57 protein-coding genes, 2 pseudogenes and 1 other annotated feature (1 of these 60 cut by a window edge) are annotated in these 57,325 nt (G+C 48.3%); of the genes and pseudogenes, 45 read left to right on the top strand and 14 right to left on the bottom strand.

The genetic code is table 11. The annotated features are described in order from the left end of the window. From OCV68_RS07120 to argF, 29 genes and pseudogenes are all read left to right on the top strand, one after another. Positions 1–198, top strand: partial view of an ABC transporter permease gene (locus OCV68_RS07120; protein ID WP_147622659.1) — the end only. 1,062 nt of this gene lie to the left of the window's left edge; 198 of the gene's 1,260 nt are visible here — the last part of the coding sequence; its start codon lies off the left edge, out of view; it ends in the stop codon at positions 196–198. Positions 199–1,030: 832 nt separating this feature from the next. After that, positions 1,031–1,321 (top strand): 30S ribosomal protein S6, encoded by a 291-nt coding sequence (rpsF, locus tag OCV68_RS07115; protein WP_022474789.1) that lies wholly within the window; start codon positions 1,031–1,033, stop codon positions 1,319–1,321. Positions 1,322–1,360: 39 nt separating this feature from the next. Beyond that, on the top strand, positions 1,361–1,900 hold the full coding sequence (locus OCV68_RS07110; RefSeq protein ID WP_022474790.1) for a single-stranded DNA-binding protein: 540 nt from the start codon (positions 1,361–1,363) through the stop codon (positions 1,898–1,900). A gap of 41 nt (positions 1,901–1,941) precedes the next feature. Next, positions 1,942–2,190 carry a 30S ribosomal protein S18 gene (gene rpsR, locus OCV68_RS07105; RefSeq protein ID WP_022474791.1) on the top strand — a complete coding sequence of 83 codons (249 nt, stop codon included), beginning with the start codon at positions 1,942–1,944 and terminating at the stop codon, positions 2,188–2,190. A 267-nt stretch (positions 2,191–2,457) separates the two neighbouring features. Next, on the top strand, positions 2,458–3,441 hold the full coding sequence (locus OCV68_RS07100) for an SPFH domain-containing protein (RefSeq protein WP_262571767.1): 984 nt from the start codon (positions 2,458–2,460) through the stop codon (positions 3,439–3,441). A 17-nt stretch (positions 3,442–3,458) separates the two neighbouring features. After that, positions 3,459–3,959, top strand: a complete 501-nt coding sequence (locus OCV68_RS07095; protein WP_262571765.1) for a GNAT family N-acetyltransferase — start codon at positions 3,459–3,461, stop codon at positions 3,957–3,959. Between the two features lie 74 nt (positions 3,960–4,033). After that, positions 4,034–4,195, top strand: a pseudogene (locus tag OCV68_RS14745) (Arc family DNA-binding protein); the annotation flags it as partial. 154 nt (positions 4,196–4,349) lie between these two features. Continuing rightward, a complete protein-coding gene (locus OCV68_RS07085) occupies positions 4,350–4,733 on the top strand; it encodes an SdpI family protein (RefSeq protein ID WP_262571763.1) in 384 nt (127 codons plus the stop codon). Positions 4,734–4,837: 104 nt separating this feature from the next. Further along, positions 4,838–5,581, top strand: a complete 744-nt coding sequence (locus OCV68_RS07080; RefSeq protein WP_262571761.1) for an ABC transporter ATP-binding protein — start codon at positions 4,838–4,840, stop codon at positions 5,579–5,581. Further along, a complete protein-coding gene (locus tag OCV68_RS07075) occupies positions 5,568–6,884 on the top strand; it encodes an ABC transporter permease (RefSeq protein WP_262571758.1) in 1,317 nt (438 codons plus the stop codon). Before OCV68_RS07080 ends, OCV68_RS07075 begins: the two co-directional genes overlap by 14 nt. Positions 6,885–6,904: 20 nt before the next feature. Continuing rightward, the gene (locus tag OCV68_RS07070; RefSeq protein ID WP_262571756.1) at positions 6,905–7,546 is read left to right on the top strand and encodes a hypothetical protein; all 642 of its coding nucleotides are present in this window, start codon (positions 6,905–6,907) and stop codon (positions 7,544–7,546) included. Positions 7,547–8,457: 911 nt separating this feature from the next. Beyond that, positions 8,458–9,738, top strand: coding sequence for an EF-P 5-aminopentanol modification-associated protein YfmF (gene yfmF, locus OCV68_RS07065; protein WP_262571755.1), 1,281 nt, complete (start codon positions 8,458–8,460; stop codon positions 9,736–9,738). 1 nt (position 9,739) lies between these two features. Further along, the gene (locus OCV68_RS07060; RefSeq protein ID WP_262571754.1) at positions 9,740–11,308 is read left to right on the top strand and encodes a xylulokinase; all 1,569 of its coding nucleotides are present in this window, start codon (positions 9,740–9,742) and stop codon (positions 11,306–11,308) included. 4 nt (positions 11,309–11,312) lie between these two features. Beyond that, positions 11,313–12,005 (top strand): L-ribulose-5-phosphate 4-epimerase, encoded by a 693-nt coding sequence (araD, locus tag OCV68_RS07055; RefSeq protein ID WP_022474219.1) that lies wholly within the window; start codon positions 11,313–11,315, stop codon positions 12,003–12,005. A gap of 11 nt (positions 12,006–12,016) precedes the next feature. Further along, on the top strand, positions 12,017–13,312 hold the full coding sequence (yfmH, locus tag OCV68_RS07050) for an EF-P 5-aminopentanol modification-associated protein YfmH (RefSeq protein ID WP_262571752.1): 1,296 nt from the start codon (positions 12,017–12,019) through the stop codon (positions 13,310–13,312). A 2-nt stretch (positions 13,313–13,314) separates the two neighbouring features. Continuing rightward, positions 13,315–14,358: a prolipoprotein diacylglyceryl transferase gene (lgt, locus tag OCV68_RS07045; RefSeq protein WP_262571750.1), complete on the top strand. Its 1,044-nt coding sequence runs from the start codon at positions 13,315–13,317 to the stop codon at positions 14,356–14,358. An 18-nt stretch (positions 14,359–14,376) separates the two neighbouring features. Further along, positions 14,377–15,231: a bifunctional methylenetetrahydrofolate dehydrogenase/methenyltetrahydrofolate cyclohydrolase FolD gene (gene folD, locus OCV68_RS07040; RefSeq protein ID WP_022474222.1), complete on the top strand. Its 855-nt coding sequence runs from the start codon at positions 14,377–14,379 to the stop codon at positions 15,229–15,231. A 16-nt stretch (positions 15,232–15,247) separates the two neighbouring features. After that, on the top strand, positions 15,248–15,898 hold the full coding sequence (locus OCV68_RS07035) for an Ig-like domain-containing protein (RefSeq protein ID WP_262571746.1): 651 nt from the start codon (positions 15,248–15,250) through the stop codon (positions 15,896–15,898). Between the two features lie 9 nt (positions 15,899–15,907). Next, positions 15,908–16,147, top strand: a complete 240-nt coding sequence (locus OCV68_RS07030; protein ID WP_147622644.1) for a CPCC family cysteine-rich protein — start codon at positions 15,908–15,910, stop codon at positions 16,145–16,147. Positions 16,148–16,363: 216 nt separating this feature from the next. Next, on the top strand, positions 16,364–17,599 hold the full coding sequence (locus tag OCV68_RS07025; RefSeq protein WP_147622643.1) for an argininosuccinate synthase: 1,236 nt from the start codon (positions 16,364–16,366) through the stop codon (positions 17,597–17,599). Positions 17,600–17,799: 200 nt separating this feature from the next. Further along, positions 17,800–18,375: a hypothetical protein gene (locus OCV68_RS07020; RefSeq protein ID WP_022474226.1), complete on the top strand. Its 576-nt coding sequence runs from the start codon at positions 17,800–17,802 to the stop codon at positions 18,373–18,375. A 20-nt stretch (positions 18,376–18,395) separates the two neighbouring features. Next, the gene (gene argH, locus OCV68_RS07015; protein WP_262571742.1) at positions 18,396–19,781 is read left to right on the top strand and encodes an argininosuccinate lyase; all 1,386 of its coding nucleotides are present in this window, start codon (positions 18,396–18,398) and stop codon (positions 19,779–19,781) included. Positions 19,782–19,839: 58 nt separating this feature from the next. Then, positions 19,840–20,787, top strand: coding sequence for an N-acetyl-gamma-glutamyl-phosphate reductase (gene argC, locus OCV68_RS07010; protein ID WP_394803500.1), 948 nt, complete (start codon positions 19,840–19,842; stop codon positions 20,785–20,787). A gap of 100 nt (positions 20,788–20,887) precedes the next feature. Beyond that, positions 20,888–21,076, top strand: coding sequence for a type II toxin-antitoxin system HicB family antitoxin (locus tag OCV68_RS07005; protein ID WP_394803499.1), 189 nt, complete (start codon positions 20,888–20,890; stop codon positions 21,074–21,076). Between the two features lie 81 nt (positions 21,077–21,157). Next, positions 21,158–22,387 (top strand): bifunctional glutamate N-acetyltransferase/amino-acid acetyltransferase ArgJ, encoded by a 1,230-nt coding sequence (gene argJ / locus OCV68_RS07000; RefSeq protein ID WP_262571738.1) that lies wholly within the window; start codon positions 21,158–21,160, stop codon positions 22,385–22,387. A gap of 71 nt (positions 22,388–22,458) precedes the next feature. Beyond that, positions 22,459–23,322, top strand: coding sequence for an acetylglutamate kinase (gene argB / locus OCV68_RS06995; protein ID WP_147622638.1), 864 nt, complete (start codon positions 22,459–22,461; stop codon positions 23,320–23,322). Between the two features lie 30 nt (positions 23,323–23,352). Further along, positions 23,353–24,525, top strand: a complete 1,173-nt coding sequence (locus OCV68_RS06990; RefSeq protein ID WP_147622637.1) for an aspartate aminotransferase family protein — start codon at positions 23,353–23,355, stop codon at positions 24,523–24,525. Further along, positions 24,525–24,980 (top strand): GNAT family N-acetyltransferase, encoded by a 456-nt coding sequence (locus tag OCV68_RS06985; RefSeq protein WP_262571735.1) that lies wholly within the window; start codon positions 24,525–24,527, stop codon positions 24,978–24,980. Before OCV68_RS06990 ends, OCV68_RS06985 begins: the two co-directional genes overlap by 1 nt. Before the next feature lie 35 nt (positions 24,981–25,015). After that, positions 25,016–25,927 (top strand): ornithine carbamoyltransferase, encoded by a 912-nt coding sequence (gene argF / locus OCV68_RS06980; RefSeq protein ID WP_262571733.1) that lies wholly within the window; start codon positions 25,016–25,018, stop codon positions 25,925–25,927. Between the two features lie 784 nt (positions 25,928–26,711). Here argF and OCV68_RS06975 read toward each other — a convergent pair. Continuing rightward, positions 26,712–27,089, bottom strand: coding sequence for an MntP/YtaF family protein (locus tag OCV68_RS06975; RefSeq protein ID WP_262571730.1), 378 nt, complete (start codon positions 27,087–27,089; stop codon positions 26,712–26,714). A gap of 43 nt (positions 27,090–27,132) precedes the next feature. Here OCV68_RS06975 and OCV68_RS06970 point away from each other — a divergent pair, with 43 nt between their 5' ends. The 3 genes from OCV68_RS06970 to OCV68_RS06960 all read left to right on the top strand — a co-directional run bounded on the left by OCV68_RS06970 (position 27,133) and on the right by OCV68_RS06960 (position 28,991). Continuing rightward, complete coding sequence (locus tag OCV68_RS06970) at positions 27,133–27,432, top strand: hypothetical protein (RefSeq protein ID WP_262571728.1); 300 nt, start codon at positions 27,133–27,135, stop codon at positions 27,430–27,432. Then, positions 27,423–28,391, top strand: coding sequence for a biotin--[acetyl-CoA-carboxylase] ligase (locus OCV68_RS06965; RefSeq protein ID WP_262571725.1), 969 nt, complete (start codon positions 27,423–27,425; stop codon positions 28,389–28,391). Before OCV68_RS06970 ends, OCV68_RS06965 begins: the two co-directional genes overlap by 10 nt. A gap of 87 nt (positions 28,392–28,478) precedes the next feature. Next, positions 28,479–28,991, top strand: a complete 513-nt coding sequence (locus OCV68_RS06960; protein ID WP_178086135.1) for a ferritin-like domain-containing protein — start codon at positions 28,479–28,481, stop codon at positions 28,989–28,991. 3 nt (positions 28,992–28,994) lie between these two features. Here OCV68_RS06960 and OCV68_RS06955 read toward each other — a convergent pair whose 3' ends face one another. Beyond that, on the bottom strand, positions 28,995–29,390 hold the full coding sequence (locus tag OCV68_RS06955) for a secondary thiamine-phosphate synthase enzyme YjbQ (RefSeq protein WP_147622632.1): 396 nt from the start codon (positions 29,388–29,390) through the stop codon (positions 28,995–28,997). A gap of 1,407 nt (positions 29,391–30,797) precedes the next feature. Between OCV68_RS06955 and OCV68_RS06950 the strand changes: the two genes are divergently transcribed. The 8 genes and pseudogenes from OCV68_RS06950 (at position 30,798) to OCV68_RS06915 (ending at position 39,005) form a co-directional block, all read left to right on the top strand. Further along, positions 30,798–32,237, top strand: coding sequence for a lipopolysaccharide biosynthesis protein (locus OCV68_RS06950; protein ID WP_262571721.1), 1,440 nt, complete (start codon positions 30,798–30,800; stop codon positions 32,235–32,237). Then, entirely contained in the window at positions 32,224–32,799 is a 576-nt protein-coding gene (locus OCV68_RS06945; protein ID WP_262571719.1) for an ATP-binding cassette domain-containing protein, read from the top strand. Before OCV68_RS06950 ends, OCV68_RS06945 begins: the two co-directional genes overlap by 14 nt. After that, positions 32,796–33,069, top strand: a pseudogene (locus tag OCV68_RS06940) (metal-sensing transcriptional repressor). The gene OCV68_RS06945 and the pseudogene OCV68_RS06940 overlap by 4 nt, the downstream one beginning before the upstream one ends. A 163-nt stretch (positions 33,070–33,232) precedes the next feature. Then, complete coding sequence (locus OCV68_RS06935; protein ID WP_022474208.1) at positions 33,233–33,790, top strand: biotin transporter BioY; 558 nt, start codon at positions 33,233–33,235, stop codon at positions 33,788–33,790. A 97-nt stretch (positions 33,791–33,887) separates the two neighbouring features. Continuing rightward, positions 33,888–34,127: a binding site (T-box leader), on the top strand. A 60-nt stretch (positions 34,128–34,187) separates the two neighbouring features. Beyond that, positions 34,188–35,261 carry an ABC transporter substrate-binding protein gene (locus tag OCV68_RS06930; RefSeq protein WP_262571717.1) on the top strand — a complete coding sequence of 358 codons (1,074 nt, stop codon included), beginning with the start codon at positions 34,188–34,190 and terminating at the stop codon, positions 35,259–35,261. Positions 35,262–35,283: 22 nt separating this feature from the next. Next, entirely contained in the window at positions 35,284–36,189 is a 906-nt protein-coding gene (locus OCV68_RS06925) for an ABC transporter permease (RefSeq protein WP_022474206.1), read from the top strand. A 1-nt stretch (position 36,190) separates the two neighbouring features. Continuing rightward, positions 36,191–36,964, top strand: coding sequence for an ABC transporter ATP-binding protein (locus OCV68_RS06920; protein ID WP_262571714.1), 774 nt, complete (start codon positions 36,191–36,193; stop codon positions 36,962–36,964). Between the two features lie 427 nt (positions 36,965–37,391). Next, positions 37,392–39,005 (top strand): CTP synthase, encoded by a 1,614-nt coding sequence (locus OCV68_RS06915; RefSeq protein WP_022474204.1) that lies wholly within the window; start codon positions 37,392–37,394, stop codon positions 39,003–39,005. Positions 39,006–39,202: 197 nt separating this feature from the next. Here OCV68_RS06915 and cdd read toward each other — a convergent pair whose 3' ends face one another. From cdd to OCV68_RS06880, 7 genes are all read right to left on the bottom strand, one after another. After that, positions 39,203–39,589 (bottom strand): cytidine deaminase, encoded by a 387-nt coding sequence (gene cdd / locus OCV68_RS06910; RefSeq protein ID WP_022474203.1) that lies wholly within the window; start codon positions 39,587–39,589, stop codon positions 39,203–39,205. A 1-nt stretch (position 39,590) separates the two neighbouring features. Continuing rightward, on the bottom strand, positions 39,591–40,172 hold the full coding sequence (locus tag OCV68_RS06905; protein WP_022474202.1) for an inorganic diphosphatase: 582 nt from the start codon (positions 40,170–40,172) through the stop codon (positions 39,591–39,593). A 16-nt stretch (positions 40,173–40,188) separates the two neighbouring features. Next, a complete protein-coding gene (locus OCV68_RS06900; RefSeq protein WP_022474201.1) occupies positions 40,189–41,142 on the bottom strand; it encodes a glycosyltransferase family 2 protein in 954 nt (317 codons plus the stop codon). 20 nt (positions 41,143–41,162) lie between these two features. Next, positions 41,163–42,986: a glutamine--fructose-6-phosphate transaminase (isomerizing) gene (glmS, locus tag OCV68_RS06895; protein WP_262571711.1), complete on the bottom strand. Its 1,824-nt coding sequence runs from the start codon at positions 42,984–42,986 to the stop codon at positions 41,163–41,165. A gap of 74 nt (positions 42,987–43,060) precedes the next feature. Further along, on the bottom strand, positions 43,061–43,696 hold the full coding sequence (upp, locus tag OCV68_RS06890; protein ID WP_022474199.1) for a uracil phosphoribosyltransferase: 636 nt from the start codon (positions 43,694–43,696) through the stop codon (positions 43,061–43,063). A 20-nt stretch (positions 43,697–43,716) separates the two neighbouring features. Then, positions 43,717–44,154: a ribose 5-phosphate isomerase B gene (gene rpiB / locus OCV68_RS06885; protein WP_317259207.1), complete on the bottom strand. Its 438-nt coding sequence runs from the start codon at positions 44,152–44,154 to the stop codon at positions 43,717–43,719. Between the two features lie 308 nt (positions 44,155–44,462). Beyond that, the gene (locus tag OCV68_RS06880; protein WP_262571710.1) at positions 44,463–46,172 is read right to left on the bottom strand and encodes a glycoside hydrolase family 44 protein; all 1,710 of its coding nucleotides are present in this window, start codon (positions 46,170–46,172) and stop codon (positions 44,463–44,465) included. A 230-nt stretch (positions 46,173–46,402) separates the two neighbouring features. Between OCV68_RS06880 and OCV68_RS06875 the strand changes: the two genes are divergently transcribed. Beyond that, entirely contained in the window at positions 46,403–47,242 is an 840-nt protein-coding gene (locus tag OCV68_RS06875; RefSeq protein ID WP_262571708.1) for an AraC family transcriptional regulator, read from the top strand. An 8-nt stretch (positions 47,243–47,250) separates the two neighbouring features. Here OCV68_RS06875 and tsaA read toward each other — a convergent pair whose 3' ends face one another. The 3 genes from tsaA to OCV68_RS06860 are packed head-to-tail and all read right to left on the bottom strand — an operon-like array spanning position 47,251 to position 50,978. Continuing rightward, positions 47,251–47,934 (bottom strand): tRNA (N6-threonylcarbamoyladenosine(37)-N6)-methyltransferase TrmO, encoded by a 684-nt coding sequence (tsaA, locus tag OCV68_RS06870; RefSeq protein WP_147623075.1) that lies wholly within the window; start codon positions 47,932–47,934, stop codon positions 47,251–47,253. 4 nt (positions 47,935–47,938) lie between these two features. Further along, positions 47,939–48,397 (bottom strand): peroxiredoxin, encoded by a 459-nt coding sequence (locus OCV68_RS06865; RefSeq protein WP_022474029.1) that lies wholly within the window; start codon positions 48,395–48,397, stop codon positions 47,939–47,941. Positions 48,398–48,401: 4 nt separating this feature from the next. Then, complete coding sequence (locus tag OCV68_RS06860) at positions 48,402–50,978, bottom strand: translation factor GTPase family protein (RefSeq protein ID WP_262571706.1); 2,577 nt, start codon at positions 50,976–50,978, stop codon at positions 48,402–48,404. Between the two features lie 246 nt (positions 50,979–51,224). Between OCV68_RS06860 and gatC the strand changes: the two genes are divergently transcribed. From gatC to gatB, 3 genes are all read left to right on the top strand, one after another. Continuing rightward, positions 51,225–51,503, top strand: coding sequence for an Asp-tRNA(Asn)/Glu-tRNA(Gln) amidotransferase subunit GatC (gene gatC, locus OCV68_RS06855; protein ID WP_022474031.1), 279 nt, complete (start codon positions 51,225–51,227; stop codon positions 51,501–51,503). A 70-nt stretch (positions 51,504–51,573) separates the two neighbouring features. Further along, a complete protein-coding gene (gene gatA, locus OCV68_RS06850; protein ID WP_022474032.1) occupies positions 51,574–53,025 on the top strand; it encodes an Asp-tRNA(Asn)/Glu-tRNA(Gln) amidotransferase subunit GatA in 1,452 nt (483 codons plus the stop codon). Between the two features lie 13 nt (positions 53,026–53,038). Next, a complete protein-coding gene (gene gatB, locus OCV68_RS06845; RefSeq protein ID WP_022474033.1) occupies positions 53,039–54,490 on the top strand; it encodes an Asp-tRNA(Asn)/Glu-tRNA(Gln) amidotransferase subunit GatB in 1,452 nt (483 codons plus the stop codon). Between the two features lie 113 nt (positions 54,491–54,603). Here the strand turns inward: gatB and OCV68_RS06840 are convergent, their stop codons facing one another. Then, the gene (locus OCV68_RS06840; RefSeq protein WP_317259206.1) at positions 54,604–55,035 is read right to left on the bottom strand and encodes an HD domain-containing protein; all 432 of its coding nucleotides are present in this window, start codon (positions 55,033–55,035) and stop codon (positions 54,604–54,606) included. 187 nt (positions 55,036–55,222) lie between these two features. Between OCV68_RS06840 and OCV68_RS06835 the strand changes: the two genes are divergently transcribed. Then, complete coding sequence (locus OCV68_RS06835) at positions 55,223–55,924, top strand: hypothetical protein (RefSeq protein ID WP_262571702.1); 702 nt, start codon at positions 55,223–55,225, stop codon at positions 55,922–55,924. Between the two features lie 205 nt (positions 55,925–56,129). Here OCV68_RS06835 and OCV68_RS06830 read toward each other — a convergent pair whose 3' ends face one another. Further along, the gene (locus OCV68_RS06830) at positions 56,130–57,074 is read right to left on the bottom strand and encodes a zinc ribbon domain-containing protein (RefSeq protein ID WP_262571700.1); all 945 of its coding nucleotides are present in this window, start codon (positions 57,072–57,074) and stop codon (positions 56,130–56,132) included. Positions 57,075–57,325 lie beyond the last annotated feature (251 nt).

Raw genomic sequence — 57,325 nt, 5'->3', positions numbered from 1 at the left:
GGCGGAGCAATAGGCATACTGCTCGGCATAGGTCTTGGAAACATAGCGGGAGCTATTGTCGGCACCATGGCACCACCTTCATTGGGTTCAATAGTGCTTGCGGTGGGCTTCTCCATGGGAATAGGCATATTTTTCGGCTATTACCCCGCAAACCGTGCAGCAAAGCTGGACCCTATAGAGGCTCTCAGATACGAATGATAACAAGGGCTGCTGCAACTGTGCGGCAGCCCATTCTAGTCTGTCGAAAAAGTATAAATTTGACTGATTTCACCAATAATAAAATGACATTTTACATAGTTCTAATTGGTTTATTTGAATTGTTAAATATAATTTTGTATAAAGTCGTTAAAGAGCATGCAAAGGAGACACCTAAGGAGAGAATATGTGTCGTTCCGACACGGAGGAAACCAAAATCCAACAAAAGCGGGCATTCCCCCGTGCCGCTTGTCGGCACATATTGCCGCTTGTCGGCACATATTGCCGCTTGTCGGCACATATTCTCTCCTACGGTTTCTCCGTGCCTTTGCAAAAAGGCAAGCACTCATCTCTTCCCTACCCTCTCACCCCCACCGAGCCCGCTTTTACTGTTTGACTTTAACTTGCGTTTTGACTTCTACAGTCGGTTTTGTTCAACCTCTTTCACCGCCGTGCATTTCATTTGCGGTTTGGCGTTAAAATAGCGGGTGCATTCGTTTTGGACATTTAATTGTCTATCATAATTTAATAGTGCCATTGGAAAATGTTTTTTTGTGAAATTTTTACTTTATTGACAGTTTGAATGGGCTGCACAGTTGCAGCCCATTTCTCTTTGTGCAAATAAAAGTTACCGAGCCGCAGATGAATTGTTCCGAAAAAGCATACTCACGGGCGGAAACAGGCACAGCCTGCTGTTAATAATAATTTTACAAATATCCGGCGGATAACTCCTGCCTGCGTGCTTGACAAAACAGGGGGAGAGTGGTATAATATCATTTGTTATCCTCGTCTGTATATAGAAGTGCAGGCGTAATCCAAGAGGAGGTGCTTATAAATGGCAAAGATCAACGAAACCTATGAAGCAATGGTAGTTTTCAGCCTGAAGCAGGGTGAGGACGGCATTAAGGCTCTTACTGAGAAGTTCAAGGGTATGATGGCAGAGGCAGGTACTGTTGAGTCTGTTGACGAGTGGGGCAAGAGAAAGCTTGCTTACGAGATCGACGATCAGACCGAGGGATACTACGTTCTCTACACATTCACATCTGCTCCCGATTTCCCCGCAGAGCTTGACCGTGTACTCAAGATCACCGAGGGCGTTATGCGTTCACTGATTACTGTTAAGTAATCCGATTTTGAAAGCAAATCTGAAGGAGGCTGAATTGTTATGCTGGGTGCGTGTTCTATAAATAAGGTGATCCTTATGGGCAGACTTACCTCTGACCCCGAGCTTCGCCAGACCCCGAACGGCGTTTCCACCTGCCAGTTTACCGTTGCGGTAACACGTGGATATACAAGTCAGAATGGCGAAAGACAGTCTGATTTCATCAACGTTGTGGCATGGAGACAGACTGCGGAATTTGTGTGCCGTTATTTCAATAAGGGCAGACTTATACTTGTCGAGGGCGAGCTTAGAACCAGAACCTATGATGACAAGCGTTACCCCGATGTACGTCACTATGTTACCGAAGTTTTTGCAGACAATGTTTCATTCGGTGAAACAAAGGGTTCCGCAGGCGGAGGATATCAGCAGGGCGGCTACAGCGGCGGTCAGTCTCAGAACAACAATTACGGCAGCCAGGGCGGATATCAGCAGCAAGCTCCCCAGCAGCCTGCATATCAGCAGTCTGCACCTGCACCCGCAGTTTCGGTGGGAGACCTGAGCGACTTTGAAGAAGTCATCAGCGACAGCGATCTTCCGTTCTGATTGCAGAAAACGACCAATTTCTGAATAAGGAGGTTTCATTCATGGAAAAGGATAGAGAAAGAGCTCCCAGAGGCGCAAAGAGAACCCGCAAGAAGGTTTGCCAGTTCTGCGCTGACAGAGTGGAGAAGATAGATTACAAGGATACTGCTAAGCTCAGAAAGTGCATGACCGAGCGTTCCAAGATTCTTCCCAGAAGAGTTACCGGTACCTGCGCATACCACCAGAGAGAACTTACAGTTGCTATCAAGAGAGCAAGACACATCGCTCTTCTTCCTTACGTTTCCGACTGATTTTTTTCATAAGCAGTCCATGCCGTTCCTGAAAAGGGGCGGCATTTTTATTTTTTTGCGTAAATAACATTATACTAAGAACCAATTAAAAACTATACAAAAAATCGAGCTTAATCTTGCGTATATGGATTATGCGATGATTTTTTGTCTATAGTTTTATTGGTGATTAGTATTATTTGCCTCTTGACAAACATGGAAATATATGCTATTATGATGATATCAAAATGATATCATCTGACAAAAGCAAAATAACAAGGAGGCACTTTTATGAAAGAGAAAAAAGAGATAATAAGTACAGTTGAGGAAAAGGAGCTGAATGCTCCCAACGGGCTTGCTGTGGGCATTCTTTCCGTGCTGGTGTATGTTGCTGCCGCTGTGGGAGTTATCCCTGCGGCTATGGCACTGGATAACGGCAGCACAGCTTTCGGCGCACCTCTTATGGTGATGTGCGTATTGTGGCTGTGCGTCGGTTGGATACCTTTTATGGGCGTAAAGGTAATACGTCCCAACGAGTCGCTTGTCCTCACACTCTTCGGAAAATATACGGGTACACTTAAAAAGGAGGGCATATTCTTCGTAAATCCATTTAGCATTGCCGTCAACCCTGCATCTGCCCAGAAGATCGCTTCCGGCAAAAATCCTCAGGAAGCGACTGCGCCTGTGGGCAAAAAGCTGTCCCTCAAGGCAATGACCCTTGACAACAAAAAGCAGAAAATAAACGACCGTGACGGCAATCCCATTGAGATAAGCATTGTTGTTATCTGGAAGATAGCAAACACCGCAAAGGCTGTTTTCAATGTGGACAACTACGAGGAATATGTTTCAATTCAGTCAGATTCCGCTCTCCGTGATGTGGCAGGGGCGTATCCTTACGACGGCGACGGGGAAAATGTCAAGTCCCTGAGAGGTTCTTCTGCCGAGATCGCAGGACATCTGCGTGATATGCTGCAGTCCAGGGTAGATGATGCGGGAATTGAGGTAATTGAAGCCCGCATAACCCACCTTGCCTATGCTCCCGAAATAGCTGCGGCTATGCTCCAGAGACAGCAGGCGGCTGCCATTATCGAAGCTCGCCAGAAGATAGTTGACGGCGCTGTGGGCATGGTGGAAATGGCTCTCGAAAGGCTTTCTGAAAACCATGTCTGCGAGCTTGACGAGGAACGCAAGGCACAGATGGTGTCAAATCTGCTGGTTGTACTCTGCGGCAACAAGGACGCTCAGCCTATAGTAAACAGCGGTTCGATATATTGATAAAAAGGAAAATTCATATGGATATTATATACGAAAAAGCAGTTCCCACCGACCTTGATGAGCTTTGCTCGGTGATAAAAAGAGCGGTGGAGAAAATGGATTCCATGGGCATATTCCAGTGGGACGAGGTATATCCCGACCGTGCCACTTTGCAGGATGATATTGAAAAGGGTCAGATGTATGTGGGCAGGGCAGGCGGCAGGATCGCTGTTATGTTCGTACTGAATATGCAGTATGACGAGTCCTATAACCATGCTGCGTGGAAAGCCCCCGATGTGCCCTACAGAGTGCTCCACAGATTTTGCGTTGACCCTGATTTTCAGGGCTGCGGAGTGGGCGGCAAAGCTCTTGACCACATCGAAAAGCTTCTTTCAGAGCAGGGGATTCATGCTGTTCGAATAGATGCTTTCAGCAAAAATCCCTATGCTTTGAAAATGTATGAAAAGCACGGCTATACCGTTGCTGGCACAGTCGATTTCCGCATGGGGCTTTTCATGCTTATGGAAAAGTATTTTTGACGGCTTACGGAAATGCTTGGCAGCATAATAACAACTGTAATGTATAAAGAAAAATAAGTTATGAGGTGAAGTGAATGGCTGAAAATGAAAATACCAAGGTGAAAAAGCAGGTGCCGCTCAGGCTGTCCGCTTCCCTTTATGATGAGCTGGCAAGGTGGGCGGAGGACGATTTCCGTTCCATCAACGGACAGATAGAATATCTGCTGACGGAATGCGTCAACAAGCGCAGAAAATCCAAGTCGAAGCTTGTCTTTCAGATGACTGCCGAGGAGCTGGCAAATTCGGGCTTTGAGATAGACCTCCCCGACGGCTCAAAGAAGCGCTACCGCAATTTCCGTGAGTTTCTGTGCGAGCTGGACGAAGAAAACGGCAGCGGAAAGGGTGATGGTGATGTTTGAGATAATTTTCAGCGTGGTATTGTCTGTTTTTCTGCCTGTGGTCATGATATCCTGCGGATATTGGTTCGTCACAAATCCGCCCGATAATATAAACGGAATAGTGGGCTACAGGTCAAAAAGATCAATGATAAACGGCAGCACATGGGCATATGCCCACAAGGTCAGCGGGATACACTGGCTTATCTGCGGAGCGATAGGACTTTTGTGCCCCATTGCCCTGGCAGTTCTTGGATTTACGGGAACTATCTATGGCAACGGCTGCCTTTATGGACTGCTTGCCGCAGAAGCCTTTCAGCAGATATTGCTGCTGTCCGTTATGCCTGTTACCGAGCATAAGCTCAAAAACAAATTCAATGAGGACGGCACACTCAGGTAAATTAGAATATCATTAAAAAGTGCGAAACATTATTGAAATAAAATCGGGCCTATGCTATAATGACAAAAAGACATTCATGTTAAACATGAGAAAGGAAGAACAATATGGGTGAGATACTCAGGGTTGAAAACCTGACAAAGGAGTATAAAAAAGGCGTTGTTGCCGTAAACAGCGTGAACTTCTCCGTAAATGAGGGGGAGATATTTGCGCTTATCGGTCCCAACGGCGCAGGAAAAACATCTACCATACGAATGATATCCACGCTTATCACTCCCACCAGCGGAGATGCGTTTGTGGACGGTCACAGCATTATCAAGGAGCCTGACAAGGTGCGCCAGGCAATAACCTACCTCCCTGATGAGGCAGGCGCTTACAAGACCATGACAGGCATGGACTATCTTTACTTTATGGCAGGGCTTTTTTCCTCCGACAAGGACGAGATAGATACTTTTGTTAACCGTGGCGTAAATATGTGCGGTCTGGGCGACAGGCTGGAAGAGAAGATAGGCGGCTATTCAAGAGGTATGATTAGAAAGCTGCTGCTCTCCCGTGCGGTAATGACACGCCCCCGCCTTGCCATACTGGACGAGGCTACCTCGGGACTGGACGTTATAAACGCCCTTGATATCAGAAAAACTATAAGAAAGCTTTCCGCAGAGGACGGCATGAGCTTCCTGCTCTCCTCCCACAATATGCTGGAGATAGAATATGTCTCCGACAGAGTGGGCATAATGGCGCACGGCAAAATAATGGCTGTGGGAACTATCGACGAGCTGAAGCAGCGCTATGAAGCGGCTAACCTTGAAGAGGTATTTGAAAGGGTGGTGACTTCTGATGAAGTTAGGTAACCTTCTTAAAAAAGAGCTGAGAGAACTGCTCACCAAGCAGGCGATATTTGCCATGATATTCACCTGCGTGCTGCTTATCTGCCTGGGTCAGTTCATGGGCGGCGTTATGGACGATGCCATCAACAATTCCCAGGTAAATATCGCCGATCTGGACGGCTCCCGGTTCACGGCGGATATGATAACGGCTCTGCCCGATTACGGCGCAGACCCCGAGGTGGTAACACTTCAGTCCGATGATTATTTCAGCGAGCTTAAAAGGCTGGGACTGGATAATCTTGTGATTATCCCCGCAGGCTTCGGCGAGACCGTTATGAACGGCGGTCAGGCATCGGTAAACTGCGTGAGCCTTATTGACAAGGGCGGTCTGGCATCTTCCATGAAGAGCATTTCCGCAGCAAGCCTTACATCGTCCATCAGTGCATATACCTCAAAGTATATCGAGACGGAGAAAATGGGGCTTACCGATGAGCAGATGCAGCTTATAAGCGAGCCTGTGCTGGCGGTTTCCTACACCGCAGCCAACGGAAAGACTGTTGAAGTCTCCTCCGAGGCACTGAGCGCAATGCTTATGAACCAGTCAATGATAGCTCCCTTTGCGGTGTTCTTCCTCGTCCTCATGGCTTCCCAGATGATAATGACAGCCATTTCCACCGAGAAGATAGACAAGACCCTTGAAACACTGCTTTCCGCACCCGTTTCAAGATTTACAGTGCTTATGGCAAAAATGATAGCTGCACTTATAGTGGCTCTCCTCAATGCGGCATCAATGGTCGTGGGCTTTGCGTTCTATATGAACGGCATGATGGGCAGTGCGGTGAACGAGATATCCTCCGATGCAAGCGGCAGTATCTCCATGGGCGACGCAATGAAAACTCTTGGACTTACCCTTTCGGGCGGTCAGATGGCGATTTTTGCAGTTCAGCTGTTCCTTACCATTGCCATAGGTCTTTCCGTGTCCCTTATCCTCGGAGCAATGGCCACCGATACCAAGTCCGTCCAGACACTGGTGCTTCCCATTATGATGATAACCATGATACCTTTCTTTGTCACCATGTTTGCGGACGTAAATTCCCTTTCTCCCATTCCCAGGATAATTCTTTACATCATTCCCTTTACCCACACTTATACGGCTATGAACAATATGCTGTTCGGTCATATGGGACTTGTCTGGGTCGGACTTATATATCAGCTGGTGTTCTTTGCGGTATGTATGTATCTGGCGGTGAAGATATTCACCACAGACCTGCTCTTTACAATGAGCCTGCCCGTAAAGTCAGCGGCAAAGGCTCCCAAAAAGAAATGATATTTTGAAAGGATAGCTTTATGAAAAAAAGAGCGGTGGAGGCAGTGCTGATACTGGCGGCGCTTATCGGAGTGTTTGTGCTGGTGAATTTGCTCCAGTCAGGCATCAGCGGTGCTGTCAGGCAGATAGACGGACAATACTACAGCATAAGCGAGCGTGAGCTTTCACTCACACTTATGACGACCGACGGAACAGACAGCCTCAGCGACTTCACACGCCTTAAAAAGCTTAAAGTTACTCCCTATAAGGCACAGGTCAAGGACGCTATAAGAACGGATATCGACGCAGGTGTTTCCGACGCACTTAAACAGGAAGCGGAAAATGTTTACAGCGACTGCACCGATCTGGAGGATATCTCCTTTGTGAGCCTTGCCCCTGCTTTGCAGAAGCTGGACGTTTCCCTCTGTGCCGTAAGCGACATTTCCTGCCTTGAAAATATGAGCCTTACGGAGCTTAATATCTCCCACACAAAGGTCTCCGACCTGACCCCGCTGACCGATATGGACAGCATACAGGTGTTGTATATCGAGGATATCCCTGCGGAGGATTTTTCGCCTCTCCTTGAGATGAAAGGGCTTAAAAAGGTCACTGGGGACAAAAAGCTTGAAGCAGTGGCTGATGCGCTGAGAGATAAGGGCGTGGAGGTCATAATAACAGAATGAATATAAGCAGTCCGTGAAATATCGGGCTGCTTTTTGTTATAAAAGGAATAAACAAGAATATAGGAAAATCCGTGCTATTTAGTACAAGGCAAAAAGTTTAGACCACCTTGTCGTCCTTGCCACAGTGGGGCAAGGCAATTAAAACAATATCCGACTGACTAAAATATGTCGGCAATATAAGCAATCTCCACCGCAGAGCTAAACAAAACGAACAGCAGATACTCGATATGTAAACGCCAGACCGCAAATGAGCGGGGCGGCGGTGAAAGGTACGAAACAATATTTAATATAGTAGACAAACAAAAAATTAAGCCAAACTGTAAAAGCGGGCTTAGTGGGGGTGAGAGGGTAGGGAAAAGGAGTGCAGAGGAGAAACCGTAGGAGAGAGGGGGGAATGCCCGCTTTTGTTGGGTTTGGGTTTCCTCCCTCTCTCCTTAGGTGTCTCCTTTGCATGGTACGGACATATTAAATTGAAACTGTAGTTTGACCGTACCTGCGCCTTACGGAGGAAACCAAAATCGCCATTCCTAACGGAATGTCTCTTGGTTTCAAGCCGCCTGCATGAAATAGTTTTTGGTTTGTTTGAGATAAAACTTACATTTTGCTAGCTTTTGAACTCAAAGTGCAGGCGGCTTTGGGGATTTGGGGGTCAGTCGGCTAACAGGTTAATCACATTAACCGCTTGCAAAGATTTCGCAGGTAAACGTAGTTTACCACTGCGGCAACAGCGACCAGATGGCTCTGCCCTCAGTGGACTTCCTAAACCCTTTACCTTGACCTTATTTGTGTGGATTTTTTTATTTGCTTTCACTGCCTTGCGGTCGCAAAAAAAGTTTGAAAAACAGTGGAAAAATATTTTCCTGTGTGTTATAATAAAAAAGTACAATCTTTTTTATATCGGAGTTGATTACGTGGCGATAAAACGAGAAAGAAAAATCATCGGAAGCGCCGACAGAGGCATTGCCCTTACCGTGCTTACCGACAGCAAATTCAAAACCGACAGCTATATCATTCATTTCATAACAAGGCTCACCGAGGAGAACGCCTCTGCCAATGCGGCAATAGCCTTTATGCTTGAGGATACCTGCGCAAAGTATCCTACCATAACCGCTTTTAACACAAGACTTGCCGAGCTTTACGGTGCCAGCGTAAGAGGCGGTATCAGCCGCTTTGCCGACAGCCAGACTATTACCATGTCCGCCAGCTGCATAGGAGACAGATTTGCGCTGGAGGGTGAGGATATATCCGCCTCAGTGCTTGAACTGCTCTGCAGCTGTGTTTTCGACCCCGTATCCGAAAACGGCGCATTCCCCGAAAAGCAGTTTGCCCTGAAAAAGCAGGAGCTTATTGACGATATTGACGCTGATATCAACGACAAACGCTCATATGCCCTTAAAAAGGCTGGCAAAGTGATATACGAGAACGAGCCTGCGGGCATACCTGTCAAGGGCGAGCGCTCCGATGCTGAGGCTCTTACATCAGAGCAGGTTTGGAAAGCATACAAGGAGCTGCTCCGTACTGCAAGGATCGAGATTTTCTTTGTGGGCAGGGAGCTTCCCGAAAAGTGTGAAAAGCTCATAAACGACAGATTTTCCGCCATGGACAGGGGAACGGTATATTCCCCCTCTGAAAAGCTTTCACCCTTAAAGCCCGAGGTAAGATATGAGACCGAGCGCCTTGATGTGCTCCAGAGCAAGATGGTCATGGCGTACAAGACAAGCATAAAAAGCCCTGCCGTCCGCAGAGTATTCACCGCACTTTTCGGCGGACTGCCCGTATCCATGCTTTTCATGAACGTAAGAGAAAAGCTGAGCCTTTGCTATTACTGCGCCGCAAGCTTTGCGGAGAAATCGGGTGTTATGTTCGTTGACAGCGGCGTTGAGAGCGAGAACATCGAGCCTGCACGCAAGGAAATAGAAAATCAGCTGGCGCTTACCGCCAAGGGTGAGTTCTCCGACGAACTGCTTGAGCAGGCAAAGCTTGCCATGGTGTGCGCCCTCAAGGGAGCAGACGATTCCCCACGCAACATTGCGGACTGGTATTTCAGCGACTGCACCAAGAGCGAGGAGGATATTCTTTCTCCCGAAAAGCTTTCGGAGCTTATTGAAAAGGTAACAAAGAAGCAGGTAATGGAATTTGCCGCTTCCCTTAAACTTGATACTGTTTACGTGCTTACGGGAAAGGAAAACTGATATGACTATTGTCGAAAAGATCAGAACAGGAAAGACATATCTGGGCATTGAGCTTGGTTCCACAAGAATAAAGGCGTGCCTTATCGACGACGAGATGAAGCCCATAGCTTCGGGCGCTCACGAGTGGAAGAACCGCTTTGAAAACGGCTACTGGACATATTCCCTTGATGATATCCATAACGGCATCCGCTCCTGCTATGCTTCGCTCCTGGCGGACGTAAAGGAGAAATACGGCGTTTGCCCCGAGACCTACGGCGCAATGGGCGTTTCCGCCATGATGCACGGTATCATGGCATTTGATGAAAACGGAACTCTTCTCACTCCTTTCAGGACATGGCGAAACACCACCTCCGAAAAGGCTGCGGCAGAGCTTACCGAGCTGCTTGATTTCAACATTCCCCAGCGCTGGAGCTGTGCACATTTCTATCAGTCGGTGCTCGACAAAGAGGAATATGTTCCCAAAACCAAGAAAGTAACGACCCTTGCAGGCTATATCCATTTCATGCTCAGCGGAGAAAATGCCGTTGGCATAGGCGAGGCTTCGGGAATTTTCCCCGTTGATATGACAAGCTATGACAAGAACAAGATGAAAAAATATGCCGATAAAATAGCTTCCCATGGCTATGATAATGATATATACAGCCTTTTCCCTGCCGTTAAGAGCGCAGGTGAAAAGGGGGCATATCTTACTGAAGAGGGCGCAAGGTTCCTTGATCCCACAGGAAGCCTTAAAGCAGGCGTTCCTCTCTGCCCTCCCGAGGGAGACGCAGGCACGGGAATGGTTGCCACAAACTCCGTAAGAGCAGGCACAGGAAATATCTCCGCAGGTACTTCCGTATTTTCCATGCTGGTGCTCAGCGAGCCTCTTGCCGCTGTTCACAGGGAGATAGACATGGTAACTACCCCCGACGGATATCCCGTTGCCATGGTACACTGCAACAGCTGCTGCACCGAGCTTGACGCATGGGTGAATATGTTCGGCGAATTCGGCGCACTTATGGGCTGTGATATCGACAAGTCGGAGCTTTACGAAAAGCTTTACCGCAATGCCATGAACGCTGCCCCGGACTGCGGCGGAGCGGTGGCATACGGCTTTATGTCAGGCGAGCCTGCCGCAAATGTTGAAAAGGGCTATCCCGCATATTTCCGCTCGCCCGAGCACGCTCCCACACTGGGCGAATTTTTCAGAGCGCAGCTTTATTCATCTGTTGGTGCGCTTAAAATGGGTATGGATATCCTGTTTGATACCGAGAAAGTATCTGCACAGCTGTTCACCTGCCATGGCGGACTTTTCAAGGTAAAGAACGCCGCCGCACAGATAATTGCCGATGCTCTTGATACCCCTGCGGCTGTTATGACCACAGCAGGCGAGGGCGGCGCATGGGGCATTGCTCTCCTTGCGGCTTATATGATGACAGGCAACGGCAAAAAGCTTGCCGACTGGCTTGACAGCACAGTTTTCGGCGATATGGAAAAGACAGTCTCCTACCCTGAGGAAAAGGGCAGAGAGGGATATGAAAAGTACATAGCCGCTTTCAGAAAAGGCCTTGCAATGTACGGAAAGGAATGATAATATGCTGGAAAATCTCAAAAAAGAAGTTCTTGAAGCAAATCTTCTGCTTCCCAAATATAATCTTGTAACATTCACATGGGGCAATGCCTCCGCCGTTGACAGAGAGAGCGGAATGGTGGTAATAAAGCCCTCAGGCGTTTCCTATGAGGGAATGACTGCCGATGATATGGTAGTTGTGGAGCTTGCCACAGGCAAGGTTGCCGAGGGCAAGTACAAGCCCTCCAGCGATACACCCACACATCTTGAGCTTTACAGACGCTTTGAAAATATGGGAGGCATCGTCCACACCCACAGCAGATGGGCAGCGGCATTCGCACAGGCAGGCTGCGGCATCATACCCATGGGCACAACTCAGGGCGACTATTTCTACGGCGAGATACCCTGCACAAGGGACATGACCCCCGAAGAGATAGGCGGCGAATACGAAAAGGAAACAGGCGTTGTTATTGCAGAGGCATTTGAGGGCATCGACCCCATGACCATTCCTGCGGTGCTGGTAAAGAACCACGGTCCCTTTACATGGGGCAAGGACGCTATGGAAGCTGTTCACAACGCTGTTGTGCTGGAAGAGGTGGCATTTATGAACTATCACGCCGCTTCCATAAATCCCTCTGCGGGAGCAATGCCCCGGGCTCTGCTTGACAGGCATTACCTGAGAAAGCACGGTAAGAATGCCTACTACGGTCAGAACTGAGGAGAAAAGTCATGACAAGAGAGATCATTTCCAATGACCGCACAGGCGAAAAATACACACGGATAAAGCACGACAGCGGTCTTGAGATACTTATCTGGAAGACCGAGGGCTACAGCATAAAGCACGCCCTTTTCGGCACACGCTACGGCTCGGTGAACACCACCTTCAAGACCCGTGACGATGCTGATTTTGTCACCGTGCCCAACGGCATTGCCCATTATCTGGAGCACAAGCTTTTCGAGAACGAGGACTGCGGCGTGTTCGAGCTTTACGCAAAGACAGGTGCATTCGGCAACGCATACACTTCATTCGACAGGACCTGCTATCTTTTCTCCTGCACCGAGAACTTTATCCCCTCCCTGAAAATACTGCTGGATTTTGTCCAGAAGCCCTATTTCACCGAGGAGACCGTCCGCAAGGAGCAGGGCATCATCGGTCAGGAAATAAGAATGTACGAGGACGACCCCAACTGGCGTGTGTTCTTTAATATGTTGGGCGGCATCTATCACGAAAATCCCGTTAAGATAGACATTGCAGGTACAAAGGAGAGCATTGCCCAGATCAATGCCGACCTGCTTTACCGCTGCTATTACACTTTCTACAATCTCCACAACATGGTGCTTGCCATTGCAGGAGACGTTGACGAGGACGAGATAATGAAGCTCTGCGACGAGATGCTTATCCCCTCCGATAACAAGGAGCTTATGACCATAGTTCCCGAGGAGCCTGTTACCGTGGCTTCAAAGTACGTGGAGCAGAAGCTTGAAGTGGCAGTGCCCATGTTCAACATCGGCTACAAGTCCGAGCCTGTGAGCAATGGGGACATAGTAAGGTGCGAGGTGCTTTCCGACATGGTTCTTGCCATGCTGGCAGACGAGACCTCCGACTTCTACAAGCGCCTTTACGATGAGGGACTTATCAACTCCGTATTCTCTTCCGAGACATTCTCGGGCGACGGATTTTTCGTTCCCATTTTCGGCGGCGAGTCCAGAGAGCCCGAAAAGGTGGCACAGCTTATCGCCGAGGAAATAGAGCGCCGCAAGCAGGTCGGCTTTACAAAGGAAGAGTTCGAGACTGTAAGAAAGGCATATTACGGCAGCCTTATCCGCAACCTTGGCAATCCCGAAGCCATTGCAAGCGGACTTATCAAGGCAGGCCTCAGGAGCACAGGCAACGCATTCTCCACCATCGAAACTGTGGCAAGCGTTACCGCAGAGGACGCAGCGGAGTTCCTCCGTCAGCGCTTTGACCCCGAAAACTGCACGCTGTCCGTTATCCGCAGTGAAGAACAGGAGGGCAAGGCTTAACTATGGAAGCACTTTCAAGGCTTCCTGTTGATAACGTGGTCTTTCCCAAGCTTGGGATAGACCTTACTATCAATTCGGAAGCTATATCAATATTCGGCTTTTCCGTAAAGTGGTACGGCGTTATGATAGCGCTGGGCATGCTTCTTGCCATGATGTACTGTTTCAGACGCGCAAAGGAGTACGGCATTGACGGCGACAGGCTCATTGATGCGGTCATTGCCGGCGTTATAGGCGCAGTTGTGGGCGCAAGGCTCTACTACGTGGTACTCCATTCAGCAAGTTATCACAGCATCAAGGACATACTTTCCATAAGGGACGGCGGACTTGCCATTTACGGCGGCATAATCGGCGGACTGCTTTTTGGCTGCATTATGGCAAAAATACGCAAGCTGAAGATCATGCCCACCCTTGATATTGTCGCCATGGGACTTTTCATCGGTCAGTGCCTTGGCAGATGGGGCAACTTCTTCAATCAGGAGGCATTCGGTACAAACACCGATCTTCCTTGGGGAATGTCAGGCGGCAGGATACAGAACTACCTTATAAATCATCAGGCAGAGCTGGCTGCAAAGGGAATAGAGATCGACCCCATGCTCCCCGTTCACCCCTGCTTTTTGTATGAATCCCTGTGGTGCCTTATCGGTTTCCTTATCCTGCATTTCTACCACAAGCACAGAAAATTTGACGGCGAGATCTTTGCGCTGTATATTTTCCTCTACGGACTGGAAAGGTCTGTGGTGGAGGGTCTGAGAACGGACAGCCTTTACATCGGCAGCGTGAGGGCTTCGCAGATGCTGGCTGCAATAAGCGCCGCTGCGGCACTGGTGTATATCATTGTCATGCGTGTGAGACTTAAAAAGGCCCCCGTTCCCCTCTACCGTGATACCGAGGAATCAAAGCGCCTTATCGCAGAATCCGAAAAGGCAGAGCAGGCTGAGGAGGACTGCCGCAAGGCAAAGAAAGAGCAGAAAAATCAGCTTACTGACGACCAGAAGATAGTTTCCGACGAGCCTGAGGACGGTTCTGAGGAAAATGGCGAAAAATAATTTCAGGGAGGAAAAATCATGGCAAATCTCATTGACGGCAAGGCAGTTTCCGCAAAGGTAAAGGCAGCTGTAAAGGCTGAGACCGAGGAGCTTAAAGCAAAGGGCATTTCCGTTGGACTGGCAGTTGTTATCGTAGGTGATAACCCTGCTTCCAGAGTATATGTGAACAACAAGAAAAAGGCGTGCGCAGAGGTGGGCTTTGAGTCCTTTGAGTATGCTCTTCCCGAAGAGACCTCTCAGGCAGAGCTTTTGGCTCTGGTGGAAAAGCTCAACAATGACGACAGAGTAAACGGCATTCTGGTCCAGCTCCCTCTTCCCAAGCAGATAAACGAAAATGCCGTTATAAACGCTATCCGCCCCGACAAGGACGTTGACGCATTCCACCCCGAGAATGTGGGCCATATTATGATAGGCGACTACAGCTTCCTGCCCTGCACACCCGCAGGCGTTATGGAGCTTATTGCCGACACCGGAGTTGATGTGTGCGGCAAGAACTGCGTGGTAATCGGCAGAAGCAACATCGTCGGCAAGCCTATGGCAATGCTTTTGCTCCACAAGAACGGAACCGTTACCATCACCCACTCAAAGACACAGAACCTGAAAGAGATATGCGCAAATGCGGATATCCTTGTGGCAGCTGTTGGCAAGGCAAAGTTCGTTACCCCCGATATGGTCAAGGAGGGCGCTGTTGTCATCGACGTAGGCATGAACAGAAACGAGCAGGGCAAGCTCTGCGGAGACGTTGACTTTGATGCCTGCAAGGACAAGGCAGGATATATCACTCCCGTTCCCGGCGGCGTTGGCCCCATGACCATTGCAATGCTTATGAGAAACACTCTTACAGCTGCAAAGAAGAAAAACGGCATAGCATAAGAAATGAGGTGACGGTATGAAGATCATAAGAAGCATCATAACTATCCTGCTGACACTTTCCCTGTGCTTATGCACTTTCGGAGCCGAAGCGGCTGCAAAGTCTGCCGATAAGACTGCCGTAAGTGTTTCGGACAGCGCAAAGAACATCAGGGTATCGGACAAAAGCATAACCCTTGAAGAGGGGCAGTCCGTAAAGGTAACTGTCTATACGGGCGGCAAAAGTGTAAAGTATCAGCGAAGCACCAAAGCTGTTTCCTGCAAGGCGGGAAAGACCAGAAAGGGCAAATTCACCCTTACGGTAACAGGCGTTAAAGAGGGCAGCTGCACCATAACCCTTTATGATAAGAACAATAAGTCTGACAAGTTCAAAATAAAGGTGACTGTCACCGAGGCGACCTACTACACTTTCAGGACGGAGGAGCTTTTCGAGTCTCACTTCCTGAAGCACGGCGCTGAGTTCGGGGACATTACCAAGCAGGAGTATCTTGACAAGGCAAATGCTTTGATAGACGATACCTCCGACGATGTTCTTACCAAGCGTGAGGAGGACGGCGACTATCTTTTCTTCAACACCGAAACGGGCGAGTTCCTTGTTCTCAGCGAGGACGGCTATATCAGAACGTTCTTTATCCCCGATGACGGCATAGACTACTGGAACCGCCAGTGAGGAGGACATATGAAAGGTAAATGCCAGTGCTGCGGATATTATACCGTGGAAAATGAATACGACATCTGCCCCGTATGCTTCTGGGAGCGGGACGATAATGTAAGCCCCGACTGCGCAGGGGGAGCAAACAGCATATGCCTCATAGAAGCGCAGAAAAACTACAGAAAATACGGCGCCTGCGAGGAAAAATGGGTCTCAAAGGTGCGTTTGCCCCGTGAGGACGAAAAACTTCCCTCGGCGGAAAAATGAATATATACACTTTTTGACGCATATCCAATATAATATACAGTATAAAACACATGAATATTCATTATTTAAGCTTAAAAGATGAATATTTTGCGTAAATCGGATAAAATATGCAAATAAGTCTTGACATTTGCGCCAAAGGGTGTATAATAAATATCAGTAACCCGACATTGCACTTTGAGGAGTGCAGTGCAAAAAAATAAACGGAGGTACACTAAAATGGCAGTTAATAAGGAAAACATCAAAAAGGTCGTTCTCGCTTATTCCGGCGGTCTCGACACTTCTATCATTATTCCCTGGCTCAAGGAAAACTACAACAACTGCGAGGTAATCGCTGTTTCCGCTGACGTTGGACAGGGCACCGAGCTTGACGGCCTCGAGGAAAAGGCTAAGAAGACAGGTGCTTCCAAGCTTTACATTGAGGATCTTAAGGAAGAATTCATTCAGGATTATATCTACCCCACCGTTCAGGCTGACGCTATCTACGAGGGCAAGTACCTCCTCGGTACCTCTTTTGCACGTCCCATCATCGCAAAGAGAATTGCTGAGATCGCTATTGCAGAGGGTGCTGACGCTATCTGCCACGGCTGCACCGGTAAGGGCAACGACCAGGTAAGATTTGAGCTTGCTATCAAGGCTTTTGCTCCCGATATGGCTATCATCGCTCCCTGGAGAGAATGGTCCATCAAGTCCCGTGACGAAGAGATCGACTACGCAGAGGCACACAACATTCCTCTTAAGATAACCCGTGAGACCAACTACTCCAAGGATAAGAACATCTGGCACCTTTCCCACGAGGGTCTTGACCTTGAGGATCCCGCAAACGAGCCTCAGTACAACAAGGAAGGCTTCCTTGAGCTGGGCGTATCTCCCGAAAAGGCTCCCGATAAGGCTACATATGTAACTATCCACTTTGAAAAGGGTATCCCCACCGCTGTTGACGGCAAGAAAATGAACGGTGTTGAGCTGGTTTCCACCCTCAATAAGCTCGGCGGCGAGAACGGTATCGGTCTTGTTGACCTGGTTGAGAACCGTCTCGTTGGTATGAAGTCCAGAGGCGTTTATGAAACACCCGGCGGAACTATCCTTTACAGAGCACACGAAGCTCTCGAGACTCTCTGCCTCGATAAGGAGACCGCAAGGATCAAGTCCTACCTTTCCATCAAGTTTGCTGATATCGTTTATAACGGTCAGTGGTTCTCTCCTCTCAGAGAGGCTATGTCCGCATTCGTTACCGAGACTCAGAAGACTGTTACAGGTGATGTTAAGCTCAAGCTCTACAAGGGCAACGTTATCAACGCTGGCGTTACATCTCCCTACACCCTTTACGATGAGGAAGTTGCTACATTTGATGAGGATCACGTTTACAACCAGGCTGATGCAGGCGGATTCATCAATATCTTCGGTCTTCCCACTCACGTTAAGGCAAAGCTTGACCAGAAGCGTGGCAAGTAATTAAAAATAACCCGTAATATATATGCTGTTTATGCCCGAAATCCACGTTTCGGGCATACGCAGTTATATTAGTTTTTTCAGGAATAAATTTCCACAGTAAAAATCGGCATATAAGGGAACAATATTATATGCAGGACGATACCTGATTTTTGTATTTAACTGGTATTAGAATAAAAAGAACAAAGAAAGTCGGTAACAATATGAATTTTAAAATACGAAATCTCCTTGCGGCGGCAATGGCATTTGTTATGATGATAAGCCTTACCGCCTGCAGTAGCGATAAACAGAAGAAATACGAGCAGCTGAAAACAGATATCGTAGGTGTTTGGTGCGATATCGACGGCCCCGAGTATTTCGAGAATGAGGGCAACCCCTATTACAAGCTTTACGAGTTCACCTCCGAGGGCGGTCTTATCTATCACACACCCATGGCAATGGGCTCCGTTTATACGGAAGATACCTACGAGATAAGCGATGATTTCCTTACCGTAGGCAACGGCGCCAAGTGCCGTATCGAGATAGATAATGACGTTCTTACAATGATATATAACGGCGGCTCTTCCCAGTACAGAAAAATGAGCATGGAAGAGGTTTGCAACTTCGGTGTTTACTATATTGATGCCGATAATTATCAGAAGCAGCTGGATTATCTTGGTCTGCTTTACGGTACCGATTCAGAGGGACACAAGCTCAATGAGGACGGCAGCATAAGAGAAGAAACATCGGCAAATGCTTCAGATGCTTCAACATCAGAAGGAACTTCGGCAGCAGAATGATTTGAAAGGAATGAAATAAAATGGCTAAGATGTGGGCAGGACGATTTTCCAAGGAGGTCGATGAGAAGGTCAACGACTTCAACTCCTCCATTTCCTTTGATGCAAGAATGTACAGGCATGATATAAGAGGCTCTATGGCTCATGCGCAGATGCTGGGTGAGCAGGGCATTATTGAAAAGCACGAGAGCGAAAAGATAATCGAGGGACTTAAAGGCATACTTGCCGACCTTGACAGCGGTGCGCTCCACTTTGACCCAAATGCTGAGGATATCCATATGTTCGTTGAGCAGGTGCTCACCGAAAGACTGGGCGACACAGGCAAGAGACTTCACACCGCACGAAGCAGAAACGATCAGGTGGCACTTGATATAAAGTTCTACCTTAAAGACGAGTGTGACGAGATATCCAAGCTCACCTATGAGCTTATCGAGACCCTTATCGCCACAGCTCAGGAGCATTATGACACCGTAATGCCCGGATATACCCACCTCCAGAGAGCGCAGCCCGTCACCTTTGCACACCACATCATGGCATATGCACAGATGCTCACCCGTGACCTTGGCAGACTGGCTGATACCAAGAAGAGAATGGACAGAATGCCTCTCGGCTCCTGTGCGCTGGCCGGCACTACATATCCCCTTAACAGAAAGCGCACAGCTGAGCTGCTGGGCTTTGAGGATATCACCTACAACAGCCTTGACGGCGTTTCCGACCGTGACTACTGCATAGAGCTGGCAAGTGCCGTTTCCATACTCATGATGCACCTTTCAAGATTTTCCGAGGAGATCGTTATGTGGTGCAGCTGGGAGTTCAAGTTCATCGAGCTGGACGACGCTTATTCCACAGGCTCCTCCATTATGCCCCAGAAGAAGAACCCCGATATCACCGAGCTTATCAGAGGAAAGACAGGAAGAGTTTACGGCGACCTTATGACCCTGCTTTCCATGATGAAAAACCTTCCCCTTGCCTACAACAAGGATATGCAGGAGGATAAGGAAGCTATATTTGACGCAATCGACACCGTTAAGCTCTGCCTATCCACATTTATCCCCATGTTCAGAACTATGACCGTTCTCAAGGACAATATGAGAAAGGCTGCCGCAAAGGGCTTTATCAATGCCACCGACTGCGCAGACTATCTTGTTAAGAAGGGTATGCCTTTCAGAGACGCTTACAAGATAACAGGCACACTTGTTGCAAGATGTATCGAGCTTGACACCACCCTTGAAGACCTTGACATCAAGGAGTACAAGAAGCTCACCGATGTATTTGACGAGGACGTTTACAAGGCTATCAACCTTGAGACCTGCGTAATGCAGAGAAATGTTGACGGCGGCCCTGCTCCCGAAGCTGTTGCGAGACAGATCGAGCAGCTGAAAGCGGAACTCAGAAATTATAATTTCTGAAAATCATAATTTCTGAAAACTACAGTTTCTGACTGCATTTTTGAAAGGAAATAAGAAAATGTCATACAAGATTTTTATAGACGGCAAAGAGGGAACCACAGGTCTGCGTATAGCTGACCGTTTCAAGGATCGCAGCGATATCGAGATACTTGAAATTCCCGAGGAAAAGCGCAAGGACACCGAGGAGAGAAAGAAGTATATAAACGCTTCCGATTACACATTCCTCTGCCTGCCCGATGCAGCGGCTGTTGAAGCCGTTTCACTGGTGGAAAACGACCACACCAAGATAATCGACGCTTCCACAGCTCACAGAACCAATCCTGACTGGGTATATGGTCTGCCCGAGCTTTCAAAGGAGCAGAGAAGCGCAGTTGCGGCATCAAAAAGAACTGCCGTTCCCGGCTGCTATGCCAGCGGCTTCAACTGCCTTATGTACCCCATGGTAAGATCGGGTATGCTGGCTCCCTATCACCCTGTTATCTGCCACGCAATTTCAGGCTACAGCGGCGGCGGCAAGAAGCTTATCGCAAGATACGAGGACGAGAACAGAGACTTCCAGCTTGCCAGCACAAGGGCATATTCCCTTGGCAAGACCCACAAGCATGTCAAGGAAATGATGGCAGTTTCGGGACTTTCCTATCCCCCTGTTTTCTGCCCCATAGTAGGAGATTTCTATAACGGTATGCTGGTAAATATTCCCATCCAGCTGAGAACCATGGCAAGAAAGGTCACGGCTCACGATGTATGGGAAATGCTGTCCGAGCATTATGCAGGCGAGCATTTTGTACAGGTAATGCCTTTCGGCGCTGAGGGAATGCCCGAAGCTTCCGAGCTTTTCTCCAACACCGTTGCGGATACAAATATGCTGAGAATTTTTGTTTACGGCAATGACGACCACGTTCTTCTCTGCTCCCAACTTGATAATCTGGGCAAGGGCGCATCGGGCGCAGCAGTTCAGTGCATGAACATTATGATGGGCATTGACGAGAGAACGGGACTGGAATAATTGATAAAATCATCAGTATTCAGCCTGATGGCTCAAAAGCAAAGCTTTATTCTTATAAGTAAAGCAGAGCAGGAATATAATTCATAAATACGAAGTCATTTTGTACCGGAGCGAAGAAGACGGAAAATATATCGCAGAGGTTCCCGAGCTTGCAGGCTGCATGGCTGACGGTGGATCAATGCTTTCCGCTCTTGAAAATGTTCACATCGTTGTTGACGAGTGGATAGAAACTGCTGAGCTTCTTGGCAGGGAAATACCTAAGCCAAAGGGAAAGCTTGCTTTTGCATAAAAGAAACAATATGAGATATGCTTGAAAAAATTCGGCAAAACAGATAATAACGAAATAAACTTATAAAAGAAGGTCACTGATATGGATTTTAAGATCATCGACGGCGGTGTTTGCGCCGCAAAGGGATTCAAGGCAAGCGGCGTTTACTGCGCCATAAAGGAAAATCCCACTAAGAAGAATGATATCGCACTTATCGTTTCGGACGTTATGTGCAATGCGGCAGGCGTTTATACCTCCAACAAGGTAAAGGGCGCTCCTGTTGTTGTTACAAAGAAAAATCTTGAAAAATCAGGCGGAAAGGCAAAGGCAGTTATCGTTAACTCCAAGAATGCCAACACCTGCAATGCCGACGGCGAGGAAAAGGCTGAGAAAATGTGCAGCCTTGCTGCCGATGCTCTGGGAATAAAGCCCGAAGAGGTCATCGTTGCTTCCACAGGCGTTATCGGTCAGGTGCTGCCCATTGAGCCTATCGTTAAGGCAGTTCCCCGGCTGGTGGAGAAGCTTTCCTACACAGGCAATGTTGAAGCGGCTACCGCAATAATGACCACAGATACCGTCAAGAAAGAATATGCCGTTGAGTTCGATATCGGCGGCAAGGTTTGTCATCTGGGCGGCATGGCAAAGGGCAGCGGAATGATACACCCCAACATGGCTACCACCCTTAACTTTATCACCACCGACTGTGCCGTTTCCGCACCTATGCTGCAGAAAGCACTTTCCGAGATAGTTAAAATTACATACAACTGCCTTTCCGTTGACGGCGACCAGTCCACCAACGATACCTGTATGCTGATGTCAAACGGTCTGGCAGAAAATGCCGAGATAGCAGCAGAGGGCGCAGAGTTCGATACCTTCAAGGCTGCTCTTTATCAGGTAATGGCAAACCTTACAAGAATGCTTGCAAAGGACGGCGAGGGCGCAACAAAGCTCCTCACCTGCATATGCTCCTCCGCACCTGATCTTGACACTGCAATAATCGTTGCAAAGAGTGTTATCCGTTCACCGCTGTTCAAGTGCGCAATGTTCGGCGCTGACGCAAACTGGGGACGTGTCCTCTGCGCAATAGGCTATGCCGAGGCTGATTTTGATATCAACAAGGTAGATGTTGACCTTGGCTCAAGAGCAGGACGCATTGCAGTGTGCCGCAATGGCGCAGGCGTTGATTTCTCCGAGGACGAGGCAAAGAAGATACTCACCGAGGACGAGATCGAGATATACATCGAGCTTAATGCAGGCGATGCAAAGGCTACTGCATGGGGCTGCGACCTTACATATGACTATGTTAAGATAAACGGAGATTACAGAAGCTGATAAGGATATTTATTATCAGCGTGCGGTGCAGGCTCATGTCCCGGGCAGCATAAATAAAGGAGAGTTATTCAATGGAGAACAGCATTTCAAATGAGATACGTTCGCAGGTGCTCATAGACGCCCTGCCCTACATACAGAAGTACAACGACAAGATAGTCGTTATCAAGTACGGCGGAAACGCTATGACCAATGATGAGCTGAAGGATGCAGTAATGAGCGATATCGTGCTCCTTAATCTGGTCGGCATAAAGACAGTTCTCGTTCACGGCGGCGGCCCTGAGATAAACGATATGCTCAGACGTGTGGGCATCGAGAGCAAGTTCATAAACGGCCTCAGATACACCGACGAAGCTACCGTTGATATCGTCAAGATGGTGCTTGCGGGCAAGGTAAACAAGGAGCTTGTTTCTCACCTCATACAGCACGGCGGCAAGGCTCTCGGTATGTGCGGCATTGACGGACAGATGATACTCTGCCACAAGATAGAGGGCGATGTTGACCTTGGCTTTGTCGGCGAGATCGACAAGGTGAACACCACACCTATCCTTGACGCACTTGAAAAGGGCTATATCCCCGTTATCTCCACTGTTGCCTGCGATGAAAAGGGACAGACCTACAACATAAACGCAGATACCGCAGCTGCAAGAATTGCCGCAGAGCTCAGAGCGGAGAACCTTATCCTTATGACCGATATCGTGGGACTTCTCAAGGACAAGGACGACAGCTCCACCCTTATCCCCAGCGTTCAGGTCAGTGAGGTGCCTTTCATGAAGAGACAGGGCATCATCAGCGGCGGCATGATACCCAAGATCGACTGCTGTGTTGAAGCCGTAAGAAGAGGCGTTCACAAGACCTGCATCATCGACGGCAGAGTAAAGCACTCCATTCTTGTTGAGCTGCTTACCAGCCAGGGCATCGGTACACAGTTTATCTGATACGGCAACACACTGAAAGGAATGATATAAATGTCCGAAACAATAGAAAAATTCAACAAGCACGTTATGCAGACCTACGGCAGGCTGCCTATAGTTCTGGAAAAGGGTCACAATGACGACGCTGTTGACGAAAACGGCAAGAAATACATAGATTTCGGAAGCGGCATCGGCACCAACTCTCTGGGCTACTGCAACGATAAGTGGGCTGACGCTGTGTGCGCACAGGCAAGAGCTATCCAGCACACCTCCAACTATTTCTACACCAAGGTGCAGGCTGATTTTGCCGCAAAGCTCTGCGAGCTTACTGGCTATACCGATGTTTTCTTCGGAAACTCGGGCGCAGAAGCAAACGAGTGCGCTATCAAGCTTGCAAGAAAATATTCCTTCGATAAATACGGCAAGGGAAGACACACCATCGTTACCCTTGTGAACTCATTCCACGGCAGAACTCTCGCTACCCTTTCCGCAACAGGCCAGGACGTGTTCCACAACTACTTCTTCCCCTTTGTAGAGGGCTTTGTGAACGTTCCTGCCAACGATATCGATGCTCTCAGAAAGCTTATCGCCGAGGATAAGACGATCTGCGCAGTTATGTTTGAGTTTGTTCAGGGCGAGGGCGGAGTAAATCCCCTTGATAAAGCCTTCGTTGACGAGATATTCAAGCTCTGCGGAGAAAACGATATCCTTACAGTTGCCGACGAGGTTCAGACAGGCGTTGGCAGAACAGGTGCGATCCTCACCTCCATGAGATACGGCGTAAAGCCCGATATAACCACACTTGCAAAGGGAATAGCAGGCGGCGTGCCCATGGGTGCTTGCCTTGCCGATGAAAAGTGTGCGGGAGTGCTTGTAAAGGGCACTCACGGCTCCACATTCGGCGGAAATCCCCTTGCCTGCGCAGGCGGAAACGTGGTTCTTGATACAGTTTCCTCCGAGGGCTTCTGCGACGAGGTCATCGCCAAGGGCGAGTATTTCAGAAAGAAGCTGGCAGAGATACCCGAGGTCGAGGGCGTTGACGGCATGGGACTTATGCTGGGCGTTCGCCTTAAAACCAAGAAAGCGGCAGATATTCTTTCCGCCGCAGCCGAAAACGGACTGCTTATCCTTACCGCAAAGGAAAAGCTCCGCTTCCTGCCCCCTCTCACCATCACCTATGAGGAGATAGACAAGGGCATGGAGATACTTAAAAAGCTGCTGGCGTAATGACTGTCAGGCTTCTTACCATATCCGACTATGACGATATCTACAGCCTGTGGCTCTCATGCAGCGGAATGGGGCTTAACGATATCGACGATTCCCGCCAAGGCGTAGAGAGATTTCTGAAAAGAAATCCCGAGACCTGCTTTGTTGCCGTTGAAAACGACGCAGACGGCGAAAGCATCATCACAGGCGTTATCATGGCAGGAAACGACGGCCGCAGGGGATATATCTATCACACCGCAGTCCGTCCCGAATACAGGCATCGGGGAATCGCTTCGGAGCTTGTAAACAAGGCTGTAAGCGCTCTTGAAGCCCGGGGGATAGCCAAAGCGGCTCTGCTGGTGTTCGGCAGAAACACAGGCGCCAACGCTTTCTGGGAGAAAATGGGCTTTACCGAAAGAAATGATATAATCTACCGCAACAAATCCCTCACCGAAATAGTGAGGATCGATACGTAAATAAATTCAAAACCAATATACAGGAGGCATATAAAATGAAAAATCTTCTTAAAATGTCCGACCTTTCAAGGGAGGATATCATCGAGATCCTGAACCTTGCTGACCAGCTCAAGTACGAGCTGAAGCACAACATTCCCCACCGCCACCTTGAGGGCAAAACTTTGGGTATGATCTTCCAGAAGTCCTCCACACGTACCCGTGTTTCCTTTGAAACAGGTATGTACCAGCTGGGCGGAAACGCACTCTTCCTTTCCTCCCGTGACCTCCAGATAGGCAGAGGCGAGCCTGTTCAGGATACCGCCCGTGTCCTCTCCCGCTACCTCAACGGCATAATGATCCGTACCTTCGAGCAGAAGGAAGTGGAGGACCTTGCAAACTATGGCAATATCCCCATAATCAATGGTCTTACCGACTATTGCCACCCCTGCCAGGTGCTTGCCGACCTTATGACAGTAAGAGAGTATAAGGGTCAGTTCGACGGACTGAAAATGTGCTACATAGGCGACGGAAACAATATGGCAAACTCCCTTATCGTCGGCGGTCTTACCGTTGGCATGGAGGTTTCCGCAGCTTGCCCCGAGGGATATCACCCCGACAAGACCGTTCTTGACTTTGCAAAGAACTACGAGGGCAAGTTCACACTTACCGCCGATCCAGTTGAATCAGCAGCAAATGCAGACGTTATCTTCACCGATGTCTGGGCTTCCATGGGTCAGGAGGGCGAAGCAGCTGAGCGCCGCAAGGTGTTTGAGGGCATTTATCAGATCAACGATAATGTTATGGCTGCCGCAAAGCGCGACGCAATGGTACAGCACTGCCTGCCTGCACACCGTGAGGAAGAGATCACCGCAAAGGTGTTCGAGGCTCATGCAGAGGAGATATTTGACGAAGCAGAGAACCGTCTCCATGCACAGAAGGCTGTTATGGTCAAGCTGATGAAGAACTGAGAAATATCATAATAACAATAAAAGGGACTGTTGCACATTGCAGCAGTCCCTTTTCGTTTAATACTAATCCCCATACTAAGCACCAATTAAAAACTATACAAAAAACTGAGCATAATCTTGCGTATATGGATTATGCGATGATTTTTTGTCTATAGTTTTATTGGTGATTAGTATCAATCAACCTATAGACAAATCCTCGGCTTTGTCTATAGAACGATTAAAGATTAGTATAAGCGAGCATTCGATTACGCACTTTTATAAAAATCAACACAAATAAGCACAAGGTAAATGGGTTAGGTCAAGCCTTTTTAAAAAATTAACATTGTTATTTTGAGATCATACCCATTATTTCGCCTTGCGATGCTAAAATAGCGCTAAAAATTGTGGGCAAGTATGTAAATTGTGTGAACACCACGCTGATATGGGGGTAATAACGAATAAAGTTCTGCAAATCAATATAATTTTTTTGATTAACGAAAAATGGTGCGGAATTACAGGGATAATTCCGTATCTGACAGAGAAAGTTCGGCTACATTTAAGTAACAATGTTCATATAATTGTTACGTGTCAAACAGGCGGTATCCGATGCTGAAATATCTTGTTCATAAATTCTGGGCGCTCAATATTTCTGACAGGGTGGGTATTAAGTGAGTTAATATAAAAAGTTGCATATATTCACAAAAAATTATCAAATACAAAATAAGAATTGTGTATAATAATATGAGCGGTGAGAAAACATTTAAATTTAGTTTAATCATATACGGTCAATACCTAAAGATTGAGTTTATATTATCACTGCAAGTATTATCAGCATTATCCCACCTATCCTGCCTGCAGGAAAGCCGAGGATACGGCGGTCGGACAGAAATTTGCCCGCAGCCGTTCCCAGAGCAATGGCGGCAAGCCCGAATAATAGCGACAATATGAATATGGGCAGGGGAGATATTCCCGCAATTCCCGCACTTATCCCCGTGAAAAACGAGTCGGCTGAAAGGGCTGTGCCCATGAAAGCTCCCTCGGCGGCGGATATCACCTTGGAATTGTCCTTGTCGGCGGCGGAGGGGTCTGTCATGACTTCGGCGCAGTCGGGAAAGCAGCTGCGGCGTTTGTCCTGCTTTTTTGCAAGGATATCGCCGAAAAGTGTGCGGATACCGATAAACAAAAGAACTGCTTTTGAGATATATACGGCTACGTCAAGGGGCAGTATGCTGTCAGCAGCAGCAGATAATACCACCGACAGCCACAGAACGGCGGCTCCCGCAAATGCAGCTGTGAGCGCCGATATCAGAGAGAATTTTATCCCTGCGCTGCGAATGCCCATGGCGGCAGCGAATATGTCGGCGGAAGTTGCGGCGGCAAGAAGTATAAGCTCCGTATTATCACCTCCCGGATCATGTTATGCTGCGGGAGATGACTGTGTTACCGTGAAAACATTCGGCAGATATGCCGTTAAAAACATTATGATGATAAAGTTAGTGAAAGGAATGATTACGCAATGGCATTAAAAGACAAGGTACTTGAAATTCTTGAAGACAACCGTGGCAGAAGCGTATCAGGCAACAAGATAGCCGTATCGCTGGGAATGACAAGAAGTGCAGTTTGGAAGGCTGTAAAGCAGCTCCGTGAGGAGGGCTACACCATCAATGCCGTTACAAACAGAGGATACTGCCTTACCAGCGACAATGACATTCTCAACGAACCCTCTGTAATATCCTTCCTTGAAACAAAGGAACTGGGCAGAAAGATGGATATATTCAAGTCCATCGACTCCACAAACAATTTCGCCAAGAGCCTTGCACAGCTGGGCGCAGTGAACGGTCATACCATCATTGCCGAGCAGCAGACAGCAGGCAAGGGCAGAATGGGCAAGAAATTTTATGCTCCCAACAATCAGGGCATTTACCTCAGCGTTATCGTCCGTCCTCAGCTCTCGGTGGAGTATGCGCTGATGATAACCTCATGTGCGGCTGTGGCTGTTGCCGAGGCTATTGAAAAGGTAAGCGGACTCAGATGCGGCATCAAGTGGGTCAACGACCTTTATTCCAACGGTAAGAAGCTCTGCGGTATCCTTACCGAAGCGGCTATCGGCGTTGAGCAGGGCGGCCTTGAGTATGCGGTCATCGGTATCGGAATCAACGTGTCCAACACAAGCTTCCCCAAGGAGCTTGAGGACATTGCCACAAGTATCTGTGCCGAGACAGGCAAGAACGTCAACAGAAGCCAGCTGGTTGCTGAGATACTCAACAGACTGGAAGTGCGTCTGGGCGATATCTGCACCAAGGAGTTCCTTGACGATTACCGCAAGCGCTCTATCATCATCGGCAAGCGCATAATCATCACCAGAAACGACGTTTCCGAGACTGTTCAGTGCGTTGACATCGACAATCTTGGCAAGCTTGTTGTTCGCAGGGACAACGGCGAGGAAGTGGCTCTTTCCACCGCCACTATCACTCTTCTCGACTGATATTCTTATCGCCTATCGTCGATAAGGAACATATAAAAAACGGCCTCCGCATAAGATATCATAAGATATTTTATGCGGAGGTTTTTTATGAATACAATTATTACTGCGGACAGCTCCCCCTATCCCCCCGTAAAGGTAACCAGGGAGAATGTGCGCTTTGCGGCGCAGCTGAGCAGCGCTTTCGGCGGCAGCGGGGGAGAGTTCGGCACTATTGCGGAGTATGTTTTCCAGAGCGTGATCTTCCGCAGCACCTATCCCGAATATGCGGATATATTCGGCAGGATAGCCATGGTCGAGATGCGACACCTTAATATGATAGGCGAGCTTATGAAGCTGCTGGGGCTTCCGCCTGTTTACGGCGAGTATGAAAACGGGGTGCCGTCTTACTGGAACGGCACATTCCCCGATTACACCGACGACCTTGCCTCCGCCATACTTCACGACCTTGACGGAGAGCAGAAAGCATATTCGGCGTATGTCTCATTGTCACGCCGCTCGGGGGACAGGTACGTCTTTGCAGTGCTTTCCCGCATTGCCCTCGATGAGATGATACACGTAAACCTGCTCAGAGGAATGCTTGCAAAGCTGAGGAAAGCCTGAGGCTTAACCCTCCATTATCTTCACAATGACCTCTCTGCTGCGGGGACCGTCGTACTCGGCAAAATATATGCCCTGCCATCTTCCCAGCAGGAGCTTTCCGCCGCTGATGATAACGGTGACGCTTGAGCCTGTCATAAGCGCCTTCATATGTGCGTGGGAGTTGCCCTCAGCGTGACGGTATTCGGGGCGGTCGGGGCTGGTTATGTTCATGGCATAGGTAAGGTCACGGACAACATCGGGGTCGGCATTTTCATTTATGGTGATGCCCGCCGTGGTGTGCGGGCAGAAAACAACGCATATGCCCTCCTTAACGCCGCTTTCGGCAACAAGACTTTCCACATCACGGGTGATCTTAATAAAGCCTTCTTTTGGTGTTGACAGCCTCAGTTTCGACAGCATTTTCAAAGTCCTCCTTATATAATTATACAGTAGCCTGATCTGTAATACTAATCTTTAATCGTTCTATAGGTTGATTGAGGATTAGTATAGGATAAGTATAGCATGATACCCTGTACTTTTCAATCGGGAATGGAAAATATTTTTCCGTGTTTTTCTCCCTGCTTTCATAATTTCAACACATTCGCCCTGTATAATAAAGGCATGGTAAGGGAAATGAGGCAGGCGGAGAATACCCCTCTCTCCGCAGATCGGCTTCAAACCTTTTTCATCTCTCTCCTTTTTATTATGTACCCGTTGTCGGCAGCCGCCGATAACGGACTACATTCCCCTAACAATGCAAGCGCTTTCCTGCAAAGTTTTCAACGATTATAACGCTTGCGAGTTTGATCTCTGAAACAATAGGATATCAAAATATTTTTTACAGCTGTCCGCAGCGGTGCGGATATGCAGGCATCTTCCACGATACTGCGGGCGGCACCCAATATCTCCTCCACCCTCCTTGTGGAGTAATATATATTATTTCATCTTATATCCCTCATTTCGGCGTCCTTGCAGCGGACGCCTTTTTTATTTATGGGAGCATATGACAACGATGAGGGAATTTCGACTAATTTAAAAATCAGCACAAATAAGCACAAAGGTAAAGGGTTTAGGAAGTCCACTGAGGGCAGAGCCATCTGGTCGCTGTTGCCGCAGTGGTAAACTACGTTTACCTGCCAAATCTTCTTTTCATTTTTATAAAGTCCGTACCTAATGCAAAGGAGACACCACCGGGTGGGAAGTATTAACCAAAGGTTAATTATACTAATCACCAATAAAACTATAGACAAAAAATCATCGCATAATCCATATACGCAAGATTATGCTCAATTTTTTGTATAGTTTTTAATTGGTGCTTAGTATTAAACTAAAGCAAGGGCAAAAAACGGCATTCCCCTTCCCCCTGATGGTTTCTCCGTGGCTTTGTAAAAGGCAAGCACTCATCTCTTCCTTGAACCCCTATTCCCTACCGTTTTTTATTCCCCCACATTTTGCTTGCCGCCGGAGACCGGACCCCATTCATCTATTTGTACCTTTTTCTATAGCTATGTTTACGGGTTTGGGTTTCACTCAGTTCTTTTATTTGTATTTCTTTGGTTATTTGGTAAGCAATTTTATAAAAGTGTTCATTACCTTGTGTTATCAAATTTTATTGGTGACATCGAGTATCTGCTGTTTGTTTTGCTTAACTCTGCGGTGTGGATTGGTCATATTGTTCGTTGCTCTTATTTGTGCTGACTTTTTAGTAAGCACTTAACCTGTGCGATTTTATCGCTGTTAAAAATTTTGTTTGGCTATTCCATTTTTGAAAAAAGTATGATATAATATATCTATATGTAAATTACAACGATTTTCGGGAGAACGCCAATGAATAAATATAAAAAGCTGTTCGGAAATACTCTCGTTTTTGCTGTCGGCTCATTCGGTACAAAGCTGCTGGGATTCCTGCTGGTAGCCCTCTATACCCGTGTAATGAGCGAGGGCGAGTATTCCACTGTTGACCTTATCTATCAGACTGTTAATATCCTCGTCCCGCTGGTAACGTTCAGTATGTCCGATGCCGTTATCCGCTTCGGTATGGATAACGAGTACGACCACCGCAAGGTTTATACCTGCGCCAACCTGTGCGTGCTTTTCGGCATGACCGTGTTTATGCTGTTCACGCCGCTGGTGTCAAAGATAAACACCATAGGCGATTACAGCTTCCTGCTGTATATCTATTGCTATTTCTCATGCTTCAGGCAGATAGCCTCCCAGTACGTCAGGGCAAGGGGTTATGTAAAGCTCTTTGCGGCGGACGGCATATTCTCCGTCCTCACTCAGGTAATATGCAACCTGGTTCTTCTGCTTGGCTTCAAGCTTGGCGTTACGGGATATATTCTGTCTATCGTTATTTCCGATGGACTTTCCCTCTGTATGCTTACCCTTATCGCAGGACTCAACAAGTCGCTGGATACGTCGTTCATCAGTCCCAAGCTCATCAGGGAGATGCTTAAATTCTCCGCCCCCCTTATCCCCACATATCTGCTCTGGTGGATAACCTCCGCTTCCGACAGATGGTTCATCGTGGGCATGATAGATGCGGATACCAACGGAATATACGCCGTGGGCAACAAGCTCCCCACACTGCTCATGCTGGTAACGACTATCTTCTATCAGGCGTGGCAGATGTCCTCTATCGAGGAGCGTGACAGCCGCTATATCGGCAAGTTCTATGAAAATGTGTTCGGCGCATATTCATCGCTGCTGTTCATTGCCGCTTCGGGTCTTATAATGCTCTGCAAGCCTCTTACCATTGTGCTCACAGGCAAGGGCGACGACAGCGGGATAACCAGCTTTTTCAGCGCATATAAGTTCACTCCCATTCTTATCGTGGCGATGATATTCCAGTGCTTCTGCCAGTTCCTTTCGTCCATTTACACCACAAGAAAGAAGTCCATGAACTCTTTCAAAACAGCACTTGTGGCAGGTATCCTGAACATCGTCCTCAACTGGCTCCTTATTCCCAAGTTCGGCGTGTGGGGAGCAGCCATTGCAACGGCGTCTTCCTATTTTGCCTGCTTTGCGGTCCGCATATTTGATGCCCGAAAGATAATCTTCTTCCGTGTGGATTATATCAAGCTTATCGTTAACACCGCCATAATCATAATCATGTGCGTTATCATGGCAAAGCAGCCCGCCGTTTACTGGCTGGGACTTATCCTTGGCTTTGTCGTAATGACGATCTATAACTTTGATGCTATCGTAAAGACCCTCCGCAAGTTCTTTTCAAAGGGAAAAAAGAGGCGCCCCAATGCGGCTCGATAACATCTGCAAAAGCTACGGTGAAAAGGCCGTGCTGAAAGACTTTTCCGCCGTCTTTGCAAACGGCGGATTTTCATGGATAATGGGTGAATCGGGCTGCGGAAAGACCACTCTCCTGCGCATTATCGCAGGACTGGAGGACTTTTCGGGCAGCATTTCACAAGTGCCCTCAGGCGGCATCTCCATGGTGTTTCAGGAGGACAGGCTCTTCGGAGCGCTGAGCGCCCTTGAAAACTGCGCCCTTGTGTCGGATAAAAGCGGCTGCGAGATACGCAAAATGCTCATATCCACAGGGCTTTCGGAAGATGATATCACCCGCCCCGCAGAAGTCCTCTCAGGAGGAATGAAGCGCAGGACAGCCATTGTCCGTGCCATGTGCCGCAGCTGCGGTATATTGCTTATGGACGAGCCTTTCAGGGGCATTGACAGCGAAAACAGGATAAAAACAGCCGAAATGATAAGCCACATCAGCGGGAAAACGGTCATTGCCGTTACCCATGACGTCACGGATACAGAGCTTATCGGCGGAAGCGTACTGCATATGAAAAAGGAGATATTTGAATGAAACAGTGTATGGATTCGGAAAACCTGCACCACAGGCTCAAAAAATAATCGGACAGGTGCAGGCTATAGACAGAATGATAGATGAGGACGTTCCATGCGAGGACATACCGGCTCAGATAAACGCAGCCAAGTCCGCACTTCACGGCTGCGGAAAGGTGGTTCTCGAGGTCATATCAAGCACTGCGTCCGTGACGGCATAGAGCATGGCGACGCCGACAAGACCATCGAAAGCTTTACCAAGGCGGTCGAGAGATTTTCCAACATGGGCTGATTTTTTTTGCCTTTTGCCAAAGGCAAATATTATAAAAATGTAAAAAGCGGGAATATTGTACACTTGAAATCGAATTACGGTTGACAAGTGCCATTGCCTGTGCTAAAATAAAACCATAAGATAAACGTTTAGCTTGATTACGATTTGGAAAGATGGTTTTAAAATGGAAGAGAATAAAAAGAAAAAGATATCCACTAAAGATATGGTGCAGATAGCTATGTTCACCGCAGTGGTGGCAGTGCTTTCTCAGATAGCTATACCTATGCCCTCGGGCGTTCCCGTTACACTCCAGACGCTGGCTGTTGCCCTCTGCGGATATGTGCTGGGCAGCAAAAAGGGAGCGGTCTCCCTGCTGGTGTATGCACTTCTGGGTGCTGTGGGCGCACCTGTGTTCGCTAACTTCAAGGGTGGTCTTGGCGCTATAGCAGGCCCTACAGGCGGCTTTATATGGGGCTTTATCTTCATGGCGTTCCTGTGCGGTCTGGGCATCGAGTCAAAGCACAAGTGGCTGGCTGTGGTGCTTGGCATTGCGGGCGTTCTTGTGTGCCATGCCTGCGGAGCGGCTCAGTTTGCCATAATCAAGGGCAATGGCTTCTGGTCAAGCGCACTGCTGGTTTCCGTGCCTTATCTTGTAAAGGATTTTGTATCGGTCATCATCGCTCTTGGCGCAGCTGCCCTTATCAGAAGCAGAATAAAGGTAACTGCTGCGGCAAATCAGTAAGATGTTCACAAAAAGTTTACCCGAAATCCTGTGATTACTGTGAAAAGTCCCCCTTGACAAATGAAAATAATAGTGGTATTATTTAACCAATAAATAATTTAAACCGTTGATTGAGAGTAGTATCATCGGAAGGTCGTTTTAAGAGAGCCGCAGGCGGTGTGATTGCGGCAGCGGACGTCGGTGTGAATGGACTCATGAGGGCAAACTGAGCCGTAAGGTTAGGGGAGACGCAAGACCGTGCGTTATTCGGTGCGTGTATGTTAGTACATTGCAGCTTGAGAGGCGTAATTTTACGCAATTTGGGTGGTACCGCAGGAAATGATCTCCTGTCCCATTTTTATGGGGCAGGAGTTTTTTATTTTATTAAGGAATGGTTTTTGAGAAAGGATGTTTTATTATGAAAAAGATGAGATCATTATCAGCAATTCTGGCAGCAGCTCTTGCACTTACAGCTTTTGCAGGCTGCGGCGCAACAGATAACAGCAGCACTACCGATAACGCTTCCGACAACACAAGCGCAGCAGACAATGCCGAGACCGTCGCTTCCGATGAGGCTGTTTCCGAAAACAGCTACAAGATAGGCGTTATCCAGTACGGCAGCCACCCCTCACTCGATAACTGCTTCTCAGGTATCGAGCAGGCACTTACCGAGTCTGACCTGGAGCTTACCATTGACAGACAGGACGGCAACTTCGACAGCGCTACCTGCGATACCATTGCAAAGAACATGGCTGCAAAGCAGTACGATATGATATTCGCTATCGCAACCCCCGCAGCAGTTTCCGCATTCGCAGCTACCGCAAATACCGATATCCCCGTTATCTTCTGCGCAGTTTCCGACCCCGTTGCAGCAGGCCTTGTTGAGGATATGAATGCTCCCGGCGGCAACTGCACAGGTACCTCCGATATTCTTGATTTCAGCGCTCAGCTTGATCTTATCCAGGCTCTTCAGCCCGAGGTAAAGAAGATAGGCGTTCTTTATACCACCAGTGAGGCAAACTCCGTTTCTCAGCTTGCAAGCCTCAGAGAGGCTGCCGATCCCAGAGGCATTGAGATCGTTGACCAGGGCGTTCAGGGCGCTGCCGATGTTCCTCAGGCTGCCGCTTCCCTGGTAACAAAGGTTGACTGCGTAAATAACTTCACCGATAACAACGTTGTAAGCAACCTTACCGTTCTTCTCGAGCAGGCAAACTCCGCTAATATCCCCGTTTACGGCTCCGAGATCGAGCAGGTGATCAACGGCTGCATGGCTTCCGTTTCCATTGACTATGTGGCTCTCGGAAGAGCAACTGCCGATATGGGCATAAGAGTTCTCGGCGGCGAGAGCGCAGGCACTATCCCCGTAGGAAAGATCTCCGACGGTACCGCTGTTGTAAATACTGAGGTAATGGATAAGTTCGGCATCACCCTCCCCGACAGCTATGCAGATGCTGAAAAGGTAACTTCCGCCGATAAGGAAGACGCAGAATAATTGTAAAGAGGTTTGAACGTTTATGGATATATTGCTGAACATTTTCCGTGTCACTCTTGAAGAGGGGCTTATGTATGCGCTGCTTGCAATGGGCGTGTACATCACATACAGCATTCTTGACTTTCCCGATCTGTCCGTGGACGGCACAATGCCAATGGGCGCAGTGGTAACAGCAGTGCTCATCATCGCAGGAGTAAACCCATGGCTCTGCCTGCTTATCTCCTTTGTGCTGGGTATGCTTGCGGGAACGGTAACGGGTCTGCTGCACGTAAAGCTGGGTATCCGCCCCCTTCTCTGCGGAATTATCGTTTATACAGCAATGCTGTCCATAAACCTGGTAATACTTTTCAAGGGAAATAACGGCATCACTGTTGCATCGTTTTTCAGAAAGCCAACTATTTTCAACTCCGGAATAGCAGCTTCCCTGCCCGCCGAGTGGAGAATAACCATTATCTCGCTGATACTTGTGGTGATATTCAAGATAGCAATGGACTTTTACCTTGAGACTAAATCGGGACTTCTCCTGAGAGCCGTGGGCGATAACGAGAAATACGTTACCATGCTCGCAAGAGACCCCGGCAAGGCAAAGATACTGGGACTTGCCATAGGAAACGGCTTCGCATCACTGGCAGGCTGCGTTATCGCACAGGCTAAAGGCTCTGCCGACCAGCAGATGGGCGTCGGAATGGTAGTGCTGGGGCTTGCCTCCGTAATAATCGGTCTCAGTATCTTTAAGAACGTAAAGTTCATGAAGCCCACCACAATGGTAATCCTTGGAAGCCTGCTTTATAAGGCTTGCCTGACCATTGCGCTGGCGCTGAACCTCCCCACCGAGTACCTCAAGCTCCTGATGGCAGTGCTTTTCACCATTGCACTGGTGTTCAGCGAGAAATTGCCCGTAAAAAACAAGCTGAAAAGGAGTGCGTGATATGCTGGAGCTTAAAAATATCAATAAGGTCTTTAATATAGGCACAGTTGACGAAACAGTCCTTTTCAATGACTTTAATTTCACCGTGGAGGACGGGGAGTTCGTCTCCGTCATAGGCTCCAACGGAAGCGGAAAAACAACCCTGCTCAATCTGGTCTGCGGAACCATGATGCCCGAAAGCGGCTCCGTGATATTCGGCGGAAAGAATATCACCAAGCTGCCCGAGCATAAAAGAGCTGCAACTATCGGACGGGTTCTCCAGGACCCCAGAATGGGAACCTGCGGAAACCTGACAGTGCTTGAAAATATGGCGCTGGCGGATAATAAGAATAAAATGTTCGGACTGGGCGCAGGCGTAAATAAAAAGCGTACCGATTATTATAAGTCGCTGCTGGAGACCTGCGGAATGGGTCTGGAAAACAGAATGAACGTCCCCGTAGGAAACCTCAGTGGCGGTCAGAGACAGGCTATAGCACTGATAATCGCCTCAATGACGGATATCGACCTGCTAATACTTGACGAGCATACCGCAGCACTTGACCCCAAATCCTCCGAAACACTGATGAAGATAACCGATAAGGTGGTAAAGGAGAAAAAGGTCACAACATTGATGGTAACACATAACCTCAGGTTTGCAGTGGAATACGGCAGCAGATTGGTAATGATGCACGAGGGAAAGTGCGTTATGGACTTAAAGGGCGAGGAAAAGAAGAACGCCAAGGTCGATGATCTGCTTTCGGTATTCAACGAGATAAGCATAGAATCGGGAAATTGAGCATAAGCATAAGTAAAGATGGAGCTGTTGCACAGGATGCAGCAGCTCTGTTTTTATATAAGCGTGTATAGCACAAAAAATTCCGCACAAATAAGCACAAGGCAAAGGGTTTAGGTCAGGCCTTTTTCACGAAAGCCGCAGGTACGGTCAAATTATGTCGTCAATTTTATATGCCCATATCAAAAGGACAAGTTCATATTATCCACAAAATAAAATTTCCCCTATATATTGACACACCCGCCGCCAATACATTATAATAGTAATGGCGGAAATACAATTTATAGACCTGTTTGACGGCTTTGTACTGTATTTTGACGAAAAATCATATTCCTTGAAAATATTAAGCAAAATGTCTTGCTTTTTCAATATTGAAATGCTATAATTATATTTAAATGTGTTTTTATGTTATATGGGAGGAGCAGTAAATATGCCTACAAAGTATATATTTGTAACAGGCGGCGTAGTATCGGGACTGGGCAAGGGTATCACAGCCGCTTCACTGGGAAGACTTCTTAAACAGAGGGGTTACAGAGTTACCATTCAGAAGTTCGACCCCTATATCAACGTTGACCCCGGTACAATGTCACCCTATCAGCACGGCGAGGTATTCGTTACCGATGACGGCGCCGAAACAGATCTGGACCTCGGCCACTACGAGAGATTTGTTGATGAAAATCTTTCCGTCAATTCCAACGTTACCACAGGCAAGATTTACTGGACAGTTCTTAATAAGGAAAGACGCGGCGATTACCTCGGCGGCACAGTTCAGGTAATTCCCCACATCACCAACGAGATAAAGGACAAGGTTTACAGAGTAGGCAAGGAGACCAACACCGATATCGTTATTACCGAGATCGGCGGCACCGTCGGCGATATCGAGTCCACACCTTTCCTCGAGGCTATCAGGCAGGTAGTTACCGAGGTGGGCAGAGACAACGCTATCTATATCCACGTTACTCTGGTTCCCTACATCGCAGGCTCCGAGGAGCTTAAATCAAAGCCCACACAGCACTCCACCAAGGAGCTGCTTTCCATCGGCATTCAGCCCAATATCATCGTATGCCGCAGCGAAAAGGAAATTCCCGAGGAGATGCGCAAGAAGATTGCTCTCTTCTGCAATATCAGACCCGAGGACGTTATCCAGAATCTTACCGCTCCTTCACTTTATGAGGTTCCCCTGTGGCTGGAAAATGAGGGACTTGCTCATTCCGTATGCCACCACCTGAAGCTGGAGGACAGAAAGCCCGACCTTACTGAGTGGATCGCTATGGTAAACCGCACAAAGTCTGCCACAAAGAAGGTAACTATCGGTCTGGTCGGAAAGTACGTTATGCTTCATGACGCATATCTTTCCGTTGCCGAGGCTCTTCGTCACGGCGGTATCGTAAATGATGCCAATGTTGATATCGAGTGGATAAATTCCGAGGATATCACCGAGCAGAACGCTGCCGAGATGCTCAAGGACTGCGACGGTATCATCGTCCCCGGTGGATTTGGCGACAGAGGTATCGAGGGTATGATCGAGTCTATCAGATATGCCCGTGAGAATAAGGTTCCTTTCTTTGGTATCTGCCTTGGTATGCAGATGTCCGTTATCGAGTATTCAAGAAATGTTCTGGGACTGGCAGGAGCAAACTCCACAGAGTTTGGCGAAACTCCCTATCCCGTTATTGATATCATGGAAGACCAGAAGAATGTTACCGAAAAGGGCGGTACAATGCGTCTTGGTCTGTACCCCTGCAAGCTGGCTGAGGACTCCAAGTGCCGCAAAATATACGGCGAAGAGCTTATTTACGAGCGTCACCGTCACCGCTGGGAATACAACAACGCATTCCGCAAGCAGCTTACCGAGGGCGGTCTGAAGATAGCAGGTATTTCTCCCGACGAGCGCCTTGTTGAGATCGTTGAGATACCCGAGCATCCTTGGTTCATCGGCGTACAGTTCCACCCCGAGTTCAAGTCCCGTCCCAACAAGCCCCAGAAGCTTTTTGCTGATTTCATCAGAGCTTCCGTTGAGAACAGGGAAAATAAGAATAAGTAATAATATGTAAAAAAGGCTGTTGCAGTAAAATGCAACAGCCTTTTTGTTTTGCCGATTTTATCACCAAATAACCCTAAGCCTTTCGGGAAAAAGGCTTGATCCAAACCCTTTGCCTTGCTTTCATTTGTGCGGACATTTTTGTGGTGCCACACAAGCGTTAAAAAGAGCTGCTGCATCTTGTGCAGCAGCTCTTTTGCTCATAGCTTAAACCCAAACGGCATTAGCTCCGCCAGCTTATAGCTTATAATATGCCCCTTGTAATCTTTCAGAATAACTCGGAAGCCCTCCTCAGCAAACTCGCTGAGAAATTGCCTGCATATGCCGCAGGGATAGGTAAGTCCGCCCTTTGAGTTTGTTACCGCAATGGCAGAAAATCTCACACAGCCCTCGGATACCGCCTTTACCGCTGCGGTCCGTTCCGCACATATTGCTGCGCCGTAGGAACTGTTCTCCACGTTGCAGCCTGTGTATATCCTGCCGTCGCCGGTGAGCAGAGCCGCTCCTACCTTGAAGCCCGAATATGGCGCATAGGCGTTTTCACAGGCAGCCTCCGCCGCCTGCAAAAGCTCGTAGTCCGTTGGCATATCAGACCTCTGCGGGCTGTTCTTCATGGGCTTTTATCTCAGGCTGAGGCTTGCCCTTGCAGAAATAATCAATGTAGCGGTCGATGCACTTCTCAACGATCTTTACCGCTGCCTTGCTGTCCTTTATCTCATCAATGGCAGTTTCCTTGCCTTCCAGCTGCTTATATACACGGAAGAAGTGGGACATTTCATCGAAGATGTGGCGGGGCAGCTCGCTGATGTCCTTGTAGCTGTTGTATGTGGGGTCGTTGAAGGGGATAGCGATTATCTTGTCGTCGATAGCTCCGTTATCCAGCATGGATATTACGCCGATAGGATAGCACTTTACCAGCGCCAGCGAGTAGATAGCTTCCGAGCAGAGGACAAGCACGTCCAGAGGGTCGCCGTCCTCAGCGTAGGTGCGGGGGATAAAGCCGTAGTTTGCGGGATAGTGGGTAGAAGTGTAAAGCACTCTGTCCAGCATGAGCATACCTGTTTTCTTGTCAAGCTCATACTTCATCTTGCTGCCCTTAGGGATCTCGATTACCGAGAAAAAGTTGTCCTTGGTTATTCTGTCGGGTTCTATATCATGCCAGATGTTCATAAAATTGACCTCCCCTTTATTTTTTTACAGATTTCTCTGTTTCTTTTACGATGTAGCGTGGTCTGTGCTTGGTCTCAAGATACATTTTTGAAAGGTACTGCCCCGAGATCCCCGTGCAGAGGAGCTGGAGACCGCCGATAAGGCTCACCAGGCACACTATTGTGGGATATCCCGCAACGCTTTCACCGAAGCAAAGAGTTTTTACCACGGTGACGATTATCATTACCAGCGCCAGCAGGCAGAAAAGTATGCCCAAAAATGACGCAATGGCAAGGGGCGCTGTGGAGAATGCGAAAATACCCTCCAGCGAGTACAGGAACAGCTTGTGGAAATTCCATGTGGAGGTTCCCGCAGCACGCTCAGTGTTTTCTATCTCAATGAACTTTGTCTCAAAGCCCACCCAGCTGAAAATGCCCTTTGAAAAGCGGTTGTACTCGGGCATATCCAGAATGGCGTTCACCACCTGACGGGTCATGAACCTGAAATCCTGAGCGCCGTCAACTATGTGGGTCTGGGAAATTTTGTTGATTATCTTGTAAAAGGTGCGGGCAAAGAACGACAATACCTTTGACTCGCCCTTGCGGTTCACACGCCTTGTGGCTGCGCAGTCATATTCGCCGCTGCTCACATATTCGTACATCTGCGGAATGAGTTTTGGCGGGTGCTGGAGATCGGCGTCCAGTATGACCACGTAATCTCCCTTGGAAGCCTCCATTCCCGCAAGCATTGCCGCTTCCTTGCCGAAATTTCGTGAGAACGAAATGTATCTCACACGGCTGTCGGTGGGGGCAAGCTCCCGCAGAAGCTTTAAGGTGTTGTCCTTTGAGCCGTCGTTTACGAAAATATACTCAAACTCCAGCTCATTGTTCTTTTCTTTCATGCCGTCCGTAACGGCGGTTATTTCCTTATAAAACAGCGGAAGAGACTCCTGCTCGTTGTAGCAGGGCACTATTACCGATATAAGCTCCATGATATTATTCCTTTGATATTTTACTCGACCGTTACCGACTTAGCCAGGTTTCTGGGCTTATCAACGTCGTTTCCACGCAGGTCTGCGGTGTAATAGGCAATAAGCTGCAGGGGAACAACGGCGGTCATGGGCATAAGGAGATCGTCCGTCTCGGGAACGGTCACAAGAATGTCAGCCACGTCCTTATCAAAGTCAGTGCCCTCACGGGTGACAACGATAGTAAATGCGCCTCTGCTCTTTACTTCCTTGATGTTGCTTACGGTCTTGTCGAGCACATCACGCTGAGTTGCCACGGCGATAACGGGCATATCCTCGGTGATAAGGGAGATGGTACCGTGCTTCAGCTCGCCTGCCGCATAGGACTCGGAGTGAATGTAGGAGATTTCCTTTAGCTTCAGAGAGCCTTCCATGGAAAGCGCATAGTCAAGACCTCTGCCTATGTAAAGCAGATGCTCGTCAGCTACCAGACGGGAGGCGGCAAACTGGCAGGTCTCGGGCTTTTCAAGTATCTTTTCGATAAGCTCGGGAATGCCAAGCAGCTTTTCGGTGTAGCTCATGCACTGCTCCTCAGTGATAGCTCCCCTTACGTATGAGAGCCTGAATGCCAGCAGATAGAACACCGCCAGCTGAACCATGTAAGCCTTTGTGGAGGCAACGGATATCTCAGGGCCTGCATGAGTGTAAAGCACCATATCTGCCTCACGGGCAATGGCAGAGCCTTTTGCATTTACTATGCCCAGCGTGTCTGCCCCAAGGTCATGGGCCAGATGAAGCGCTGCCTTTGTGTCCGCAGTCTCGCCCGACTGGGATACAAGTATAACAAGGTCGCCCTTTGAGATTATGGGGTCACGGTATCTGAACTCGGAAGCCACATCAACGGTCACGGGGATACGTCCTATCTTTTCGATAACGTATTTTCCCACCAGACCTGCGTGCATTGCCGTTCCGCAGGCAACCACGAAGATGTTCTTGTAGCTTCTGAGCTTTTCATCGGTAAGTCCGCATTCGGTAATGTCGGGCATGCCGTCAGTGATCCTGGGAAGCACAGTGCGCTTGATGGATTCGGGCTGCTCGTGGATCTCTTTGAGCATAAAATGCTTGTAGCCGCCCTTTTCAGCAGCGTTAATGTCCCAGTCAGCGGTCATCATTTCCTTTTCTACGGTGTTGCCGTGAAGGTCTGTAAAGGTGATGCCCTTTTCATCAAGACGGGCTATCTCGCCGCTTTCCAGAAGATAATAGTTCCTGGTGCGGTCAAGTATGGCTGTAACGTCCGAAGCAATGTAAGATGCGTCGGGAGCCGTGCCCACAATAAGGGGGCTTTCCTTTCTTGCCGCAAAAACGGTGTTCTTGAAGTCCCTGAACATGATACCCAGTGAGTAGGAGCCTTCAATGTCCCCCAGAGCCTTTGCAATGGCTTCCACAGGGTCGCCCTCGTAATAGTAGTCAATGAGCTTTGCCAGCGTTTCCGTGTCGGTCTCGCTCTCAAAGCCGTAGCCCTTGGAGATAAGGAAGCTCTTTATCTTGCGGTAGTTTTCGATTATACCGTTGTGAACGATGGTTATTCTGCTGTTTCCTATGGGGTGGGAGTTTACGTCCGATGGCTCACCGTGGGTCGCCCATCTGGTGTGGCCTATGCCCGCCGTGGCAGTAAGATGCTTGCCCTCGTGAAGCTTCCTGATAAGACCGTCGTCTATCTTGCCCTTTGCCTTTACGGTGTAAAGCTTGTCGCCCTCAAACACCGCAATGCCTGCCGAGTCGTATCCACGGTATTCAAGCCTGCGAAGGGCGTTTACCAGTATGGAGGTACATTCTTCCTTGCCCACATATCCGACTATTCCGCACATATTATTACCTGCCTTTCTTTGCTGTAGGTTTTAGAACCCCTTTAGGCATTTATATTTCTGTGTTATTTATATTCTTACTTAGTGCCGTACATTCTGTCGCCGGCGTCACCCAGACCGGGAACGATGTAGAGCTGATCGTTAAGCTCAGGGTCAACAGCTGCGCAGTATATCTGAACATCGGGGTGAGCCTTGTTTACCGCTGCAATGCCCTTTTCGTTGGCAATAAGGCACATGAATTTAACGTTCTTTGCGCCTGCCTTCTTAACAAGGCTGATAGCCTCGGAAGCAGCTCCGCCTGTTGCCAGCATTATGTCGGCAATGATAACATCTCTTGAAGCGATGTCCTTGGGAAGCTTGCAGTAGTATTCAACAGTGTTTGTGGTCTCAGGATCTCTGAATGTGCCGATGTGGCCGATCTTTGCAGCAGGGATAAGGCTCATAACGCCGTCAACCATGCCAAGACCCGAACGGAGGATAGGCACGAATGCTACCTTTCTGCCTGAGATTATCTTGGACTTTGCAATGCCGAGAGGAGTCTGGATATCAACTTCCTTGAGAGGCAGATCACGCATAGCCTCATAGCACATAAGCATAGAGGTCTCGGAAACCAGCTCTCTGAATTCCTTGGAACCGGTGTTTACATCTCTCATAAGAGAAAGCTTGTGCTGAACGAGAGGGTGATCAATAACGGTGTACTTGAGATTTTCCATAATAAATTCCTCCGTGAATATTATTCGTTTTCTATAGCGGTGATCTGGTCAATTCTGCGCTGGTGGCGGCCGCCCTCAAAGCTGTTGGAGAGGAAAGCGTCAACTATCTCGCATGCGAGACCGGGGCCGATAACTCTTCCGCCCATGCAGAGAACGTTTGCGTCATTGTGGAGACGAGTGTACTTGGCCATGTAGCAGTCGGTGCAGACAGCAGCTCTTATGCCCTTGCACTTGTTTGCAGCCATGGATATGCCCAGACCTGTTCCGCAGACGAGGATAGCAAGCTCGGCATTGCCGCTTGTTACCTCAGCGCAAACTTCCTTGGCAACCATGGGATAATCGCAGCTTGAGCCGTCCATGCAGCCCATTTCTTTTATTTCAATGCCTTTTTCCTTGAGATATTTAACAACCTCCTGCTTCAGAGCGAAGCCGGCGTGATCGCTTCCAATAGCTATCATTATTATCATTCCTTTCGGGATATTACAGCAGATATGTGCCCTGCAATAAGAAATATATATTTATTATAGCACATCTGAAAATGATAATCAATAGCAAATAAATAAAAATGGCGGCACGATGAAATAAAAAAGAAAAGCGGACTATTGGAACCCGTCTTCACAAGCATATGCGCACGTCTTTTCGGCAAATTTTGCCGCAGGTACGGACAAATTAACTTTTCATTATGAAGCCCCTGCCAAACAACAAAAAAGAGAGCCGATAAACTCAGCTCTCTTTTAAGCTTAAAATTTTTTCTCAAAAGCCCACATTACTTTCCCCGCTTTTTCAAAGCGATACAAACACCTGCACCGACAGCGATCAAAGCCGCCGCACACACAGCAATAACAGGAACAGCACTTTTTTTGTCGGAGCGAATAACTATCTCCGTCACGGAAAGGGGCTTTATGTCAATCGAAATGCTGTTGTCTTTTATTTTGCTTATGTCGTCAAGCCTGTGTATTTCCGTGCTGTCTCCGTAAAGAGCATATACCTCCGCATCGGCATATCTGCTGTCTGATGAAAGCTTGATATTCACGGGAGTTTCATTATGCAGATCATGGCTCGTGATGATAATTTTCACAGTGTCTTCGCCCTCACCGTCAATGGAAGAATAAACGGAAATATTGTCATTATCGCACTCGCTTTTAACAAGAGTGTCGCCGAACCCGTTTCCTGCTCCGTCATAATTTGTGAACATATTCATTGCGGCAAGCTGATATTCATTTTGGTCAAATGACCATATCGTTGCAAAATATACACCGTACTTTGCAAAAATCCCAAGGGTATCAGCCTGCGCTACCGCACCGGAAATATGATCTCCGCCGCCGAAATTGTACTCTGTAAAAGCTATTTTTGTGCCGGGATAATATTTGTCTATTGACTCCTGAATATTCGGAAGAAGCGGAAAGAACACCGCTCCGGTATCGGTTATCCAGCTGTCCTCGTGATAATTTTCATCATACAGCGAACGAACGCTGTCAAGCCGTGCTTTTACACAGCCGTCATTGTCATAATGACTGCAGGAACGTTCCCCACACTCTCCCTTTGCCTCGGTGTAGTAGTGAATATCAAGCACATCAAGCAAACGTGTGCCGCTTTCCGATTCAGCCTTGTGCATTTCATCAAGATAATAGTCAATAAACCAGCGGTAATTATTTGCGGCTTTAAGCTCTGCCCAGTCGGGAGCGCTTGCAAGGGAATCATACGCAGAATAACCGAAAAGCGACGGTCCGAACACTTCCGCACCGCTGTCTGTTTCCTTTACAAGCGAAGCAAGATCAACGGATTTTTCAATAAGTTCGGAGCATTTGAGCGGTTCTGTCTGTACACGGCTGTGCGTTGAATGCCACAGCGCAGGCTCATTGTCCAGAGCATACGCTTTGAAGCCTGTCTCGCTGTCCGATTTGCCTATCTTTTCAATAAGATAATTCAGATATTCGTCTGTGTAAACATAATCGTCCTTTTTGTCGGGTTCTGATGAAAGCTCGCCGTTCTTGCGGTTAACGACCTTTTTCCAGTATTCGGACGGCGCAGCCATATCCTCGTTTACCTGTCCCTTTTTTGATGATGCAACATATCCAAGCATTTGCAGAGTAAGCAGTGTGTATGGCACATTTCCGTTCTGCGCTTCATAGGAAGCGTTCAGTGCCGCCCCGCCCGGAACACGCCTGAACTGTTCAGCGGCAGATGAAATAAGGTTCATGTCGGACATATTCTTCCAGTCGGAGCCTGCATTGGACATATTGTTTTCCCAGTTGTAAGCAGACATTCTGTTTCCGCCCAGACGGAATGACTTTGCCGACACTGTGTTCAGATCAACACCGCTGTTTACACCATAAATATACGGAGAGATGTTTTTATGATCTTCTGACGGATAAACATTTACATTTGCGGCAGCATCTTCGCAGTATGCTGCCTGAGAAAATGTTCCGCATATAATGACTGCAATAACCGCAGCCGCAAGCTTTTTTATTTTCATTTGACACTCTCCCCATAAGTTTTATTATAGCTTGATTATAACATTTTCAGCATTTCAAGTCAATTTTAAATTATCGTTCCGAAACTTCTGATTTAGTTTCAAAAAACAAAATAATTCTTTTACGGCTTAAATAATACCGCAGATCTACAGTAAAATGCTATTTAAAATATTACAATCATATTGACTTTTCCCGTATGCTGAGTTATCCTTATCATAAAGGAGTGTGCGGTATGTCTGCTAAGATAAATCAGTATTTTTATCCTTATATCGGACAGGTAAAAGACCTGCCTGTATATCTTGCGGGAATAGGCGGAACAGAATTTCAGGAACATATCTCCCGTCCCGAAGGTTATTGCTGGCATCAGATACTTTTCTCTGCCGAAGGCGGCGGAACGCTTGAATTTGATGATATGTCCGTTAAGATCCCCGACAGATGCTTCTTTTTCCTGCCTGCATATTATCCCCACGAATATTATCCGGACGATAAGAAGTGGGACGTGCGTTGGGTAGTGTTTGACGGCTTTGGCTGTGATAAGCTGCTGAATGAGCTTGATATGAAAAAGCCCTCTGCAATAATTCCGGACAGTTTGGAAGAAATGCAGGGGCTGTACAACAAAATGTTCGTGGCGCTCAAGACCGATAAGATACACGGCAATTACACCTGTGCGGGGCTTGTATATCAATACATTCTGGAATATCACAGACTTGCTTCATCGGGAAGTATGACAGAACAGACCTGCCGCTCGGAAATACTTATGCCCGCTCTGAATTTCATTGACGATAATTTCCGCAGAGATTTTTCAGTCTCCGAGCTTGCGGATATATCAGGGATTTCACAGCAATATCTGTGCAGGATATTCAGGCGGACAATGAATATCCGTCCGAATGAATACATAACCTGCCGCAGACTGCTGGAAGCGAAAAAACTATTGTCCGAAACGGATATGCCGATCAATGAAATATCGTCAATGTCAGGCTTTTCGGACAGCGGATATTTCTGTACTGTTTTTAAAAAGCACGAAAATATGACGCCAAAAGAATATCGTCAGCTGCATAGAAAAAGCGAATAGTCAAAAATTTATCTGCTAATCACCGTTATCCCCTTAACATAAAGCTCGCTTCCGTCAACAGTGAAAGAAACATCAAACCCGCCGAAGCTCATGGCGTATTCCTTTTCGGGGGAGTTCTGATAAGAGGGACGGGGATCCTGCGCCAGAATTTTTATAAGCCCATGACGCTTTTCCTCGGGAACTTTTTCAAGCAGCTCAGGCGGAAAATCTACCGTAAGAATGTCCGACCTGTCCGTAAGTGCAAAGCCCGAAAGCGCCTCCGGGTGGGAATCGGTGTAGGCAAGATAGGGCTTTATGTCGATTATGGGCGTGCCGTTCATAATGTCCGCCCCCGTTACGGTTATCACAGGGCCGTCGGGGGAGTTAAGGTCAATGCCCGTTATCTTCACCGAGGAAAGCCCTATGGAGTTTGGACGGAAAGGCGAGCGTGTGGCAAAAACGCCCATTCTTGTGTTTCCCCCAAGCCTCGGTGGACGGACAGTGGGCGACCATTTCTTACCCATGGCTTCGGAGAAAAGCCACAGTATCCACAGATGTGAAAAGCCCTCCAGCCCCCTGAAAGCCTCAGCCGCACGGTACTCAGGCTCAAAAACGATGCGAGAGGGAACGTCCGCCAGACCGCTCTGACGGGGTATGCCGAATTTCTCGGTAAAGTCGTTTTCAATGTGTGCGATTATTTTTATCTCAGGCATATCGTCACCCTTTAAGGAAAGCGATTATCTCAGCAGCGTTGGTGTCGGGCTTTACCTTTGGCATGGTTTTTATGATAATGCCGTTTTCGTCAATGACATATGTCGTTCGCACAACGCCCATGGATACCTTGCCGTAGTTTTTCTTTTCCTGCCATACGTCATAAGCCTTTATGGCGGAAAGCTCAGGGTCGGACAGAAGAATGAACGGCAGATCGTATTTCTCCGCAAATTTTGCGTGGGAAGCGGCGCTGTCCTTGCTTATGCCCACCACCTGTACGTCCATGGTGCGGAAGTCGTTGTATGCGGCTGCAAATGCGCACGCCTGCCTTGTGCAGCCGGGAGTGTTGTCTCTGGGGTAAAAATAAAGCACCAGCTTCCTGCCTGCAAAATCCGACAGGGAATAGGTCTTTCCGTCCTTGTCGCAGAGGGTGAAATCGGGGGCTTTTGTATTCTCGCTCAGCATAATATCATTCCTTTACTTTTATTGAGCCGATGTTCCTTTGTGCCATAGGTCTTTCGGCGATCATTTCTCTTATTGCCTTTTCAACGGCAGCCACTTCGTCGTGAAGCTCGGAGGCGGTGACACGGTATGCGCCGTTGCCCAGAATGATTATCTGCTCCGCTCCGTCCGATGTGGCGACCCTTACACGGCTGTTCTTTGCCAGCTCGTGAGATGTTTTTTCAATGTACATATCCGCCGTTTCCGCTTCCTTGGTATATACAACGGAAATGCCGCCTGTCTGCTCCACTTCCCTGTGGTCGCCCTTGACACGGTATGCGTCAAATACGATTATCACCTCGCAGGGGCGGAAGCCACGGTAATTGCTCATGATGCTGATAAGCCTGCTCCTTGCAAGGTCAAGGTTATCCTCCGCAAGCTTTTTCAGCTCGTCCCATGAGAAGATTATGTTGTATCCGTCCACCAGCAGATACACAGGCCCCGTAGGAACGGGGGAAGGCTTGTATTTGGGTGCTTTTTCATAGTCTCTGTGAAGCGCCGCAATGGGGTCACGCTTTATCTTGCCATATGTGCGCTCGAATATCTCCATAAGCTCCTTGTCGTCCTCAAATCGGGAGCGCACAAGCTGGGTTTCACGGACTGACAGCTGTATCTCATCATCGGCAGCTTCGGCAAGATATACGCCGCTTTGTGCATGAGCATGGCTTTTGACCTCGTTCCATTTTACAAGATGCCCTGCACCGTGAGCGCAGAAAATGCTGTCCGCAGGCTGTTCAAGGTCGCTGTCAGGGTCATAGCCTATGTCCGCAATGACCTTTTCGGAGTTGTGGCATGGGAAATAGCCTTTCAGCTCGCAGATAAAGCGCCCCTTGCCCTTGGTGTAGCCTGCCACATCAGTGTGATAATCGGCAGCCTCCGATACGGGGACAGTGCCCGTTATCACAGCATTTTCACCCATTATCTCGGGAGCGGAGAACTCGCCGCACATTCGCTGGATATCAGTCATCGCCCTGCCTGCACAGTCGGAGGGCACTTCCAGACGAAAACTGTAGAAGGGTTCAAGCAGTACGCTCTGAGTGCTTCTCAGACCCATTCTCAGCGCCCTGTACGTCGCCTGACGGAAATCTCCGCCCTCGGTGTGCTTTATGTGTGCCCTGCCTGCCACAAGGGTCATCTTCATGTCCGTAAGAGGGGAGTTTGTGAGAACTCCCGTGAGAGTCGTGGCTTTCAGCAGCGATATGACCAGCCTCTGCCAGTTCTGCCCCAGTACGTCCTCGGAGCAGTCGGAGGCAAATACCAGTCCGCTGCCCTGCTCAAGCGGCTCCAGCAGCAGATGTACCTCCGCATAATGGCGCAGCGGCTCATAGTGACCTATGCCCACAGCGGGAGCGGAGATTGTCTCCTTGTATGCTATGCTGCCATGGTCAAAATCCGCATCAATGCCGAATCGCTCCGCTATCAGCGTGCGGAGTATCTCCAGCTGAATCTTGCCCATGAGCCGCAGATGTATCTCGCCCAGCTGTTCGTTCCATACCACATGGAGCTGGGGGTCTTCCTCTTCAAGCAAACGCATTTTGTCAAGCATATCGTGGGGGTCAATGTCAGCGGGAAACAGCACACGGTAGGTGAGAACAGGCTCGATAACAGGGTCGTCCGCTTCGCTTTCAGCGCCCAGCCCCTGCCCCGCAAAGGTGTCCGCAAGACCCGTCACAGCGCAAAGCGTGCCTGCGGGAGCTTCATTCACAGCGCTGAACTTTGCGCCCGAATATATCCGTATCTGGTTCACCTTGCCCTCGCCCACAGCGTCCTTTACACGCAGAACGCCGCCGGTTATCTTCATGTGAGTGAGCCGTGCCCCACCCTCCGAGGTTATCTTATATACCCTTGCGCCGAAATCGGCGCCGTATTCGGGCATAATGGTGAACTTTTCCAGACCCGTCATCAGCTCACGGGCACCTTTCAGCTTCAGAGCAGAGCCGAACCAGCATGGGAAAATGCCACGCTCTGCAATATCACGGGCAATGCTCTCATCGGTAAGAGCGTCGGTTTCAAGATATTCGTTCATAAGACTTTCGCTGAGAAGCGCAAGCTCACCGTTGCGGTCATCGTCCGAAACGGAAAAATCAGCGATCTTGTCGGATAAATGCTTTCTCAGGTCGGATAAGATATAATCACGGTCGAACTGAGAAATGTCCATCTTGTTTACGAAAATAAACACGGGCTTGTTGTATTTGCCCAGCAGCCGCCAGAGAGTTTCCGTGTGGCTCTGAACGCCGTCAGTGCCGCTTATCACCAGAACAGCATAGTCCACTACCGACAGCGCACGTTCGGCCTCAGCGGAGAAATCCGTGTGCCCCGGGGTGTCAAGGAGAGTAAATACAGCGTCATCACCGTGGATAACAGCCTGCTTGGAAAATACGGTTATGCCACGGCTGCGTTCAATGGAGTGGGTGTCAAGAAAAGCATCGCCGTGATCTACTCTGCCCTGCTTGCGTATCTCGCCCGAAAGGTATAACAGGGCTTCGGAAAGGGTAGTCTTGCCCGAATCGGCGTGGGCAGTCATACCTATAACAATTCGTTTCATCAGATCGTTCCTATCTTTGGTTATTGCGGTCATTGCTTATATTGTAGCACATAATCGTGAGGTTATCAAGTGGGAACTGTCGGTTCCGATTTCCTCATTATCCCCACATCTTTCCGAAATCCATGACTTTTTTTCATTCGGTACTTGCAAAACAAAGTCATGTATGGTATAATTATTGTTGTATTGCCGCATATGATAAGGAAAGTTATCCATATGCAACTAAAATTCAGAAAAGAGGAAAGACTTATGGATCTTGAAATGGTCAAGTATCTCGCAAAGCTCGGAAAGCTCAGCTTCACCGATGAAGAGCTGGAACAGGCTGTAAAGGATATGACAAGCATTATCGAAATTATGGATACCATCAAGGAAATAGACATTACCTATGATCCCCTGAAGGATAACCACAACGTTTACCTCAAGGATCTCAGAAAGGACGAGGCTAAGCCCTCTCTTCCTACTGAAAAGCTCCTTCAGAACGCTGTCAGCAGCGAGAACTGCTTCGTTGTTCCCAAGGTCGTTGAATAATTCAGGCAAGCCCCTTATTGAATAAAATGAGCCGCAGCCGTGCTGCCCATATGAAAGGATGAGCATTTTAATGGACATTACTTCCCTTACCGTGAAGGAAATGCGCAGCAAGCTCGATAAAAAGGAAATATCCTCCCCCGAGCTTACAAAAGCGTATCTTGAAAGAATAAAGAACGTTGACGGAAAGCTTGAAAGCTATATCACCGTCACCGAGGAAAAGGCTATGGCAGCTGCCGAGGCTGCTCAGGCTAAGATAGACGCAGGCGAGGCTTCTCCTCTCTGCGGTATCCCCCTTGCTATAAAGGATAACATCTGCACAGAGGACGTTAAGACAACCTGTGCTTCAAAAATGCTGGAAAACTTTATCCCTCCCTACAACGCAACCGTTATGGACAAGCTTGAATCTCAGGACATCGTAATGCTGGGCAAGACCTCCATGGACGAGTTCGCTATGGGCGGTTCCACACAGACCTCCGCTTTTAAGAAGACCAAGAACCCCTACGACACCGCAAGAGTTCCCGGCGGTTCATCGGGCGGCTCCGCTGCTGCTGTGGGCGCTGACCTCTGCGCTGCGGCTCTCGGCTCCGATACAGGCGGATCTATCCGTCAGCCTTCCTCTTTCTGCGGCGTTACAGGCTTAAAGCCCACCTACGGAAGAGTTTCCCGTTACGGTCTCGTTGCTTTCGCAAGCTCCCTTGACCAGATAGGCCCCATCGCAAGGAGCGCAGAGGACTGCGGAATGATCCTCAACGCTATTGCAGGCTATGACCCTCACGACGGCACAGTTTCCAAGAACCCCGTTGATGACTACACCTCCAAGATAGGCATGAGCATGAAGGGCGTCAAGATCGCCGTTCCCGCTGAGTTCTATGCAGAGGGCATCGACGATGTTGTAAGAAAGACCGTTCTTGCCGCTGCCGACAGCTACAAGGCTATGGGCGCAGAGCTTGTTGAGTGCTCTATGCCCTCACTGAAGTATGCAGTTGCTGCATATTACCTTATCTCCTCCGCTGAGGCTTCCTCCAACCTTTCCAGATACGACGGCATCAAGTACGGCCACCGTTCCGATATCGTTGGAAACTACAGCGAACTTGTTACCGCTTCCAGAAGCGAAGGCTTCGGCGACGAGGTAAAGAGACGTATCCTCCTCGGAAACTACGCTCTCTGCTCCGGCTACTATGACGCTTACTACGGCAAGGCAATGGCCCTCAAGCAGAAGATAAGAGAAGAATATGCGGAAATTTTTGAAAAGTGCGATATTATCCTCACTCCTACCGCTCCTACCGTTGCATACGGCGCACACGAAAACATTTCCGACCCCAAGAAGATGTATCAGGCGGATATCTGCACAGTTACAGTAAACATCGCCTCACTTCCCGCTATCTCCACCACCTGCGGCTACGATGACAAGGGTATGCCTATCGGAATGTCCCTCATCGGCAGAATGTGGAACGAAGCAGAGATAATCGGCGCAGCTGACGCATTTGAGAAGAGCTTCAGCCGCAAGCCCGCAAATATATAAGGAGGCGCAGCTCATGTCAGTTTCAGATTATATTCCTGTTATCGGCCTGGAGATCCACTCCGAGCTTCTTACCAAGTCCAAGGTGTTCTGCACCTGCTCCGCTGAGTTCGGCGGCGAGAGAAACACCCGCTGCTGCCCTGTTTGCTCAGGTATGCCCGGTACTCTCCCCGTTATAAACCAGACCGCTGTTGAATACGCTGTAAGAGCAGGCTACGCTCTGGGCTGCAGCATCAACAAGTTCTCTGTTTTCGACAGAAAGAACTACTTCTATCCCGACCTTCCAAAGGCTTATCAGATATCCCAGATGCCCCTTCCCCTGTGCATCAACGGCGTTGTTCCCATTGACTACGAGGAGAACGGCGAAAAGAAGCACAAGGAGATAAGGATCAACCGTATCCACCTTGAAGAGGACGCAGGCAAGCTTATCCACGATGACCTGAACGGCGTTTCCCTCTGCGACTACAACCGCTGCGGCGTTCCCCTTATCGAGATAGTTACCGAGCCTGATATGTCCTCCCCCGAGGAAGCAAGAACTCTCGTTGAGACGATCTCTCTGCTTCTCCAGTACACAGGCGTTTCCGATTGTAAGATGGAGCAGGGCTCTATCCGTGCGGACGTTAACGTTTCCCTTATGAGAAAGGGCGATACCGAGTTTGGTACAAGAGCCGAGATAAAGAACGTAAACTCCCTCAAGTCCATCTACCGTACCATCGAGTTCGAGATAAAGCGTCAGGCGCAGATACTTGACAGAGGCGGCAAGGTCGTTCAGGAGACCAGACGTTTCGACGCTAACCGTGGCGAGACCAAGTCCATGAGAACCAAGGAAGATGCTCACGACTACAAGTATTTCCCCGATCCCGATATCCTGCAGGTTAACTTCTATGACGAGGATCTGGAGAGAATAAAGAACTCCCTGCCCGAGATGCCCAAGGACAGACTTGCAAAGTACATCAGCTGGGACATTCCCGAAAAGGAAGCAATGGTCATCGTAAACACCAAGAAGATATCCGACCTCTTCGAGGAAGCTGTCAAGTGCTACAACAACCCCAAGTCGCTTGTTAACTTCATCAACGGCGAGATAATGAGAAGAATGAACCTGGGCGAAATCGATATTGAAAAGCCCATGTTCACCGCTGCTCAGGTAGCAAAGCTGGTTGAGATGTCCGATACCGACAAGGTAACAAAGAACGATGCCAAGGAGATATTCCGTGAGATGGCTGAAAAGGGCGGCGAGCCTGAGGATATTGCAAAGCGTGAGGGAATGCTCATCGTAAGCGATACAGGCAAGGTGCTTGAAGTTATCGAAAAGGTTCTGGCTGCAAATGAAAAGGCAGTAAACCAGTACAAGGGCGGAGATGTAAAGGTATTTGGCTTCCTTATGGGTCAGTGCAACAAGGAGCTTAGAGGTGCCGCTACACCTAAGGTTGTTAAGGAAGAGCTTGAAAAGAAGCTTAAATCCTTATAATTGAATAAAAAAACAAAGCCTGAGAAATCAACATTTCTCAGGCTTTTTGTTATATGGCAGGCTATTTAAATGCACAAATCATAGCGTGGTGAAGCGTTAGCCTCCAACCATTTTTACTCCTCTCCGTCCAGTATGCGGAGAGCTTTTTTATATTTCTCTATCCTCAAAAGATCCTTTTCCGTAACCGTGTCCATTCGTGAAAGATCACTGTTGTGCGCAATATCCGCCCTTTTGACAGGCTCGGCAACCGTGCCCTTTATTCGCCGCACATAGTCAAAATAATCGGTGCTGTTGTCATGGGTCATCAGCCTTACTCCCTCTGTGACCGCAGGCGGAAAAAGCTTTTCAAGCTCTTCAAGTGTCATGTCCGTGTCCTCCACCACGTCATGCAAAAGCGCAATGGCACAGGTGGTCTCATCTTTCATCTGCTCGGCAACATGATACGGGTGGAAAATGTATGGCAGACCGCTTCTGTCAAGCTGACCCTCATGGGCCTTGTATGCGGTGTTCAGAGCAAGCTTGGTAATGGGTGTATATATCATCATATCATCTCCGTTTGCTTTTATTTGATTATATCAGTGCACACTAAAAAAGTCAAGCGCAAAAAGGCTTGTCAGCTTTGCTATTTGCACAAAATATTCACAGAAAATTTGTTGAACTGCACATATATTTATGATATCCTAATTTATGCACATTATGGAAAACATAAGCATAATAGGAGGAGAATTTATTATGTTAAAAGACCTTTTTAAGAAAGCAGCAGCTGTGCTTGTTTCCGCAGCGTCCGTTTTTGCCCTGTCTGCAACAGCCTTTGCGGCAGCCGACAACACTGTAAGCTTTGACGTTTCCGCAGCTCCCGTTATTGAGCCATGGTCAAGCTACGCCATTTCAATGGAGCATTACGATCCCACCAAAATAACCTCCGCTTCCGAGGTCATCGTTAACTTCACCTATGAAGAAGTCACCCCCGTTGCCGAGGGCAGCGAAAAGGAATGTCCCATTGAGCTTATCGTGCAGAGCTGGTCATTCCCCGACACTCCCATGGCAAACTCCAGCGGCGGCGTGTGGGCAAAGGTAGCTCCCTACGAGTGGGACGACACTCACGCAAAGTTCAGCTATGACGATATGGTGGCAGCATACGGAACAGCCGATTTCTCAGGCGTTGACGCACTTAACATCGGCGCAACAGCCAATGCGAACCTTACCGTTCAGTCCTGCACTATCACCAACTGCGAGGACAATATGTACATCAAGATGACCGATGCCGAGCGTGCAGAGGCTTATAAGACTGCACTTATCGTAGTTCTTGCTTCCGCCCTTGCGGTCATCGTTATCATCATTGTTGTGTTCCTCATTATTCTCAAGAGAAAGAGCAGCTATACATATGATGTTGCCACAGGCAAGTATGTAAAGATCGAAAAGAACAAGAAGTAATTATAATACTAATCACCAATAAAACTATAGACAAAAAATCATCGCATAATCCATATACGCAAGATTATGCTCAATTTTTTGTATAGTTTTTAATTGGTGCTTAGTATAAGCTGTTATGCCCCCGAAAAGTAAGATGCTTTTCGGGGGCGTTTATTTTATGGGGCATATGTAAAAATAAGGGCACCTTTTCGGTACCCTTATTTTCTTATTCAGCTGATGTCTCAGCAGCTTCATCGGTCACGTCCGTCTCGGCAGGAGCTTCCTCGGTAACAACAGGATTGCTGTCACGTCCCGCTGCGGAGGGAGGATTTGCGGAAAGAATGGTCTGAGCATAGTTTATCTCGCTGTAGCTTACGTTTCTTACAGCCAGCTCAATGTCGGAAAATTCAACATAGTAGTTGTATGCACGGTCATAGCCTGCATTGGGGTCAGTGAAATAATAGCGGTAGCAGTAAAGTGAATCGTTGGAAACACTGCGCTTGATGTAATAGGGCTTGAGACCCAGTGTCTTGTTAACGTTTTTGATGCTCATGCCGTATTCAAGGGTGTTCTGGTCAAGCTTTTCAGCCATCTTTCTGCCCTTCCAGTTGAGCTTGAGCTGCCTGAAATCGTAGTATTCCACATCGGTTATCATGTCATCGCTGTCAACGGTGAGCATTATCACCCATTGAGGCTGCTCGGAGCCGCTTACCGTGGTAGTCTTGTCGGAGATGCAGATATAATCGAAATCGCACATATTGTTTATCATGCCGTTTGTGCTCTTTTCGGTAAAGGTAAGACCCGTTTCCGACTGAGCATACTCAACATTTCTGCCGAGAGGAATGCTCTGGGCTGCGTTGTAGCCCTCGTTTCCGCCGAAAATGTTTACCAGCACCACTATCAGCACAATCACCGCAATGACCAGCAGGCATATGCCGCCAAGCTTCAGCTTCTTTGCAAGGGCAGCTTTTTCTTCAGGGCTGCGCTGCTTCTTTTCGGGCTTGGGCTTCTTTTCCTTAGCCGCCTTTTCCTTTTTGGGCTTCTTGTTTTTTACCCGACCCTTATCGTCTATATTTTCAGGGAGCACAGGAGCATCAAGCTCGGCTCCGCAGGCTTCGCAGAATATATTGCCGTCAGGGCATTCACTGCCGCACTTTTTACAGATCAACACTGTCACGTCCTTTCAATAATCGACACTTTTTTATATTTTACCACACTTGCCCGATTTTGTCAACAGAGGTATTGCGGTGACGGCATTTCTGCGGGTAAAAGAATTATGAACGTTGCCCGCATATTGACATTCCCGCCTGCCGATGATATAATAATGATAGATTGTCAAGTCAAGTGCAACAAAATCAGAGAAAAAATTTTTTGAGCACCTCAAAGGGAGTAAGGAAATTGAGACGTTTTCTCGGACGATTG

The sequence above is a fragment of the Huintestinicola butyrica genome (assembly GCF_025567215.1).
GTDB classification, from domain to species: domain Bacteria; phylum Bacillota; class Clostridia; order Oscillospirales; family Ruminococcaceae; genus Huintestinicola; species Huintestinicola butyrica.
The sequence above is the reverse complement of the archived record's forward strand: the minus strand, read 5'-3'. Positions and strand labels throughout refer to the sequence as shown.

What these genes read in the sequence shown, in the direction of transcription:
- rpsF (WP_022474789.1), top strand. Translation starts at nt 1,031, where the DNA reads ATGGCAAAGATCAACGAAACCTATGAAGCAATGGTAGTTTTCAGCCTG.
- OCV68_RS07110 (WP_022474790.1), top strand. Translation starts at nt 1,361, where the DNA reads ATGCTGGGTGCGTGTTCTATAAATAAGGTGATCCTTATGGGCAGACTT.
- rpsR (WP_022474791.1), top strand. Translation starts at nt 1,942, where the DNA reads ATGGAAAAGGATAGAGAAAGAGCTCCCAGAGGCGCAAAGAGAACCCGC.
- OCV68_RS07100 (WP_262571767.1), top strand. Translation starts at nt 2,458, where the DNA reads ATGAAAGAGAAAAAAGAGATAATAAGTACAGTTGAGGAAAAGGAGCTG.
- OCV68_RS07095 (WP_262571765.1), top strand. Translation starts at nt 3,459, where the DNA reads ATGGATATTATATACGAAAAAGCAGTTCCCACCGACCTTGATGAGCTT.
- OCV68_RS07085 (WP_262571763.1), top strand. Translation starts at nt 4,350, where the DNA reads ATGTTTGAGATAATTTTCAGCGTGGTATTGTCTGTTTTTCTGCCTGTG.
- OCV68_RS07080 (WP_262571761.1), top strand. Translation starts at nt 4,838, where the DNA reads ATGGGTGAGATACTCAGGGTTGAAAACCTGACAAAGGAGTATAAAAAA.
- OCV68_RS07075 (WP_262571758.1), top strand. Translation starts at nt 5,568, where the DNA reads ATGAAGTTAGGTAACCTTCTTAAAAAAGAGCTGAGAGAACTGCTCACC.
- OCV68_RS07070 (WP_262571756.1), top strand. Translation starts at nt 6,905, where the DNA reads ATGAAAAAAAGAGCGGTGGAGGCAGTGCTGATACTGGCGGCGCTTATC.
- OCV68_RS07060 (WP_262571754.1), top strand. Translation starts at nt 9,740, where the DNA reads ATGACTATTGTCGAAAAGATCAGAACAGGAAAGACATATCTGGGCATT.
- araD (WP_022474219.1), top strand. Translation starts at nt 11,313, where the DNA reads ATGCTGGAAAATCTCAAAAAAGAAGTTCTTGAAGCAAATCTTCTGCTT.
- yfmH (WP_262571752.1), top strand. Translation starts at nt 12,017, where the DNA reads ATGACAAGAGAGATCATTTCCAATGACCGCACAGGCGAAAAATACACA.
- lgt (WP_262571750.1), top strand. Translation starts at nt 13,315, where the DNA reads ATGGAAGCACTTTCAAGGCTTCCTGTTGATAACGTGGTCTTTCCCAAG.
- folD (WP_022474222.1), top strand. Translation starts at nt 14,377, where the DNA reads ATGGCAAATCTCATTGACGGCAAGGCAGTTTCCGCAAAGGTAAAGGCA.
- OCV68_RS07035 (WP_262571746.1), top strand. Translation starts at nt 15,248, where the DNA reads ATGAAGATCATAAGAAGCATCATAACTATCCTGCTGACACTTTCCCTG.
- OCV68_RS07030 (WP_147622644.1), top strand. Translation starts at nt 15,908, where the DNA reads ATGAAAGGTAAATGCCAGTGCTGCGGATATTATACCGTGGAAAATGAA.
- OCV68_RS07025 (WP_147622643.1), top strand. Translation starts at nt 16,364, where the DNA reads ATGGCAGTTAATAAGGAAAACATCAAAAAGGTCGTTCTCGCTTATTCC.
- OCV68_RS07020 (WP_022474226.1), top strand. Translation starts at nt 17,800, where the DNA reads ATGAATTTTAAAATACGAAATCTCCTTGCGGCGGCAATGGCATTTGTT.
- argH (WP_262571742.1), top strand. Translation starts at nt 18,396, where the DNA reads ATGGCTAAGATGTGGGCAGGACGATTTTCCAAGGAGGTCGATGAGAAG.
- argC (WP_394803500.1), top strand. Translation starts at nt 19,840, where the DNA reads ATGTCATACAAGATTTTTATAGACGGCAAAGAGGGAACCACAGGTCTG.
- argJ (WP_262571738.1), top strand. Translation starts at nt 21,158, where the DNA reads ATGGATTTTAAGATCATCGACGGCGGTGTTTGCGCCGCAAAGGGATTC.
- argB (WP_147622638.1), top strand. Translation starts at nt 22,459, where the DNA reads ATGGAGAACAGCATTTCAAATGAGATACGTTCGCAGGTGCTCATAGAC.
- OCV68_RS06990 (WP_147622637.1), top strand. Translation starts at nt 23,353, where the DNA reads ATGTCCGAAACAATAGAAAAATTCAACAAGCACGTTATGCAGACCTAC.
- OCV68_RS06985 (WP_262571735.1), top strand. Translation starts at nt 24,525, where the DNA reads ATGACTGTCAGGCTTCTTACCATATCCGACTATGACGATATCTACAGC.
- argF (WP_262571733.1), top strand. Translation starts at nt 25,016, where the DNA reads ATGAAAAATCTTCTTAAAATGTCCGACCTTTCAAGGGAGGATATCATC.
- OCV68_RS06970 (WP_262571728.1), top strand. Translation starts at nt 27,133, where the DNA reads ATGCTGTCAGCAGCAGCAGATAATACCACCGACAGCCACAGAACGGCG.
- OCV68_RS06965 (WP_262571725.1), top strand. Translation starts at nt 27,423, where the DNA reads ATGGCATTAAAAGACAAGGTACTTGAAATTCTTGAAGACAACCGTGGC.
- OCV68_RS06960 (WP_178086135.1), top strand. Translation starts at nt 28,479, where the DNA reads ATGAATACAATTATTACTGCGGACAGCTCCCCCTATCCCCCCGTAAAG.
- OCV68_RS06955 (WP_147622632.1), bottom strand. Translation starts at nt 29,390, where the DNA reads ATGCTGTCGAAACTGAGGCTGTCAACACCAAAAGAAGGCTTTATTAAG.
- OCV68_RS06950 (WP_262571721.1), top strand. Translation starts at nt 30,798, where the DNA reads ATGAATAAATATAAAAAGCTGTTCGGAAATACTCTCGTTTTTGCTGTC.
- OCV68_RS06945 (WP_262571719.1), top strand. Translation starts at nt 32,224, where the DNA reads ATGCGGCTCGATAACATCTGCAAAAGCTACGGTGAAAAGGCCGTGCTG.
- OCV68_RS06935 (WP_022474208.1), top strand. Translation starts at nt 33,233, where the DNA reads ATGGAAGAGAATAAAAAGAAAAAGATATCCACTAAAGATATGGTGCAG.
- OCV68_RS06930 (WP_262571717.1), top strand. Translation starts at nt 34,188, where the DNA reads ATGAAAAAGATGAGATCATTATCAGCAATTCTGGCAGCAGCTCTTGCA.
- OCV68_RS06925 (WP_022474206.1), top strand. Translation starts at nt 35,284, where the DNA reads ATGGATATATTGCTGAACATTTTCCGTGTCACTCTTGAAGAGGGGCTT.
- OCV68_RS06920 (WP_262571714.1), top strand. Translation starts at nt 36,191, where the DNA reads ATGCTGGAGCTTAAAAATATCAATAAGGTCTTTAATATAGGCACAGTT.
- OCV68_RS06915 (WP_022474204.1), top strand. Translation starts at nt 37,392, where the DNA reads ATGCCTACAAAGTATATATTTGTAACAGGCGGCGTAGTATCGGGACTG.
- cdd (WP_022474203.1), bottom strand. Translation starts at nt 39,589, where the DNA reads ATGCCAACGGACTACGAGCTTTTGCAGGCGGCGGAGGCTGCCTGTGAA.
- OCV68_RS06905 (WP_022474202.1), bottom strand. Translation starts at nt 40,172, where the DNA reads ATGAACATCTGGCATGATATAGAACCCGACAGAATAACCAAGGACAAC.
- OCV68_RS06900 (WP_022474201.1), bottom strand. Translation starts at nt 41,142, where the DNA reads ATGGAGCTTATATCGGTAATAGTGCCCTGCTACAACGAGCAGGAGTCT.
- glmS (WP_262571711.1), bottom strand. Translation starts at nt 42,986, where the DNA reads ATGTGCGGAATAGTCGGATATGTGGGCAAGGAAGAATGTACCTCCATA.
- upp (WP_022474199.1), bottom strand. Translation starts at nt 43,696, where the DNA reads ATGGAAAATCTCAAGTACACCGTTATTGATCACCCTCTCGTTCAGCAC.
- rpiB (WP_317259207.1), bottom strand. Translation starts at nt 44,154, where the DNA reads ATGATAGCTATTGGAAGCGATCACGCCGGCTTCGCTCTGAAGCAGGAG.
- OCV68_RS06880 (WP_262571710.1), bottom strand. Translation starts at nt 46,172, where the DNA reads ATGAAAATAAAAAAGCTTGCGGCTGCGGTTATTGCAGTCATTATATGC.
- OCV68_RS06875 (WP_262571708.1), top strand. Translation starts at nt 46,403, where the DNA reads ATGTCTGCTAAGATAAATCAGTATTTTTATCCTTATATCGGACAGGTA.
- tsaA (WP_147623075.1), bottom strand. Translation starts at nt 47,934, where the DNA reads ATGCCTGAGATAAAAATAATCGCACACATTGAAAACGACTTTACCGAG.
- OCV68_RS06865 (WP_022474029.1), bottom strand. Translation starts at nt 48,397, where the DNA reads ATGCTGAGCGAGAATACAAAAGCCCCCGATTTCACCCTCTGCGACAAG.
- OCV68_RS06860 (WP_262571706.1), bottom strand. Translation starts at nt 50,978, where the DNA reads ATGAAACGAATTGTTATAGGTATGACTGCCCACGCCGATTCGGGCAAG.
- gatC (WP_022474031.1), top strand. Translation starts at nt 51,225, where the DNA reads ATGGATCTTGAAATGGTCAAGTATCTCGCAAAGCTCGGAAAGCTCAGC.
- gatA (WP_022474032.1), top strand. Translation starts at nt 51,574, where the DNA reads ATGGACATTACTTCCCTTACCGTGAAGGAAATGCGCAGCAAGCTCGAT.
- gatB (WP_022474033.1), top strand. Translation starts at nt 53,039, where the DNA reads ATGTCAGTTTCAGATTATATTCCTGTTATCGGCCTGGAGATCCACTCC.
- OCV68_RS06840 (WP_317259206.1), bottom strand. Translation starts at nt 55,035, where the DNA reads ATGATGATATATACACCCATTACCAAGCTTGCTCTGAACACCGCATAC.
- OCV68_RS06835 (WP_262571702.1), top strand. Translation starts at nt 55,223, where the DNA reads ATGTTAAAAGACCTTTTTAAGAAAGCAGCAGCTGTGCTTGTTTCCGCA.